The organism is Sneathiella chinensis (assembly GCF_012720115.1).
Classification (GTDB): Bacteria; Pseudomonadota; Alphaproteobacteria; order Sneathiellales; family Sneathiellaceae; genus Sneathiella; species Sneathiella chinensis.
On the sequence record NZ_VNWN01000006.1, the window covers coordinates 114372 to 172042 of the forward strand.

Here is a 57671-nt window from a genome sequence, read left to right on the forward strand (position 1 = left end):
CTGATAGAGGGTGCGGATTTTTTGGGTCATGGGGCCGATCCGGCCGGACCCGATCGATCGCCCGTCAATGTCTGATACCGGTGTCTGGGCCCCGAAGGTGCCGGTGATGAAGGCCTCGTCGGCGTCATAGGTCTGGGTCAGGGAGAAGTTTTTCTCGAAAACCGGAATGCCTTCATCGCGGCAAAGCTGGATGACCTTTTTCCGGGTGATGCCGTTCATGCAGTAATCCCCGGTCGAGGTCCAGACCTCGCCCTCACGGACGATAAAGAAGTTGCAGCCGTTTGTGGTGTTGACGAAGCCGTGGGGGTCCAGCATCAGGGCCTCGTCGGCGCCGGCTTTCTGGGCGTGAATGCCCGCAAGAATGCAATTCAGCTTGGAATGAGAGTTCAGTTTCGGGTCCTGCGACATGGGCAGGCCGCGCACAACGGGCACCGTATGCAGGCGGATGCCCGTCTCCACAAGGGCGCTGCTGGGGGTGGAATGCTCCATGATGATGACGATTGTGGGGCCGGACTGGCTGAGCCGGGGATCCTGAAACGGCTTGACCTTGATGCCGCGTGTGACCATCAGGCGGGCATGCACATTGCCGGTCATGCCGTTGGCCCGCGCCGTATCGTCCAACGCCTGAAGGAGCCCCGCCCGGTCAAGCCCAAGGTCGAGGTCGATGGCTTTTGCCGCGCCGAATAGACGGTCCAGATGTTCGTCCACAAAGGCCCAGCGACCATTATAAAGCCGGATACCCTCCCAGATGCCGTCCCCCAGCATGAAGCCACTGTCATACACGGAGACAACGGCCTTCTCCCGCGGGACAATGTCCCCGTTCACATAAATCTTCAGGCTGTCATTCCGGGCATCGATCTCGGCGGCATGGGTGGAATGATGAACGTCCTGTTGTGTCATGGTGCACTTTCCCTGTCGGTTGATCCCTGTATGGATCGTTTTTCTTTATCAGGGAATTGTGAACCAGTGCGGAAAAAAGGTCCATCCTGCAAATGGATGGACCGTGCCGGGATCAGAACCGGAAGGACAGGGTGATGGCGCCAAATTCCTCCGGCCCGCTCTGGCCGACAAATTCCTTGCTGCGCAGCACATGGGTATAGGCGAGGCGGGTATTGCCATAGGTGATGGCGACCCCGGCCTGTACCTCGCCGACGATCGGGTATTTGTCAACGGAATGGCTGTTTGAAAAGGTGTTGCCATCCAGAAAGATATTGCGGGCCACGGCACGCCCCTCGACCCCGGCGAACAGGTATCCGCCAAGGGTGGAGGTGGGCCGGAAAAAGTCGGAGCCGGGCAGGCTGGGCCTGATCCGGGGCGGCCCGTAATCGGACGGCAGATCATAGCCCAGACGAAAGGTTGCCCCCACCGAGGCATGGGTGAAGATATTCCCCAAACTGGCCCCTACATGGGGGGTGACGTCGGCGCCAAAGCCGAAGGGTTCATATTCAAACAGGCCGCGCCATTTCCGCTCATAGGTGAGGATGATGCCGGGCTCGTTGTTCAACTGGTGATCCCAGCCTTCGGGGATGGTCGATCCGATGGTTTCGTGAACGAAGGTCTGGGTTTGCTCGGCGAGGGAGGCAGGGCCGACCATGCCAAGGGTCAGTTTCAGGTTGTCGAGCCGCGAGCCGCTATCGGAAATCAGCCCCACACTGCCATAGAGCCAACCGGCATAGGGGCGGTCCTTTTCCTGCAGGGTCGGGATGGAGATATCGTCGGGGCTGTACATGCTCTGGCCGAGGGAGAGGCTGTAGCGCTTGACCGCTCCGGTCTCGAAAAAGGGCAGGTAATTGGCCGCAGACACAAGCCATACGGGAACATCGCTTTCTGCGGACAGCCAGGACAGCCGGACGCCGTTGGTATAGCCATTATCCTGATTGGCGAAGATATCATTTTCGTAGGAAACAGAAAGGACACCCTTTTTGTCGCGGGTTTCGGCCTGCACGGAAGTGGTAGGTCCGACAAGCATGAGACCCAGCATGCCCGCAGTCAGGGCGGTGAGGACCGGTTTTGGTTGCTGTCTGGACATTTTACTCCTTTCGGGGGCGGCGGAATGTCAACCCATTGACTTTTCATATAAATTACAGTCTAGTTGAAAAATACGGAGTTTGTGTGTCAGGTCAAACAATTGACGTCAATTGTTAACCATCCCAACAATATTGAAAAGTCTTAACTAAATGAGACAAGATTAACAAAAGCCGACTTTATGCGTATTCTCATTGCCGACCCCGCAGATATATTTCGCGACGGCCTGAAATTCATGTTGAGCAATATGCTGCACAACATCGGTTTTCGGGACGTTGGATGCATCCATGAGGCGATTGAGCACCTGATTGAGGACGAGTTCGACCTTGCTTTCCTGTCCGTTGGTCATCATGCCCCGATTACAGACCAGATGAAAGCCCGCCTTGCCGAGGCGTGCGATCGGTCGCGGGTTATCTTCATGACGGATAATGAGGACCACCACCAACTGAAACATGTGGTGGAAACCGGGGGGCATGGATATGTTTATAAACAGTCGGGCGGGCATCTGGTGCAGTCCGTGGTTAATCTGATCCTGGCCGGAGAACGGTATTTCCCGCCAGCATTGCTGGACCTGCTTCATGGCACCCATGAAGAGGAAGAACCAGAGGACGACAATCCCGGTTTCAAGGACCTGTCCCGGCGCCAGATCGAGGTGCTTCGCGAAGTGTCGCTGGGCCATTCCAACCGGCAGATCGCAGAAAATCTGGGGATCACACCCGGCACCGTCAAGGTGCATGTGTCCAACCTGATGCGGCGACTGGATGCGAAGAACCGGACCCAGCTTGCCAATCTTTATCGGGGATAATTAACCGAAGGACTGACAGCGTGCCTTATGTCACATGCGTTGTGTCGTGTGTGTTGCGGGATATCGCGGACGGACAAAAAAATACCGCAGGCAGAGCCGCTAATCTCTACCTGCGGGATACATGTCGAAACCCGGTTGTTTGTTGTTCCTTCTTAACTGAGTTCCTCGCAACCTGGCGGCCGCGGGGGAACAAACCGGATCCGATCTAACCAGAGTCTTTCTGAAGTATGGGTTCAGGTGTCAATCGATCATACCCCATCGGTGAGCATTCAGCCGGTACAGACTGTCCCACAAATCTGGCGAATCCGATGATGACCTTTTCGGATTGTAAGTCGCCAGACAGGGATATGGGCTGCTCCAGAAGACCAATATCCCCTTGGTGGAAGTCGATTGTTGCCTGAAAGGTACGCTTAACATCTCCTTTTGGTGCTGCAAAAATGAAATGCCATCCAATCACCCGCTGATCCAGTTCTTCCGTGTTGGTGGGAATGTTGAAACTGTCGACAGAGTCGTTGATGTTATTCCCCTTCATAACCGTTCCCTGAAAAAGGCCGTCCGCATCGTGAGAGGTGATTTCGTAGGTGCAAAGCTGATCCGACTCAAGCCTTACGTCCATACGCAACAAATCACCGCGATTGTCGAACCGGACTTTTTGTATCTGGTTATGAGGCATCTAAGTAACCCTACCTATTTCATGCCCACCTCTTATTTCGCTGAAATTTGCGAATGAGGAGGCCCTGACTATGACGGATACGAGCGGGCCTCGTCATGATCCATTTGGACCATGAGACTAAAAACCAGCCGACAGACGGTGGGGCGGGGCGCTGGGGGAATGAGCGGAAACGCTTGGCAACTGCGCGATTGGGGCGGAACAGGAGTATTTTAAAATAAGAAAAAATTAATATATATTCTATTTACATGAGTAACCACAAAAGAGTAATATAAAAGTTAAGTCCTGTAACAAGGACCGATTTGCGGGCATTTCGACAGGTTTGGGAGGGCTTGCCGGGTGACCGGCAGGGTAAGTGGAGAATCGGAAACGCGGACTTATCATGACGGATCTGCAGTGCATCGAATAGGCTTTTCACATGCAGTCTAGGTTGTTTCTTTTCGGTGAGTTTCGCTGGGAGCTGAAACCCGGTCAACTCGCCCCTCCCATGCGGGACAAGACCCAGGCCCTGATTGCAGGACTGGCCCTGTCCGGTATTGGCACGCTGACCCGCAATCAGGCGGCCGATCTTCTGTGGGAAGGGGGGCGCGATCCAAAGGCAAGCCTGCGCCAGAGCATTCGCGAGATAAAGACGGTTCTGGATGCGGCCCGCATGGATGTCTTCAGTGCTGACAGCAAATTCCTGAAACTTGATCTTGATCAGGTCTGGGTGGATGCCCGGGCCGCCTCGCGCTGCGCCAGAAGTTTCTCGCTGGAGGAAGCGGAAAAACTGGTGGAGCGGCAACCCGGCTGGATGTTGGACGGTCTGGACGTCACGGAAGAGCCTTATGTGGAGTGGGTGCGGGTTGAGAAAAGCCGCCGGGAGGGGGATCTGCTGGCCTCGCTGGAGGCCTATCTGGGCGTCGCCCTGCGTCAACAGGCCCTGAAAGATCAGGTCAAGCGGATTGCCGATTTTATTCTGGCGCTGGACCCCATCAATGAAACGGCCCACCGGGGACTGATCCTGAAATATCTGGGAGAGGATGACAAGGCTTCGGCCCTCCGTCAGTATGAAACCTGCCGGACCCGGCTGGAGCAGGAACTGGGGGTGGAGCCATCGCCGGAAACGCAGGCACTGGCCGCCGAGGCCCGCACCCCCTATACAGAGGGTACGAAATCGGCGCCCGCCGGGATCATTCGGGCGGGGGCCGGCGGCTTGCTGAAATTGAAGCCGAAGGTCGAGGTCTATCCCTTCACGGCCATTTCGAAAGATGAAATCCACGGCTTTGCCGCCCGTGCCTTCGCCGCGGCAATCTGCGAGAACCTGACCAAGAACCGCCAGTTGATGGTCCAGAACGAGACCACCAGCGATCTGCGCTTTCCCATGCTGGACCTTGGGAAGCCATCGCTTGACCGATATACCCATTACGCGGTGCGCGGTGCCCTGAACACAGGGGGCGGCCATGCGGAACTGCTGGTTCAGCTTTATGATACGGTCAGCGGCGAGATTTGCTGGATGAAGCGGGCGGACCTTAAGGGCGGTAATCTGCTGGCCGGGCATTCGGACATTTCCATGTCGGCGGCGCTTGAAATGATGCGCTTTATCGAACTGAAGGAATAGGAAAAAGCCAACCATCCGAACCCGGAGAAACTGACGGAACAGCAACTGGTCCGGCGGGCGGTGACAGAGATGTTCAAATTCTCTCGCGGGGCCATCGAGGGGGCTGGCCAGATCCTGAGCGATACATTGGCGTTTGATCCTGACCTGTCCGAAGGATATTCATGGTTTGCCTTCCTGAAATCCGTGGAGATCGGGCAGGGCTTTTCAGACAACCCGGAAGCGGACCGGGAGCAGATCAGCAGCCTGATCCTGAAGGCGTTGGAACTGGACCCTTATAATGATACGGCGCTGGCCATCGCCGGTCATCTGGAGGCCTTCATCCATCACGATTTTGAAAGCGCGCTGGATTATTTCGACCGGGCCCTGAAGATCAATCTCTATTGTGCCTATGCCTGGGGGTTCAGTGCCATCACCCATTGTTATATGGGTAAGGCGGAAGAGGCGCTGGAGATGCTGTCGAAAAGCCGCAAGATGATGCCCTTCGATCCGCATCCCTATTATTTCGATACGGCCCGCTGCATCGCCTATATGCTGGGTGGCTGGCATGAGGAGGCAGCCAAGGTTGGGCTGCGGGTGCTTCGTAATAATCCCAATTTCTATGCCAGTTATCGGCCGCTTATTTCCAGTCTGGGCCATCTGGGTCGACAGGAGGAAGTTGAGCCGATCCTTGAAAAGTTGAAGGGGGTTCAGCCTGAATTCTCGGTGGAGTGGCATCTGGCCAACTACCCCCCGCTGGACGAGGAAACAGCCGAGGAATATGTAAAGGGATTGCGGCTGGCCGGGGTGTCCGAAGAATAGCGGAAAACTGCCATTTTATCAGATTTTTTCCGGATTTATGGGGTTTTGGTCATGAAAAATAAAAAATCTTCCCCGCTTTGACGTTCCATTCACGCTTCAATTCGCCCTAATCCGTATAATCGCTCTTGATCATATCACTGGGTATAAGGGAACTCGCCGTGGATGACTTGAGTTATGATTATAGCACAGATTGGCAGGATGCTTACGAATCCGACCATGATGTCGGACAGGGGGCCGGTCATAACGTCATTCGCTGGAATGAAATTTCCCGGCAATCGGGACCAGCAACGGCACGCAAGCCAGCACATCAGGAAACGGGGCTTCGGGGGGGACTTCGTTTCCGGCGGCCAGACTTGTACAATGCGGCCCTTCGGGTGTTATACACCCTGACCCCGGCCATTCTGATTCTGGATACGGACCGGCGCGTGATTTTCGCCAACAGGGAGGCGGAAACCTATCTTGAGCAGGCAACGGTTGTTGGTCTTGATCAGTGGGGGCGGCTTTATTGCAAGGATCAGAAGGCGCAGGAATGCCTACAGGCCTATCTGGAGGCGCAGGGGGACGAGGCCGGGTCGGACGGCACGATCGTGGAGGATTCCTTTCTTCTGCCCAAGGCCGATGAATGGCCCATGGTTGCCATGCTGGGGCGCGATCAACTGGACGCCCTGACATCAGGGGATACAGGGCTGGACGGGGACGGCCATGTGACCCTGATGATCCGGGACCCCAATGGACGGCAACCGGAACAGGCCCGCAGACTGGTCAATTATTTCGGGCTCAGCCGGGCCGAGGCATCCGTGGTCGGGGAGTTGGCCTCCGGGGCCAGCACAGAGGAAATTGGTCGGAAAAGAGGCGTCAGCGTGATTACCATTCGGAACCAGATCAAGTCAGCCCAAAGCAAGATGGGGGTGACGCGTCAATCGGAACTGGTGTCGATGGCATTGAATTACATGTAGTTGGTACTGAGTAGATACTCCAATTTGCGGTGACTTGGGCCTGCGTTTGCAGGCCCTTTTTTTTTCTTTTTGGCCGGTTTCGGTCCTGTCCCCTGATCACAGAAACAGGTCGACAAGACGCATACCCCGGTGTTTACTTGCCAAAAAGGCGTTTGCCACATGAAAAGACTGGGGAGGAACCGGCATCATGAGTGATATTCGGGACTGGGGAGCCTTCGATTACATTATTGTCGGTGCCGGGTCGGCGGGCTGTGTGCTGGCCAACCGGTTGTCGAAGGACCCGTCCAACCGTGTTCTGCTGTTGGAGGCCGGGGGGCGGGACCGGTATCACTGGATACATATTCCGATCGGGTATCTGTTCTGTATGGGCAACCCCCGAACCGACTGGATGATGTCAACGGAACCGGAGGCGGGGCTGAACGGCCGGGCGCTTGGCTATCCGCGGGGCAAGGTTCTGGGCGGCTGTTCGTCCATCAATGGCATGATCTACATGCGCGGGCAGGCGCGGGATTATGACCAGTGGCGGCAGATGGGCAACCCCGGCTGGGGATGGGAGGAGGTCCTTCCCTATTTCACGAAATCCGAAAATTATCATGATGGGAACAAGCCCTTGCATGGAACGGGCGGTGAATGGCAGGTGGAAAAACAGCGCCTGTCTTGGGAAATTCTGGACCGGTTCCGCGATGCAGCCGAGGAAATCGGCATCCCCAAAACCGACGATTTCAACAGCGGCACCAATGAGGGGTCGGGATATTTCGAGGTTAACCAGAAATCGGGCGTGCGGTGGAATACATCGAAGGCCTTCCTGCATCCGGTGGAGGGGCGGCCCAACCTGACCGTTGTGACCCATGCCCTGACGGAAAGCCTGATCCGGGACGGGAAAAGGATCACAGGCGTTCGGTTCCGGGAAAAGGGGCGGCCTTGTACGGCCACGGCCGGGCGCGAGGTTATTCTGGCCGCCGGGGCCGTCAATTCCCCCAAAATCCTGGAACTGTCCGGGATTGGCCGGCCTGATGTGCTGAAGGAATTCGGGGTTGAAGTGGCCCACGAATTGCCGGGTGTGGGCGAAAATCTTCAGGATCACCTGCAAATCCGAACGGTGTTTCGGGTCTCCAACGCGATCACCCTGAACGAACAGGCCAACAGCCTGATGGGTAAGGTCAGAATGGGTTTGCAATATGCCCTGCGCCGGTCCGGGCCGCTATCCATGGCGCCCAGCCAAATGGGGATTTTCACGAAAAGCGACCCCCGGTTGGAAACCCCTGATCTGGAATATCATATCCAGCCGCTCAGTACGGACAAGCTGGGCGATCCGCTGCATCCGTTTCCGGCGATCACGGCCTCGGTCTGCAACCTGCGGCCGGAAAGCCGGGGCAGCATCCATCTGAAATCTGTCGATCCCGCCGCGCCCCCGGCCATTCGCCCCCGCTATCTGACGGCAGAGCAGGACCGAACTGTTGCGGTCAAGAGTATCCAACTGACCCGCCAGATTATGAAGGCAAAAGCCGTCGTCGCCTATCAGCCCGAAGAAATGCTGCCCGGTGCCCATATCACGGAGGAGGCCGACCTTGTGCGCGAGGCGGGCAATATCGGCACCACCATTTTTCACCCGGTTGGCACCTGCAAGATGGGGGAGGATGCGATGGCCGTGGTGGATGCCCGTCTCCGGGTTCATGGCCTTGCCGGGCTGCGGGTGGTGGATGCGTCGATCATGCCGACCATTACGTCCGGCAATACCAATTCACCGGTGATCATGATCGCCGAAAAGGCAGCGGACATGATTTTGGAAGACGCCCGGCAAGCGTGACAGCGGTCGCACCGATGGACGGAAACAGGGCAGGGGGGCAGTAGACCTTTGACCCGCGTGCACAAACTGGATACACAGGACAAAATATCGTTGCTGGTTGTGCCGGTTTTTCTGTCCGGCCTGTTTGATCGTGGAAGTGTGAGATGGGACAGAGCGCTGAATGGAAGACCTTGCCGGTGGGTGATCTGGCCTATCTGAAGAACCTTGCCGATCATGCCGGTCTTGAAATGGCGCAGGCACTGGTGAGCAGTGCGCCGGACGCCTTTTCCCATGAAATTGACGTGATCCGCGATGCGATCGAGGCCCATGATCTGGCGCGGGTCCGCTCGGCGGCTCATGCCCTGAAAGGGGCGTGTTATTCCGTCCAAAGCCGCAAACTGGCCGCCGTGGTGGCGGAGCTTGAAAAGAATGCCGCGGACCCGGATGTCCTTCCAGCCCTTTTCAAGACGGTGGAGCAGGTCGGGGAGGAGACCCTTCAATGGCTTCGGGAGGTTCTGGAAAAGGACCTCGCCTGAAAAGATTTTGAGGATAAGCGACGGGTGATCTAAATCTATAGGAGCAGGAACGTTCCGCCTTGGACAACAGACGGCATCAAGACGGAGACTGTCCATGAAAATAGAACGAATTCACCATGTGGCGTATCGATGCAGGGATGCGAGGGAGACCGTTGACTGGTATGTGAAATACCTGAATATGGATTTTATCCTGGCCATTGCAGAGGACCGGGTGCCTTCCACCGGGGAGCCTGATCCCTATATGCATGTGTTTCTGGATGCGGGAAATGGCAATGTGTTGGCATTTTTCGAGCTTCCCAATTCCCCGGCCATGGGCCGCGATCCCAACACCCCCGGCTGGGTCCAGCATCTGGCCTTGCAGGTGTCGTCCATGAAAGACCTGATGGAAACCAAGAAACGACTGGAAGAGGATGGCATTCTGGTGATCGGGCCGATCAATCACACCCTGTTCCAGTCCATTTACTTCTTTGATCCCAATGGGCACCGCCTTGAACTGGCCGCCAATTCAGATACGCCCGAGATGCACGAAAAACTGGACGAGGTGAAATGGGCCATGCTGGATGAATGGTCCCAGACAAAACATGCCCCGGCCCATGCCAAATGGATGCATGACGGATCGGTCAAGCCGGTTCTACGGGAATGACCCTCCGCTCGCCCTCAGGCATAAACAGGATGTCCGCTGCAAGGCCGGGTTTCAACTGACCGATCTGGTGATCAAGGCCCATGAAGGCCGCGGGGGTGGCGCTGGCCATTATCACCGCTTCGGCAAGCGAGGCCTGCAGCATATCACAGGCATTCCAGACGGCTTCGTCCATGGTCAGGCTGGAACCGGCAAGGGTGCCATCCGCCGTGTGGCAGCGCCCGTTCGACACATGGATTTCCTGCCCGCCAAGGCGGAAGGTTTTCAAGTTTGACCCGGCAGGCGGCATGGCATCGGTCACCAGCATCATGCGGGAGGCGGATTTCGCGCGGATCGCCGCCTTCAGGGTGGCGGCATGAACATGAAACCCGTCCACGATCAGGCCGCAAAACCCGGCGTCACTTTCAAGGGCAGCGCCAATCACACCGGGCTCGCGGGACAGAAAGGGCGGCATGGCATTATAGAGATGGGTAAAGCCGGTCAGGCCGGCCTGCATGGCGGCGCGGGTCTGCTCATAGGTGGCGTTGGTATGGCCCGCCGCGACCGTGGCACCTGCTGCCACAAGGGCGCCGATGAAGTCCGGCGCGGCTTTTTCCGGCGCCAGTGTCACCAGAACCGCCCCAAGGTCCGGGGCGGAAATCAGATCAATGAATTTTTCCTCGAACGCCCGGATATGGGCGGGGTCATGCACCCCCTTGCGATCCGGGTTCAGGTAGGGGCCTTCAAAATGCACCCCGCGAATACCGGGAATGCCTTGCTGGCGGGCTTCGCAAATGGCGTCGGCCATGCGCTGCATCACGTCCCAGCAATCGGTGATCAACGTGGGCAGAAGGGAGGTTGTGCCGTGTTTCCGGTGCGCGTTTGCCACGGTGCGAATGCCATCCGGGTCCGGCCGATCATTCAGAAGGACACCGCCGCCGCCATTGACCTGAACGTCAAAGAAACCGGGCGCCAGAAAACCGGGTCCGAAATCCTGACAAGGCGTTTCGGCGGGAATGTCCTGCAGGGCAACAACATCGGCAATACGCCCACTGGATACCAGAAGGGCGGTGTCTTTCCGCCACTGTCCGTCTTGCAGGATATGCTGTGCGGTCACTGCTTTCATGGGGCATTCCTTATATTTTCAACATCCCAAAGCCGGTTTTCATACATCCGCTTTGCGCCCTGAAGGGCATCCCCCATCGGCGGCGAGAGCAGGGCGCGGACCTCGGCGCTCAAAAATGGGGCTATGGGCGCGGCCAACCCGCCAAGATGGCTGATACGCTGGCAGCTCCGGCTTTTAAGGGCCTCAATCATCTGCTCAATATCATCGGCAATCTGCCCAAGAAGGGTGAGGGCGACCACATCCCGGCGGCGCGCAAAATCGAAGGTGAGCGGGGCCAGCGCGGCAAAATCCGCAGGGGTTGCCGTCTCGGCCCAAAGATAGGCGGCCTCTGCAGATCCCCCCAGTTCCGCCATGACAGCACGGGTATAGGGGGTGGCGGGCATAATATCTTCTGCCCCTTTAAGGGCGCGGCGGGCGGCGCTCATGCCAAGGCGGGCACCGCTCCCCTGATCGGAGATTTTCGGCCCCCATCCACCGATGCTGAAAAAAGCCCCTTCCTGCAGGCCAAAACCACACGACCCGGTGCCGGTAATCAGGATCGCGCCGTCCCCGCCGTCATGGGCGCCCAGCAGCGCGGTTGCCGCATCGGTATGGGCGACAAGATGGCGGAAGGGGTGGGATAAATCCCGCAAGGTGGTGCGGGCGGCGTCCGTCACCAGACCGGCAATCCCCGCCGACAGGGCAAGATTTTCAAGCGGATAATCCTTAATTCCTGCCTGTTTCAGGGCCGTGCCGGTTGCGCTCATCAACGATTGCATCAGGGCAGGCCCGCCAAGGGTGATGTTGGCGGGGCCGGAAATCCCGGTGCCAAGGAGGGCGCCGCCGGCATCAAACAGGGCAACACGGCAGGTGGTGCCGCCGCAATCAGCGGCAAGCAGGGCCGGGGCCTGTGTCCCGGTATCAGTCATTGTCACCATACCCCGAAGTAAATTCCCCGGTCGCGGGCATTGTCGGTTTTCTGCTCGATCTGTTCATGGGAAACGGTAATACGGGTTTTTCGTGCCCTGATCCAGCGGGAAAGCTCTGCTTCGAACGCCTCGCGAATGGTCCCATAGGCAGGATCAACCCCAAGGTCCTGCTGTTCATGGGGGTCGGCCTGCAAATCGAACAATTGCGGCATGAAACCGTCAAAGGAAATATATTTCCACTGATCACTGCGAACCATATAGGCGCGGGTCTGATCCGGTTGCAGGCCAAGGGACAAACGCGCCCCGCGCCACGCATAATCCACCTCGCTGAAAACCGCGCTTCGCCAGATGGGAACATCCTCGCCCTGTATCAGCGGACGAAGGGACCGCCCCTCCAGCAGGTGGGGTTGATCGGGAAGGTTCGCATAATCGGTGAAGGTGGGGACCAGATCGATGGCCTCCACCAGTCGGGGGTCCGTGGTGCCGCGGGTTGCATCGGCGGCGGCGGACGGGTCCACAACAATCAGGGGGATGCGGACGCTTTCCTCGTGGAACAGTTCCTTTTCCCCCAGCCAGTGATCGCCAAGATAATCCCCGTGATCACTGGTAAACACAATCAGGGTGTCATCCAGGCGGCCCTGTTGATCCAGAAACGCCATGAGACGGCCGATATTGTCATCAATTTCGCTGATCAGACCCATATAGGCGGGTATGACATGGCGGCGTTTGGCCTCGTCCGAGAAATTCCGGCTTTCCTCATGCGCCATGAAGGCCTGAACGACGGGATGCGGTGCCGCCTTTTCCGCATCGGTCCGGTTGGCGGGAAGAATATCCTGTTTGCCATACATCGCGTGATACGGGGCCGGAGCCATATAGGGCCAGTGAGGCTTGATATAGCTGAGATGCAGGCACCACGGTTGATCGCCAAGGTCAGAAACCTTTTCCATGGCTCGGTTGGTCATATAGGCGGTTTCGGAATGTTCCGCTTTAACCTCGGCGGCAAGATGGGCGTTGCGCAGGAACCAGCCGCTTTGCAGGGTGCCATCCGCATCCCGCCCCGAATTGGCTGCCGTGTGCCACGGGTTATCGCCTTCATATCCCTGTTCCCGAAGAAAGCGGTTATAGGCAAGGTTCGGGTCCGTCAATTCATCGGGATGCAGGCCGTCATCCCGTTCCCACGGTTCAAACCCGCATTGACTGGCCAGCACCCCTTCGTTGCTGGTGGGGGAAATGCCAAGACGGCCCATGTTGTCCCGATCCGGGGCCATGTGGGTCTTGCCGATCAGGCCGGTGGTGATCCCGGCCCGCCGCAGGTGGTCGCCCAAGGTCTGTTCGCCGATATTGAGGGGCACCCCGTTATAGGTGGCGCCATGGGAAAACACATACCGCCCCGTATAGAAAGACATGCGCGAGGAGCCGCAGACCGGGGCCTGAACAAAGGTATGGGAAAAATTCACCCCGCGTTTGGCGAGGGCATCAATATGGGGTGTCCTGATCCCTGGGTGACCCGTGCAACCCAGATAGTCGTATCGAAGCTGGTCGCACATGATAAACAGGATGTTTCGGACAGTGCCCATTTGGTGTCTCCTTAATGTTCTCCGGCCAGAAAGCCGAACACGGTGGGCCAGGCCTTGGGGTCTTCCCGCAGGAAGAAATGCCCGCCATTGAAAATCTTCAGCCGGGCATCGGGAATGACGTCGGCAAGGGCCTCGGCATTTTCGGGCCGGGCAACGCCGTCATGTTTCCCGGCCGCAACCAATGTGGGGACCGCCAGCCCCCGCAGGGCGTCATGGAGGTCATGTTTGGCCCGTGCGGCAAACTGCTTCTTCATGGCGTCGAACTTGACCGGATCATTAAAGACCGCATTGGCCCCCTGATAGTAATAATCGAAGGTCTGGCGGGCCCGTGCCGGGTATTTCGCCTGCCATTCGTCGGTGTGGGTCACGTTCATCAGCTTCATGATGGTGGCGGCGTATCCTTCCGCGCTCAGATGTTGGAGTTCATGCAGCGGATAGGACGCGCCGCCCGCGCCGCCGGAACTGGTGCAGCACAGAACAAGCCGCTTCACCCGTTCGGGATGGCGAAGGGCAAAATGCTGGGCCACCATTCCGCCGAAACTGATCCCCATCACGGCGGCACTGTCCCACCCCACATGATCCAGCAGGCGGGCTATATCGTCGGCATAGCTTTCCATGGACGGGTCTTCGGTTGGGCTGGTGGATTGCCCCATACCGCGATGATCGAAATTCAGCAGGGAAAACCGACCCGCCCCCGGCGCGTCATAGATGCTGGGTTGATGGCGGGTGTCGGAATTGGTCCCGGTGATCAGCAACAGGCGGGGGCCGTTGCCCTGCAGCTTGTAAAACAGGCGATGTGTCCCGAGATCGGCAAATCCGGATTGCAATCCAGACGGTGTTTCAATGGTTTCCGGCATGATGTTACTTGACTGATAAAAAACTGATAAGGGCCACAGTGACAGTCTTGCCGGAAAATGACAAGGGCGGGATTGGCCGGGTCAAGCCGGGGCCGGAGTAGGGGCATGGGCCGGAGTAGGGGCATGGGCAGGAGCAGGGGCAAAGCAGAGGGAGAGGCCGCTTAGTGAACCCGGTGCCGGGCGAACCAGTTTTGCAGGGCATCCATTGCCTCGTCACATTTTTCAAGCAGGGTCGGGACCAGTCCCATGGCTTCCTCGTGCCGGCCCGATTTCAGAAGGGTTTCCGTGTTGATGGCCAGATAGGCGGCGGTATCCAGCCCGAACTGGCCGAAATTGCTTTTCAGCATGTGCACCTGATCGGAAAGATCGCGGATATTCTGCTGTTCAAGGGAGAGCAGGATATCACTGCGCTGGGTTTCAAACTGGCCCTGCATCTTGTCGATAAGCTGTCCCACGACCTTATGGCCCAGCATTTCACAGAGTTCATTGATGGTGTCCTGATTGAGGATGGGGGCCTTGGCCATTTTGGGGGCGGTCCGGGGCGCGTCAGGCCGTTTGGCAGATGGATTGTCCTGTGCCGGACGATCATCCCTGTCATTGGTTTGGGGCAGCGATGTAGTCTTGCCGCCGCCGAGGGACAGCAGCGTGTCGCGAAGTTCCCAAGGCTCGAACGGCTTGGTGATATAGTTGTTCATCCCCGCCCCGATACATTTACCGCGGGTTTCCGCCAGCGCGTTTGCCGTCAGGGCGATGATCGGTGTTTTGCCGAGGGACCCCGGCAGGGCGCGGATTTCCCGTGTTGCCTCATATCCATCCATGACGGGCATATGGATATCCATGATCACCAGATCGAACGCCCCGTTGGCCACGGCAATGACCGCTTCCTCGCCATTATTGGCAAACCGGACCTCGTGCCCCCATTTGGTGAGGACCTCCTGAATGACAGCCTGATTGGTGGTGTGGTCCTCTGCCACCAGAATGGACAGGGGCGGGCCTCGATACTCGCCGGGCGAGGCAAGCGGGCGGGTCTGTCCTTTCAGATCCACGACCCTGTCCATTGATCCGGCGGGCAGGTCCAACTCCACCCAGAAGGTGGCCCCGGCGCCAAGGGCACTGTCCACACCGATTTCACCGCCCATGCGGTTGACCAATGCCTTGCAGATGGACAGGCCAATGCCGGTCCCGCCGTGAGAGCGGGTGGTGGAAAGGTCGGCCTTCAGGAATTTACGGAACAGTCTGTCCCGGTTGGCAGGCCCGATGCCGGGGCCGGTATCCTGAATTTCGAAACGCACACGGGACTTGCCATAGGCGTGCGCCCCGGCCTGCGGTATTGCAGAGGGGGAGGGCAGAGCCCGGATGGTGACGGTGCCTTCGCGGGTAAATTTCACCGCATTGGATATTAGATTGTCCAAGACCTGCCGAAGCCGTTTCGGATCGGCTCGGACAAGTTCGGGAATGCCGGGGCGAATATCAAGATCAAGGTCAAGATTGACGGCCCCTGCCTGTACCATCCAGTCCCCGTTGAGGTCGGCAAGAAAGGTCTTCAGATTGAAATCCACCGGATCAAGGTCGATCTGGCGGGCCTCGATCCGGGACAGGTCCAGAACGTCATCCAGCAGGGTCATCAGGGTCCGGGCAGAGCTTTTGATAATTTTGGTGTAGCGGGACTGGTCTTCATCCAACCCGGTTGTCTGCATCAGGTCGATGGAGGTCATGATGCCGTTCATGGGGGTTCTGATTTCATGGCTCATGACCGCCAGAAAATCCGATTTGGCCTGACTGAGTTCCCGGGCGGCATCCCGTTCCCCGGCAAGGTCGGTTTTCTGGCGCTGTCTTTTTGTCACGTCCACGGCGCTGAGCACAAAGCCGCCCCCCGGAACCGGCGCAATATGAAGGTCGAGTTGCTGTTTTTGAAACTGGATATTCTCCATCGTGCGGGGCGCTGTTTCGCGAAGAACAAGAAGCTGCAGGTCGGTGACGGCGGTGCGGAATTCTTTTTCATCGCCCTTGTTGGCGCGCAGCCATGTGAGGAAATCCTGAAAACTGGTTCCTTCGCCAATTTTCAGGTTGGAGATATCCAGCAAGGTATAGAAAGGGGTGTTGGCGGCCACCAGATGAAAGGTTTCATCAAAGACGCAGATGGCGCCGGGAAAACCGGACAGGGATGTTTTCAGGATGTTTCCGGCCTTGACCAGTTTCTGTTCGTTCCGTTTGGTTTCCGTAATGTCATGCCACAGACTGATGGTGCCACTGGTTGCCATTCTGATTTCGCTGCTGCGCACATAGCGGCCACCGGACAGTTCCCGCTCAACCCCGATGAAACCGGATGTGTGGCGGGCCATTTCCTGTTCCACCCATTCCTGTTCCCGGCCAATGGCCTCCACAAGGTTGCCGCTATAGGCAAGGGCGGTGATCATTTCGCCATATTCCGTCCCCACATGGATCTGGTTGATGATTTTCCGGTGATGGTTGGTAAAGGCCTGATTGAACAGGGCCAACCGGTCGTTCCGATCGAATATGGCAAGTGCCCCCGGAAAACTGTCAAAAAGTTCCATAAGCAGGGTTTCCCCCCGCTTCAATTCCCGCTTTCTGGTTTCGCGGATATACAGGTTCGAAAGCTGTTCGGCGATGGCATGGGTTATGCCAAGAAACAGTTCCCCCGGCAAACCCGTCCGGGTCCGGTAAACCTCCATGATTGCGAGAAGGGTGCCGTTCACCTGAATGGGGACCGCCAGAACCGATTTCAGGCCGCATTTTACGGCTTCGTCCCGGTTGTCGAACCCGGTGGCATCGGACAGGTTATCGATATGGTTCGGGGTTGCATCCTCCCAGATACAACCGGCAAACCCGACGCCGTATTCAAGGGGGGTATTTTCCATCGCCGCCACGAAGGGGGCATAGGCGAACGCATTGGACGAGGCCCAGTAATGCTCGATCCGGTCCTCTTCTTTCAGGATATACAAATGTCCGAGGGACCAGCCGCCGATCTGGCACATCTTGTCGAGGCAGACCCGGATGGCGTTGTCGAAATTGTCGGAATTGGCGGCAATCAGCGTTCCGGTATAAAGAAGTTCGACCCCCTTGTTATGTTCCTGAATGGATTTGTTGAGGCGGCTTTCCTTTTGCATGACCTGCAAGGCGCGGTAGAGCAGGCCGCTCATCAGGATCAGCAGGCTTGCGGTGCGGTACAGCTCTACCTTGAACAGGCCCGCGTCGGAAAGCAGGGACGGGGTCAGGACCGTTTGCAGGGTCAGGATCAGATGGGCCGCCAGAAAAAAGATCAGCCAGAATTCGGCTCCGGCCTCGGACGCGCCCTGCCGAAGACCAAGATAGAGCAGGGCCGCCAGCAACAGGAACAGGGCGACAAGATGGACCGCCTGACCGACTTGTGAGCGGATATCGGCGGGAAGCCAGGTGGCAATAATCCAGAAAATCCCGACCAGAAGGACGGGCAGAACAACCCCAAGGCCGATTAACCGGCCCGGCAGGGAGCGCAGCGCCGGCGGCAGTGTCAGGAGGTTGTATTCCTCAAGGATGGTCAGCCCCATGAGCAACCCCAGAAACAGGCACCCGGCCATGGTTGCCGCCGCCCGGTACAGGGAGGGTGGCAGGGCAAGGCCAAGGATGCCGGGAAGGATGTGGGACAGCAGGGACAGCAGGCTTGTCAGTGCAATGCCCAGCAGCATCATGCTGATGACAATCAGCAGCGGTTGTCCATCATGACGGTAAAAGGACAGGGCCGCCCCGCTGATGATCAGGCTGATGATCACGGTCAGGGCGGACAGGGGCAGGATGAAGCTGCCTGTCTCGTACCAATCGGGAAGCAGGAACAGGACATATTGCATCATCACAAGGCCGGTCATGATGACAAAGGGCAGAGCGGTACGGATTGATTTTCCGGTTAGCCGAACCCCGGCGGGATGAAAATTCTGTTTTTTGGAACTCAACATTCTGGACACCCCTGCAAATACATGGTTGCCCGGACCCGATTGCCTGATCCCAGATATTCCAGCCGGTCGAAATAGAGGTCCCGGGCCAGTTGGATGCCCCGGCCACTGGGGCGGGTCCGATCGGTTATTTTGTCGTTCAGGTGATGGTCGATATCAAAGCCGTCCCCCTCGTCGGCAATGTGAAATTCGATCCGGTCGGAAAGGCGTTCCATAAGAACACTGGCCGTTCTGCCCGCATAGCGGGGCAGGCTGAGCCGATCCCGGATTTCCTGATGCCAGCGGCCCTCTCTCAGAAGGCGGCTTTTTTCATCAAAGGAAATGCCAAGATTGCCATGCTCGACCGCGTTGACCAGCAGTTCCAGCAACCCCATTTCCGCATCCATCCGGCGCGGGCATTGGGTGGCCAGAAGAAGGGCCAGTGACTTGGCCTGTTCCAGCGTCGAGAACAGAAAGCGGCTTTTTTCGACCAGATCGAAACCGGCAAGGCAGGATTGTAAATCCTCAATCTTTTGGTGTTGGCCGAGGGTGCGGTGGCGATAAAAGTGGACAATCGCCATCAGCCGTTCCGTGGCGAGCGGGCGGGGCAGTAGAAGATGGGCCTTTTCCCGGATGGCGGGCGCAAGATGACGCCGGGCCTCTTTCCGGTAGAGGACAATAACGGCCGCCTTGTCGCATTGCCTGAGGTGCAGCAGGGACAGAAGGGCAGCCTGATCGGGCGGCCGGGCATCGGCCAGATCGCAAAGCAGCAAGGAAAAACCGTCGGGGGGCAAATCCGCTGCAGAAACCGGATGATCCAACGGCAAGACCAGACAGGGAAGGGACAAATCGTGGCTGCCCTTGCAGGCCTGCAGGGGGCTGGTGTCGTCACACAGGATCAGGGCAGGGGCAACGGGCATGGTCATGCGTCCCTCCCTGTGCGGGCAATCAGGAAAATTGTCAGGTCATCCGGTGCTTGAGAGCCAAGCCGGGAGGCAAAACGCCCGGCCAGTGCCTTGACCGGGTCCGCCCGTTCCGGTCCGGCAAGGATGTCTTGCATGTCAAGACACAGGCCGCTTTCCCCGAGATGGGCGCCAGTGCTGTCCTCGACCTCGATCAGGGCGTCGCTATAGAGCATGAATTGCATGTCAGGGTCGAACGGAACGGTATATTCCTGATACTCCCAATCCGGCCGGAGACCGAGGGGCATCCCGTGCGAGTTGCAGAATTGCAGGGAAGCGGGGGGCTGGTTCCCCATATGAAGCGGGGGCTGGGACCCGGCCCCGGCAAACCGGATAAGGCCCGCTTCCAGATCAAGACAGGCAAACAGCATGGTGGCGTAGCTGCCGGATTTCAGGATGCGATAGAGGAACGTGTTCAACCGGTTCAGAAGGACGGCGGGCCTGTCATAATGACCGGACAGGGTGGCCAGACAGGTTTGCAGGCGAAAGGTGTTCAGGGCGGCGGCAACCCCATGCCCGGAAAAATCGGCAATATAGAAAGCCAGTTGGCTGTCCGAGACGGGCAGGACGCCCCAGATGTCGCCGCCCAGTTCCGAGGACGGTTCATAGCGGGAGCGGATGCGGACCCCATAGCGATGTTCCAGCAGGGCCAGATCATCGTCAGAGGGGCAAAGATCGAATTGCAGGTGGCGGGCCTGTTCCAGTTCGCTGGCCACCCGATTGTGATAATCGGTCAGGGCGCGGACAAAGAAATGGTGCTCCAGATGGACACGGGTGCGGGCAGTGATCTCGTATTTCTTGATGGGCTTGGCAATCATGTCGCTGGCGCCATATTCAAAGGCCCGTGTGATGTCGGTGGCGGAATCAAGGCCGCTTTCCACCAGAATGGGAATGTCGCGTGTGGCGTCCTTTGAACGGAGCTTCTGGCACAGGGTAAAACCGTCCATGACCGGCATTTCAAGGTCCAGAATGATGAGGTCCGGCTCCGTTTCCTCAATCACATCCAGCGCATCCTGACCATTTTCGGCATAACCGATATTCCGGTATCCTTCCGTTTGCAGACAGGCGCCGATCAACTCCCGGATCAGGGGCGAGTCGTCCACAATCAGGATCCGCGCATGGCTGATATCCATGCCGGTCCGGCTGGACAGGAGGGTGGGGGACGGTCTTGGGTCGGGAAAGCGCATGAGGGAACAGCCTTCAGTTCAGGATCGTCATGACCTTGTCGAATTCGGAAATCTCAAGCAGCCGGGCGACCTGCCCTTCCGGTGATTTCAGGCAGAACTCGACCCCGGCTTTCTCGGCGGTTTCAAAAGCGATCATCAGCAGGCCAAGACCGGCGGAATCGATGGCCGTCACATTCTTCAGGTCGATGACACAGCGCAGGCTGGACCGCTGCTCGATCAGGGTCAGAAGCCGCCGGAAGGCCTCGTGATCCTCAAAGGTCAGGCGGTCCGACAGGGTGATGTTCAGAATGCCGTTGTCATTGGAGGTGTGGTTTCGCATGGTCTTTTCCGCCTTAGAACAGTTCAATATCGCAGTCGTCATCCGGGTCGGTGCCCGCGTTCGGGTCGGCCTTCCCGGTCTTATCCGCATCCGAAGCCGCATCGGCTTCGGTCCCGGCAGCGGCTTCATGGGGGAAAACCGCGCTCAGGAAGCGATCCCGCATTTCCCCCAGTGTCAGCCTGTCCACGAGGGCACGGAACCATGCCTCATCGGTTTCCTGCCAGGACAGGGCGCTGGAAAAGGTGTCGGCCGTCTCGGTCTCGAAATTCTCAAGGCTCTGTTCCATGACGGTCAGGGTGTTGGTCAGGTTTTCCATGCGCTGTTTGGCGCGATCCTGAAACTGGAGACGGGTAATGACGGCGGCAATGTCCCTTGAAATATCCTTTGACGCCTGTTCCGACGCCTTCAGGGCCGAGGTGAAATGGCTGTTCTGATCAAGGATGCAGTCCATCAGGCCGCGGATTACATCCTTGGCAAGGATGTTGGAGGACAGGTCCGTATCGGCAATTTTGCGGATCTGGTTATGGCCGTTCTTGACCCCCGATGAAATGGTGGAGATTTCACCCCGCATCCGGGTTGCAAGCTGGTTCACGGCCTTGGCAAGGTCCTGCACCTCATAGGCGACGACGGCGAACCCCTTGCCGGCGCTGCCAGCGCGGGCCGCTTCAATGCGGGCATTTAGGGCCAGCAGGTTGGTCTGTTTGTTGATGCCCTCAATCTCGGTAATCAGCTTGTCGATTTCCCCAATGTCGCGAACCACATCATCCAGCGAAAAGACAACCTCCAGCCCTTTCTTGGATGTATCGACAAGTTTGCCGATCACTTCGGACAGGTGCTTGTCGATCATGCCGATGATTTCCGACAAATTGACGATCTTGCCGTCGAATTCCACATGGGTGGAGGTTTCGACGATATCCTTCACATTGTCGCTTTGTGACTGGGCATGAACGGCCAGTTCCCGAAAGGTGACCGAAATATCGGTGATGTTGCTTTCCACCAGATCGGAGACAAGGCCAATTTCGTCCATGACCACATGGAGGGCCTTGCGCTGGGTGGAGGACAGGGATTTCCATTTGCTCAGAAATTCAAGCGCTTCCTGTTCCGCCGGATCGCTCTCCCCGGAGGTGGCGGCGGAATGGTGCTGGCTCTGGCTTTGGTACTGGTCTGTAGGTCTGTCTGTCAGAACGACTGTCATTCGCTATTGCTCCTGCATCGTGCGTGCGGCGTTGGTTGTTGTCTCAGACCCGGATGGCCTTGATGTCCGACCCGGACAGGGCGCCAAAAATGCCTTCGGCGATGCGGGTCAGGGTGTATTGGTGCTGCACCGCGCCAGCCTCGAACGCGGCCCGCGGCATGCCGTAGACAACGGACGAGGCCTTGTCCTGTCCAAGGGTGCTGGCCCCGGCCTGACGCATGGCAAGCAAGCCTTCCGCGCCGTCCCGTCCCATACCGGTCAGGATGACCCCAACCGCATTGGCCCCGGCAACGCGGGCGGCAGACTGGAACAGCACATCAACGGACGGGCGGTGACCACTGACCAGCGGGCCGTCATGGATGTGGCAGATATAGTTGGCACCGGAACGGGCTACCTCCAGATGGCGGCCGCCGGGGGCGATATAGACATGACCGGGCAGGACGCGCTGGTTGGGGCTGGCTTCGCATACGGTCATGCGGGACAGCCGGTTCAGGCGATCGGCAAAGGATTGGGTGAAGCTGCCCGGCATATGCTGGGTCACCATGACAGCGGGACAGTCCGGCGGCAGGGCGGTAATGACTTCCTTCAGGGCCTCAACCCCACCGGTGGAGGATCCGATCATGATCAGTTGTTCGGTGCTGCGATACCGGGTGGACCCGCCAACGGGGGCCGGGGAGATGTCTGGACGGGGGCGGCGTGGCTGGACCTGTGCACCGGCGGCGGCCTTGACCTTGGCGATAATCTCGGCCTGCTTTTCCTCAAGCCCGACCCGAATGTCACTGGTGGGTTTGGGGATATAGTCAATGGCCCCGATCTCAAGTGCCTGCAGGGCCACATCGGCCCCTTTCTGTGTCAGGGATGAAATCATCACCACCGGCATGGGGCGAAGGGCGATGATTTTCTCCAGAAAGGCGAGGCCGTCCATCTTCGGCATCTCGATATCCAGTGTCAGCACATCGGGGTTGAGACGCTTGATCATCTCCCGTGCGGTAAGGGGGTCGGGCGCGGCGCCAACGACCATGATATCGGGATCGGACGACAGCATGACCGTTAGCATCTGCCGGATGAGGGCCGAGTCGTCTACTATCAGAACGGTGATTTTTCTGGTCATGATACCCCCGCCTTAAAAGAGTTCAATTTCACCGGATTTCATTTCCACAGGCAGGCGTTTCCGGTATTCATTTTCCTGCTTGAGATATTCCGTATCCGCCTTGCGTCTTAGCAATAACCGGTCCACCTTGCCGGTACGCGGGTTGTAATGAATGCGGCGGGGATAGGGGCCGCCAAGATCACTGGCCTGAAAGGGGATGCCTTCATATTTCAGGTAATTCAGGGCGAATTGCCCGTTCATGTCCCCAACCCGAACCCGACCGGTAGAGACATTGCCGCCGCCAAACAGTTTCACTTCCAGCCGTTCACGGGGGCAACCCGATTTCAGAATGTCGTTGATCAGGGTTTCCATGGCGAAACTGCCGTATCGCATGGTGGCGCTGATATTGCCCCAGTCGCCCGTTTCGCTTTGCGGCAGCATGAAATGGTTCATGCCCCCAATGCCCGTTTCCGGATCGCGGATGCAGGCCGCAACGCACGACCCCAGAATGGTGACAATCAGTTCATCGGGCTGCTGGCTGACATAATGGTCGCCGGGCAGAACCCGCACCACGTTGATCCCGAGGCGGGGGTCAAAATACCGCTTGGAAGTGGGCGATGCGACAAGGCCGGGCGCCTGTTGCTTTCGGCGCTCCAGGTGGTCGCGGTTTTGCCGTCCGTTAGCCATGATCCGACCCCTTGCGATAGGCCGTGCGGCCAATCAGGGACAGGCCGTGGGCGTTCTGGAACAGGGATTCCGAATGCCCCAGAAACAGCAGGCCCCCCGGCCTGAGCAGATTGATATAGCGGCTGACCAACCGATCCTTGGTCGGATTGTCGAAATAGATCAACACGTTGCGGCAGAAGATGACGTCATACTGTTTCGTCATGGGCCAGTCCTGCAGCAGGTTCAACTGCTTGAAATGGACAAGGTTCCGAACGCTGTCTTTCAAGGTCAGGCGGCCATCGCGGACCCTGGACTGATTTTCCAGAATGGACTTGTAGGCGGCGGGAAGCCCTTCAGCGGCGGACAGCGGGTATCGGCCCGACCGCCCCTGATCCAGCATGTTGGTATCCAGATCGGTGGCCAGAATGCGCAGGTCCCAGTTGTCGATATCCGCCACCCGCGACAACAGGGTGGTGGCGATGGAGTAGGGCTCCTCGCCGGAGGAACAGCCCGCAGACCAGATCCGGATCGCCCGATCCCTGCTGCGCCGGGCCGGGTCCCGCGTGATCTGCCGGATATGGTCTTGCAGAAAGTCGAAATGATGACTTTCCCGGTAGAAGCGGGTCAGGTTCGTGGTGACCGCATTGACCAGATGCCCGGTTTCCTGATCGGCCTCGGCGGAATCCAGCAGGCGGCAATACTGGCTGAAAGACTGCATCCCCAGCTGTCGCAGCCGCCGTGCAAGACGGCTGTACAGCATTTCCTTTTTATGATCGGCAAGCACGATCCCGGTCAGGGACCGGATCAGGTCGCGCAGTTTGCGAAATTCCTCTTCGCTGAGAGAGAATTCCCGTTGCCGATCCAGTGTCTGGGGCGTCTGATCCATTGCAGTTCCTTACAGGCCGATTTTCCGGGGTCGCTTCTGGTTCCTAGAACTCGCTCCAGTCTTCTGCCGGGGCGGCTGCGGTGGCCATGTTGCCGTTCGGGCGCGCCGCAGGCGGGGCTGCCGGGGTGCGAACCGTCAGGGACGGTGTTTGCAGGCCGCCCATCCGCCCGTTTCCGGGACTACGGCTTTCCGGCTGACGGGCCCCGGCGGTGTTCTGGTCCAGGGTGAAGAAGGTCACCCGTTCCTGCATACCAACGGACTGTTCCTGCAAGGTGCGGGCGGCAGCGGCGTTTTCCTCTACCAGTGCTGAGTTCTGCTGGGTCATTTCGTCCATTTGCGCGACGGACCGGTTGATTTCCTCAATGCTGGTGGATTGTTCGTTGCTGGCCGCCGCAATTTCCGAAACGATGTCGCTGAGGCGCTTGATGGAATCCACAATCTCGGTCAGGGAATCTCCGGCATCCCCCACCAGCCGGACGCCGTCCTTGACTTGCGAACCGCTGTCATTGATCAGGCCCTTGATATCCTTGGCCGCCTGTGAGGAGCGCTGGGCGAGAGTGCCCACCTCGGCGGCGACAACGGCAAAGCCCTTGCCCGCATCGCCTGCACGGGCGGCCTCAACCGCCGCATTCAGGGCAAGCAGGTTGGTCTGGAAGGCGATTTCGTCGATAACCCCGATAATGTCGGAGATTTTCTGGGAGGAATTTTCGATGCGGGACATGGCATCCACCACCTCGCGCACCACGTCGCCGCCCTTGGTGGCCACATCGCGGGCCGAGACGGACAACTGGTTGGCCTGCTGGGCATTTTCGGCGTTCTGCTTGACGGTCGAGGCCATTTCCTCCATCGCCGCAGCGGTTTCCTCAAGGTTGGAGGCCTGCGTCTCCGTGCGCTGGGACAGGTCCATGGTACCGGTGTTGATTTCCTCGGCGGCGTTGGCAACCTCGGTGGCGGCGGTGGTGATGTCGCGCACGATATCGGCAAGCTGGTCCGCCGTGTTGTTGGCATTCATTTTCAGGATGTCGAACAGACCGGCATAGTCCTTGTCGATACGGCAGGTCAGGTCGCCCTTGGACAGGGCGGTCAGGGACCGTTCAATATCCTGCATGGCATCGGAAACCGTGCCGGACAGGTTGTTGATGGCCGTGGACAGGTTCAGCATGAAGCCGTCCTTGCCGTCCAGATCGATCCGGCGGGTGAAGTCCCCTTCCACGGCGGCGGTCACCACGTCGTCGATTTCCCGTTCGATATTCTTTTCGGCGGTGACATCGGCCCATTCCACCACAGTGCCGATGCGTTCATTGTCATCGGACAGGACCGGGCTGGCAATCAGGTGGTAGTTTCGGCCGCCAATGGCGATACTGGTCTTGTAGGAGGCAGCAAGACGGTCCAGCATACCCCGCTGGTGCGCAGGATTGACGTGGAAGCCGTCAATATTGGTGCCGATGATGGTTTTCGCATCGAATTGCGGCAGTTCCTTGCGCATGTTGTTCTCGTTCTTGAACAACATTTCGTTCATGGTGTCGTTCACATAGACAATGTTGTAATCCGCATCGGCAACCATGATATTGGTCGAGCAATTGTCGAGCGCGGCCTTGATCCGGGAGTTTTCGTTGGCAATTTGACGTTCGGCCTTCTGGCGGGCCAGATGCTCGGTCACATCCTCCCATTCAACCACCGTTCCGAGCCGGTCGCCCGTATCCCCGAAAATGGGGGACACGATCAGCTTGAAATTCCGCCCGCCAATTTCAAGGTCCGTATCGCGGGAGGTGTGCAGCGTATCCAGCATGGACCGCTGGTGCGCCGGGTTCTTGTGGAAACTGTCGATATTGGCGCCGACGATTTTTTCCGCCCGGAACTGGGGCAGGTCCGCCTGAAGCATGGTTTCATTATGCTTCAGCATTTCCAGCATGGTCCCGTTCACATAGACAATATTATAGTCCACATCGGCGACCATCACGTTTGTGTTGCAGGTGTCGAGGGCGGATATCAGGCGCTGACTGCTGTCGTTCCGGTCCATCATGTCCAGAAGGGAGCGGGTGATCTGGCCAATTTCATCGGGTCGGTCGGTGCCATCCAGTTGTATCCGCCGGCCTTGCCGGACGGCGTCGATGGCGGTTTGCAGGTCGGACAGGGGCTGAACATACAGCTTTCCCGTTGTCAGTGCCGAGACTGCCGCCGCCGCAATGCCAAGCGCCAGAACAAGCCACAGCAATATCCGCCCGCCGCCCTGTGACGGATCAAGCAGCAAGGAGACGGCCAACGCCAGCACCATGAGGGTGATGACAAGGCCATTGTTGATGGAGACCCGCTGCCGGATGGAAGAGGGGCCCCGTTTCGATGCTTCGACATTCATACCGGGAGCGGTCATATCTGTCATTGTCTGGTCCTCGTAGGTTGGGCGTTCAAGCGGCTGACGCGTCAGCGGCTTCTGTTGAATGTTCAAGGATTTCGGATTTGAAAAGGCTGCCTGTATCCAGCAGGGCGACCATGCGGTCCCCGGCGGTGACAAGGCCGATGATGTGATCCCGTTTCTTGCCGTCCTCAAGGTCGGGAACGGCGCGAATATCGCCATATTCCACCTTCAGAATGTCAGAGACCCGATCCACAAGGATGCCAAGGTTCCTGTCCCCGACGGCAATGATGACAACCACGTGGATGTTGGTGGCGTCGGTACGGCCCTGTTCAAAGCGGCACCGGAGGTCGAAAATGGGGACGATGATACCGCGCAGGTTCAGCACACCCCGCATATAGGCGGGCTGGTTGGGCAAGACGGTTACCTCGGTCCAGGCCTGTATTTCCCGGACCTGCATGATATCGACGGCATATTCCTCGTTGCCAATGGCAAAGGTGACGAATTGCTGCAATCCGGGGGCATTGGCGTCCGCATCACCGCGAGACGGGGCAGCGCCGTTTTGCGGGTCGGCAGACACGGCGCCTGTTCGATCATTCTGAGAGACAGCGTTCATGGTCTTATCCTGCAAATGTTGGGGGTTCAGGGTTGGACGATGGCGGCGGCGCCGGGGTCGGGGCCACCGGGGGCGGCGGGGCGGGGCGGGTTTCACGCCGCAGATGCGCTTGTGACAACTGGTACAGGGTCTCGATATCCAGAATGGGGGCGACCTTGCCATTGCCAAGGATGGTGGCCGAGGAAATGCCCAGCACGGGTTTGTAATTTCCTTCCAAACTCTTGATCACCACCTGTTGCTGTCCCAGCAGCGTATCGACAATGATGCCGACGGCCCCGAATTGTTCGCTTTCCACCAGCACCACAAGGGCCTTGGCCGGGTCCGTTTCCGCCTCGTCACAGCGGAAGATGCGGCCAAGCGGACAGAGGGGGATATAATCGCCCCGCACATGAACCAGTGTCTGTCCCGTGGGCAGGCGCTTGATGGCCTGCGGCGCGGGCCGGAAACTTTCCAGAATGCTGGGGATCGGGATGACATATTTGTCGGCCCCAAGCTGCACGATCATGCCGTCCATAACCGCAAGGGTGAGGGGCAGGGTCATGGTGAAGCGGGAGCCGTGCCCCGGTGTGGAATGAATGGAGACCCGGCCGCCAAGGGCCTGTATGTTGCGGCGGACCACGTCCATGCCAACGCCCCGGCCCGAAATGTCGGTGACCTTTTCAGCCGTTGAAAAGCCCGGCGCAAAGACCAGATTGTCAATTTCGTCCTCACTCAGGGTGGCCCCATCCGCGATCAGGCCCCGTTCCCGGGCGCGGGTAAGAACGGCCTCGCGGTTGATGCCCCGGCCATCATCGGAAATGGTGATGACAATACGCCCGCCCCGGTGTTCGGCGGACAGGGTGATGGTGCCTTCCTCGGTCTTGTCCAGGGCAAGGCGTTCCTCTGGTCGTTCAAGGCCGTGGTCCAGCGAGTTTCGGATCATGTGGGTGATCGGGTCGCTGATTTCCTCGATCACGGTTTTGTCCACCTCGGTGTTTTCGCCCTTGGTGATCAGCTTGACCTTCTTGTCCAGTTTGGCGGACAAGTCCCGCACCAGTCTTGGCATGCGGGAAAAGACGGATTTCACCGGCTGCATGCGGATCGCCATGACGCTTTCCTGCAATTCCCGTGTATGCAGGGCCAGTTCCTCAAGTCCGCGAACCATGTTGGGATAGTGATCGGTGGGCAGGGTGCTGGTTTGCTGCGACAGCATGGACTGGGTGATGACCAGTTCCCCCACCATATTGACCAACCGGTCAACCCGGTCCAAATCGACCCGGATGGTGGTTGCCTTGGCTGTTTTCGCCGGTGAGGCAGGGGCGGCGGTGGGGATGTTCGCGGGTGCTACGCTGGATGCTTCGTCCTCTTCCTGCTTTTGCTGCTCCTGCCCCGACGGGGCGGCGGCAGACTGGGCCCCGTTTTCACGGGATATGCCCTGCTTTTCCGCGTCCCCGGCGGGGAGGAGGGTAATGGAAAGGTCGCAATCCTCCGTGACGAATTCAAAAACTTCCTCAATCTCTTCCAGCGGGCAGTCTGATTGCAGGGTGAAAGTCCAGGACAGGTAGGCCTCCTCCGCATCCAGTTTGGCAAGCGGGGGCAGGTGGCTGATATCCGGCTCTGCGGTCAGGGTGCCCAGGGTTTTAAGCTCCCGCACCAGCAACAGCGGTTCATTGGCGTGTTTGAACATTTCGGCCTTTGGTGAAAAGACCAGACGATAGATGGGGGTGACCTGTTCCGCCGGGTCGTTTGCCGATGGGGCGGTTTGCTCTTCCGCGGCCACCGGCCCGGAGGCGGGCGCCGGGGCGGTTTCCGATCCGGCCATCGCGGCAATTTCCGTCAGGAGGTCCTGCCCGAAATCATCTTCCAGCGGTGTTTCCGTTCGGGCCGCCTCGACCATGGCGGACAGGGTATCCGCCGCCCGAAACAGAAGGGCAACCCCTTCTTCTGTCACGGTAATCCGGCCATCCCGCATGCGGTCCAGCAGGGCCTCGAACTGGTGGGAAAATTCGGTCAGGCGCGTGAATTTGAACGCCCCTGCACCGGCCTTTATGGAATGGACTGCACGAAAGATGGCATGCAGGATTTCGGGGTCGTCCGACCCGTCGTCAAGGGCGGCAAGCTGGACTTCCGCATCGGCCAGCAGTTCATCGCATTCCGTAAAATAGGTCGCTTTGAATTGGGAATAATCGTCCATCGGGTCTTCCTGTCAGGCCGTTTCTTTGCAGCCGAAAAAGGGGGTCATCCGCAAACCTTCTGGACGACTTTAAGCAGCTTTTCCGGCTCGAACGGCTTTACGATCCAGCCTGTGGCCCCGGCGTTGCGGCCTTCGTTTTTCTTGCTGTCATCGCTTTCGGTTGTCAGGACAAGAATGGGGGTGGATCGGTGGGTCGGGTTGCTGCGCAGTGCCTTGACCAGTTCAATCCCGTTCATGTTGGGCATGTTGATGTCGGTGATCACCAGATCAATGACGCCGCTGCCCAGCGTATCAAGGGCGTGCCGGCCGTCTTCGGCCTCCACCACTTCATATCCGGCGCCTTTCAGGGTGAAACTGACCATGTCGCGCATGGTCTTGGAATCGTCTACTGCCAGAACACGTTTACTCATGTTTGGAGGCTCCATTTCTTCAGGACTTCTTCAAGGCCAAGGTCATCAAATGCCTGCGTTACGGCAGGGGTTGGGTTTGTCAGAATGAGCGTGCGGCCGTCCTCGGTCAGCGACTTGTCCAGCGACAAGAGGACCTGAAGGCAAGGCGTGGTCAGCGTCTCGACGGTTGCGGCATCCACAATCACGTCCGCGCCAAGGGCCAGTGTTGGCAATAATTTTTCCCGCAAGGTCTCCGCCGCCCCGAGATTCAGGATGGGGGGCAGATTTACCTGTGTATCCGATGTCATTACGCCTGCTCAATTAACAAAAGGAGGTTGAACTCAAACAGGGACTGGTAAGGAACGATACTGAGAATGTTATATTTCTAAATTAGATAATAATTAGTTAATCATATTACTAAATTCGTGTTTTACGATTTTTTAGCCATAAGAGCGTGCAGGCGCTGGGGCTTTTGAGGAAGGGCGGAGCCTTGTTCCTGGGCAGCAGGGCATCTGTGGCCCTGTTTTTTTTAATGCTACCGGAAGGGGTGCGTTTGTCCGGTGTCAGGCGCGCCTGTTCTTGGGCGGCGCATCTTTTGGTGGTTTTGGTTCGGTCTCAGGCGTTCGGGGTTTCTGATGGCCCGTTCGGCAGCAGGGTAGAGGGGGCCGTGAATTGTAATTCCTGTCCGGTGGCCGGGTGGCGGAAGGTGAGGGCGTCGGCGTGCAGCATCAGGCGCGGGGAGAGGGCCTGAATGTCGTCCGGGGCATAGAGGCGGTCGCCAAGGATGGGGTGGCCCAGTTCCATCATATGGACCCGCAACTGGTGGGAGCGGCCGGTGACCGGTTTCAGGGTGACCCGTGTTCTGTCTGCGTGAGTTTCTTCAACCTGCCAGTCGGTGATGGCGGTCTTGCCAATGTCATGATCGACCATTTGCCGGGGCCGGTTGGGCCAGTCGCAGATCAGCGGCAGATCGATCCGCCCCTCTCGTTCCATGGGGGTGCCGGCAATCCATGCCGTATAGCGTTTCCAGACCTTGCGTTCCTGAAACTGGCGGCTGATGCGCCCGTGGCTTTCCTTGTTGAGGGCAATGACCACCAGACCGGAGGTTTCCATATCCAGTCGGTGCACGGCGTTGGCGCCGGGCCGGGTTTCCGCGACACGCGAGACAAGGCAGTCCTGTTTCTCTGGTCCCCGGCCGGGAACGGTCAGCAGGCCGGATTGCTTGTCGGCGACAAGGAGGTGTTCATCTTCATACACCACATCCAGATAGGGGCTGAGGGGGGGTGAATATACGTGCATCGGGATCCCGGATAAAAAGTCAGTCCTGTTTAACCGAGACCCGATGCGGTCGCAAAGCCTATTTTTTCTCAGTCGGCCAGCAGTTCCTTGGAAATGATCTGCTTCATGATCTCTGACGATCCGCCGGCAATCCGGGTCATGCGGTTATCCGCCCAGGCGCGGGCAATGGGATATTCCCACATATACCCGTATCCCCCGTGCAACTGCAGGCATTCGTCCAGAATTTGGCACAGGATTTCCGTGGATTGCAGCTTGGCCATGGCGGCGGTGTTGGCGTCCAGCTTGCCTTCCAGATGGGCGGACAGGCAGGTATCAACAAAGGCACGGATCATGACGGCCTGTGATTTTACCTCGGCCAGCTTGAACTTGGTGTTCTGGAAATCGGCAATGGACCGGCCAAAGGCCCGGCGTTCCTTGGTGTAGCTGACCGTCCAGTCAAGGGCGGCCTCGATAACAGAGGCGGACCGGAGGGCAATGACCAGACGTTCCTGCGCCAGTTGTTCCATCAGGTGATAGAAGCCACGCCCTTCCTGTCCCAGCAGGTTGGATTTTGGCACCCGGACATCATTGAAGAATAGTTCCGATGTGTCCTGCGCCTTGTAACCGATTTTCTCAAGGTTGCGGCCGCGATCAAATCCGGCACGGTCGCCTTCGACCAGAACAAGGCTGATGCCCTTTCCGGCGGCTTCGGGGTCGGTTTTACAGGCCACAACCACCAGATCGGCCAACTGGCCATTGCTGATAAAGACCTTCTGGCCGTTCAGGACATAATCATCCCCATCGGGAAGGGCGGTGGTCCGTATCCCCTGAAGATCGGAACCCGCGCCGGGTTCGGTCATGGCAACGGCGGCAATGACCTCGCCCGTCACCAGTTTGGGCAGCCATGTGCGCTTCTGTTCCTCGGTCCCGTAATGAAGGATATAGGGTGCGACGATTTCTGAATGCAGGTGAAAGGCCGGTCCGGTCGCACCAACGCGGGCGATTTCCTCGCAGAAAATGGCGCTGAACAAAAAGTCGGCGCCGGGCCCGCCATATTCTTCGGGGACCGTGCAGCAGAGAAAGCCGTTTTCCCCAGCCTCCCGCCAGATCTCACGGGGGACCTGCCCCGCCTGTTCCCATTCCTGATGAAAGGGGGCAATCCGTTCCTCGGAAAACTTGCGGGCCGCTGCCCTGAAAATGTGATGTTCTTCGCGAAAGATTGTGCGTTCCAGTGTCATGTCTCACCTTCTTGTTTTTGTTTTGTGCCTTGGTGGCAGAGACGTTTTTTAATCTTGAAGACTAATGAAGGCTTTTGCAATGGCGAACTGGATGTCCTCGTCTTCAGAAGAGGATGATGAGTATTCGATCAAATTGAATGGTATGGGAATTAGTAAAAGTGTTTCTGTATAGAATAGGTGAAATAAGAAATCATCAAAAATGTAAAAAATTTTTAAATGACTGGAATTTGTAAAAAAAACCGTTACTTTTGTCGTGTAGCAAAGATGCAGGCTGGTTGAAGCAATCGTTTTGTAGTGGTTGTTTCTGAATTTGGAAGATGGCGCTAATTAAAGCGATTTATACTGTTTTATTCTTCCATATTTGACATCTATTCGACCGAATGAACAAAAATGAATGTTTTGGTTGTTTAAAAACGCAAGTAGTCCCGCCTTAATCCAAAGAAAAAAACAGTAACGATATAGATAAAGCCAATTGGGAGTAGTTTTATGAAGGAAAGTATTTTACCTGCGGAGTCTGAAGAAAAACTTCATCCTCTGGTGGGAACGGTTCGCCGTCAGTTCGCGGAAGGGAAGATGGAACGCCGCGAATTTCTGCGTACCGTGACACTGCTGGGGGTCTCTGCCGGTGCGGCCTATGGCATGATCGGTCTGGCGGACCCGATGAATGAGGCCAGGGCCGAGACGCCAAAGAAGGGCGGGGTTTTGAAGGTTTCCATGGAAATCCAGGAAATGAGTGACCCGGCCACGTTCGACTGGATTCCGAAATCCAATGTGGCGCGCCAGATTTGCGAATTCCTGACCATTACCGGTCCTGACAACGTCACCCGCCCGTATCTTGCGGAAAGCTGGGACGTTTCCGAAGACCTGAAGACATGGACCTTCCATCTTCGGAAAGACGTGAAGTGGCACAATGGCGACCAGTTCAACGCCGATGATGTGATCTTTAACTTCAACCGCTGGCTGGACCCGGAAACCGGTTCGTCGAACCTTGGCCTGTTTGACGCCATGCTGACCGTCACCGGGGAAGGCGAGAACGCCAAGAAGCGGATGACCGAAGGGGCGGTTGAACGGGTTGATGACTTTACGGTTCGCCTGAACCTGAACTCACCTGTTCTGTCAATTCCGGAAAATCTCTACAACTATCCGACCATGATCGTTCACCGCAGTTTTTCCGGCGACCTGTCGAAAGAACCGCTGGGCACGGGACCTTTCACACTGGCCGATTTCAGCGTGGGTGAGAAGGCCATCCTGAAACGCGTTGATCAGCCCTATTGGGGCGGCGAGGTTTATCTGGACGAGATCCACTATTATGACCACGGGGCTGCATCCGCGGCCCAGATGGCGGCTGTGGCCTCCGGTCAGGTAGACATGAACTATGAAATCGATATTGCATCGCTGGGCATGGCGAAATCCATCGAGGGGACGACGGTTCATGCGGCCAAGACCGCTCAGGCCGGTGTCATGCGGATGCGGACAACCGAAAAGCCGTTTGACGATGTCCGGGTTCGCCGGGCGATCATGCTGACATGTGATACAAAGCCCTACAACGACCTTGTCTTCCAGGGGCAGGGCGATGTGGGCGAGCATCACCATGTGGCGCCGATCCATCCCGAATATTTCAAGCTGCCGGAAGTGAAGCAGAATATCGAGGAAAGCAAGCGACTGCTGGCCGAGGCCGGGTATCCCGACGGGATCGACCTGACCATCGATGTGGGCAACACCAACGGACCGTGGCAGCAGCAGGTTTGTGAAATCTTCAAGGAACAGGCCGCCGCCGCAGGCATCCGCCTCAACCTGAATGTCATGCCGGCGTCCAAATACTGGGATGTGTGGGATACAACACCGTTCGGCCTGTCCGCATGGACCCATCGCCCGCTTGGCACCATGGTTCTCAGCCTTGGCTATCGGACCGGTGTTCCGTGGAACGAGACGGCCTACAGCAATCCTGAGTTTGACAAGGCGCTGACCCATGCGGAATCGCTGGTGGATGTTGAAGAACGCCGCAAGGCCATGGAGAAGGTCGAGAAAATCCTGCAGGACGATGCGGTCATGGTTCAGCCGGTCTGGAACCCGACCATGTTCCTGGCCAGGAACAACGTCAAGGGGCTGAAAGCGCACCCGACCCAGTATCACCAGCTGAACAAGGTCTGGATCGACAGCTAGGAATGATGAAGGCAGGGGCGGTTTCGCCCTTGCCTTTCTTTGCCTTTTTTATTTCGCAGTAACCTGGAAAGAAATAACAGATGCTGGTATTGGCAGCAAAACGCCTGTTTTCCATGATTTTGATTATGGTAACGGTGTCCTTCATCCTTTTTGCCCTTTTTGAATCTGATAAATTCTCGGTCGCCGGCAAGGTCCTTGGGCCGTATTCATCGACGGAACAGCGGGAAATCTGGCTGGAAAAGAACGGCTATAACGAACCCTTCCTTGAACGGTATCTGACGTGGAGCCTGAATGCGGTGCAGGGGGATTTCGGGGATTCCATCCAACTGAAAGCCCCGGTGGCCGATGTTCTCTGGCCGCGGCTTGGCAATACGGCCATTCTGGCGGGGCTGGTGTTCGCCTTCATGATCCCGTTATCCCTGACCCTTGGGGTTATCGCAGGCATGAAGGAGGGGAGTGTTCGGGATCGCTCCATCTCGATTACGTCGGTTCTGACAACCTCGGTGCCGGAGTTTGCATCCGCAACCTTCCTGTCGGCGGTGTTTGTCTATTCCCTGAAATGGCTGCCGGGAACGTCGGCCATGATCAACGGCTTTTCCTGGGCTGAAATAGCCCTGCCGGTCATGGTTCTGGTATTGTACGGGTTTGGTTACATCGCCCGTATGACCCGCGCCTCAATGGTCGAGGTCATGACCTCCAACTATATCCGCACGGCGATCCTGAAAGGCATTCCCTATCGTCGGGTGATCCTGAGACACGCCCTTCGCAATGCACTGATCGCCCCGTTCACGGTGATTGTCCTGCAGATGAACTGGCTGCTTTCCGGGGTGATCGTGGTCGAGGTTTTCTTTGCCTATAAGGGCTTTGGCAAGCTGCTTCTGGATGCGGCCCTGTTCGGGGATATCTATGTGATCGAGGCCTGCACCCTTGTGGCGGTTTTTGTGGCCGTGTTCTCCCAGTTTATTTCGGATATTGGCTATACGCTTCTCAATCCGCGTATCCGGTTCAGTTAAGGGGAGGCTTTGATGACAGATCTTGCAAATAAACCTTATCCGCCGGCACCCGGTTTTCTGAAGACCCTGATCAGCAGCCTGTCGCTGCTGCGGGAAAGCCCGATTGCCATTGCCGGTTTCGTGTTGATTTTCGGCTGGATCCTGCTGGCCCTGCTGGCGCCGATCCTGCCGCTGTATGACCCCAACATCCCGCTGGAGCCGTTCAAGTTTCCCGGTGCGGCGGCGAAGGATGGGGGCACCTATTGGCTGGGCACCGACCATAAGGGACGGGATATCCTGTCGCGGATCATTTTCGGTGCGCAGCAGGTGCTTGTCTGGGCCACACTGGCGACGGCGGTGGCCTATGTGGTCGGGATGGCCATGGGGGTTGTCGCGGGCTATCTCGGTGGCTGGTGGGACGAGGCAATTTCCTTTATTGCCAATGTGTTATTGTCCTTTCCTGTTATGGTGCTCTATATCGTCATTGTGTCCTATATGGGGGCGACGGGCCTGAATATCGTGCTGGCGGTGACCTTTGCATCGGCGCCGGGGATCATGCGTATCGTCCGTGGGCTGGTGCTTGATCTCAAGACCCGGGATTACGTCTTCGCCGCCCAGACACGGGGCGAAAGCACCCTCTATATCATGCTGATTGAACTGTTGCCCAATGCGCGGGGGCCGCTGATCGTGGATGCCAGCCTGCGCCTTGGCTATACCACCATCACCATTGCCATGCTGGGCTATCTTGGTCTTGGACTGCCGCCACCAGACCCTGACTGGGGTAAAATGATTTCCGAGGCACAGCCGCTTGGCAGCTTTGCTGGCTATATGGCCATTGCCCCGGCTGTGGCAATTTCATCTCTCGTTCTCGGGTTCAACCTGCTGGCCGATGGCCTGCGCGAGATTTCGATGAAGGATTAATGGATCATGAGTGAAACGCAACCAATTCTGGAATGCCGCAACCTGTGTATTTCCTATACAACGCGGTCCGGCGAGGTCCCGGCCGTGGTGGATTTCAACCTGAAAGTCATGCCCGGGCAGGGCATTGGCCTTGTGGGGGAATCCGGCTGTGGCAAATCCACCGTGGCGCTTGCGATCATGCAGTATCTTGGCAGTAACGGTTACATCAAGAGCGGGGAAATCCTGTTCAAGGGCCGGGACATGCGCGAGATGAGCGAAGAGGAGCTCCGGTCGATCCGGGGTTCCCGCATTGCCATGATCTATCAGGAGCCGATGGCCTCGCTGAACCCGTCCATGAAAATCGGCGAGCAGTTGATGGAGGTCCCCCTCTATCACGAGGACATCAACCGCGAAGAAGCGGCACAGCGCAGCTTCGAGATGCTGGAGGCGGTCAAGCTGCCGGACCCGACCCGGATCATGGGGGCCTATCCCCACCAGTTGTCCGGCGGTCAGCAACAGCGTGTGGTGATTGCCATGGCGTTGTTGTCCAAGCCGGACCTGTTGCTTCTGGATGAACCGACAACGGCGTTGGATGTGACGGTCGAGCGGGGGATTGTGGACCTGATCAACGAGATTTCCGCAGAGTTTGGAACCTCGATGATTTATATCTCCCACAATCTGGGTTTGATCCTGGATACCTGTGACCGGGTTACGGTCATGTATTCGGGAGAGGCCGTCGAGGAGGGCACGGTGCAGCGGGTGTTCACGCATATGCGCCATCCCTATACCCACGGCCTGTTCGCCACGATCCCGTTGCCGGGAACAGACAAGAACGAACGTCCCCTTGTTCCCATTCCGGGACAGCTTCCGCTGCCACATGAGCGGCCGCAAGGCTGTTATTTCGGGCCGCGCTGCGCCTTCTTTGAGGATGGGGTTTGTAACGGGGACCATGTTCCCATGTCCACCGTGGCGGAGGCCGAGGGACATTATGTCCGCTGTGCCCGCTATGCCGATGTGAACTGGGAAGATCATGATCACGAGGCGGTCGCCACCAAGTCGGTCAAATCCGGCAAGACCGTACTTCAGGTCGAGAAGCTGAAGAAATATTACGAGGTCGAGGAAGACCCGTTCATGGCCATGCTGAGCGGCTCTGAGGCGCGGCAGGTGAAGGCCAACGAGGATTTGAGCTTTATCGCCCGCGAGGCGGAAACGGTGGCCATTGTCGGCGAGTCCGGTTGCGGTAAGTCCACCCTTGCCAAGGTCCTGATGGGGCTGGAGGAGGCCACGTCGGGCCGGGTGATCCTGAACGGCAAGGAACTTGGCAAGACCGATGTTCGAAGCCGCGAGGCCGAGACCGTGAATTCCCTTCAGATGGTATTCCAGAACCCGTTTGACACCCTGAACCCGTCCCATACCATCGGCAGCCAAATCGGCCGTGTGATCAAGAAGTTCGGCATTGAGACGGACAAGAACAAGATCCGCGAGAAGGTGGGGGAGCTTCTGGATATCGTCAAGTTGCCACGGGAATTTGCCAACCGGCGACCACGGCAATTGTCCGGTGGCCAGAAACAGCGGGTCGGGATTGCCCGCGCCTTTGCCGGCAATCCGTCGGTGGTAATCGCGGACGAGCCGGTTTCGGCACTGGACGTATCGGTTCAGGCGGCGGTGACCGGCCTTTTGACAGAAATCCAGAACGAGTTGAAAACCACCCTGATCTTCATCAGTCACGACCTGAGTGTGGTTCGCTATCTGTCGGACCGGGTGGTGGTCATGTATCTGGGGCATATTGTCGAGCAGGGCGAGACAGAGCAGGTCTTTGCACCGCCCTATCATCCGTATACAGAGGCCCTGTTGTCGGCGGTTCCCATCGCTGATCCTGAAGTACAGCAGAAGCATATCGTGCTGGAAGGGGATATCCCGTCGTCGGTCAACCCGCCGTCCGGCTGTCCGTTCCATACCCGCTGTCCCCGGAAAATCGGTCGGATCTGCGAAACCGATGTGCCGCCTGTCAAAACCATGGAGGCCGGGCACAAGATCGCCTGCCATCTTGAGGACGATGTGCTGAACGGGATGGAACCGGTGATCACCATGCCGGATGACGCGGGCGAAGCGCCGCAGAACGCCGAAGTCGGTTAAGGGCACCGGATCGCCGCCGGTTTTACCCTTTATTTACCCTGAATTGTTATGAATTTCCCCATTGATAAATGTCAGTGGCACGAGGTTCATGACAATTCAGGCGGTTTCTTCATCGGACATTTATGTGGTGCAAACCCAGTTCGATGGCGCGTGGCGAAGTTTCAGGAAATATGTGGGGCAGGACAAAGCCGTGGACCTTGCCGAGGAACTGGCCCGTGAATGGGGCCAGCGGCGCGTGCGCATTCTGGTCGGACGGTATGATCCTGAAACGCAGCGTCGCCGGTACACGGCCTTTTCCAGCGAAATGATCGAACACTTTGGCGGCAGGGGCAGGAAAGCGCCTTGGGCCAACCGGTTGGCGCGCCCATTTGCCGGGCGCAAGGCGATGCTGGGGACATCGGTTGCGGGCGGAGCCCTTCTGCTGGCGGCGCTGTTGGTGGGCGGACTGGCGTTCTCCCCCCTATCACAGGCTGACAATAGCGGGCAGGGGGCACCGGCACAGGCCGCCCCTGAAAAAGGTGAAGCCGAGGGTGTGTCCCCGCTGGAAGCGCGTTTTTCAGAACTGACCCGGCGCAGCTATTCAAGGCCGATCCGTCTTCCCCATGTGCCTGTGCGCCTGCAGGGGGACTGGAGCCGGAACTGCCTGTCGGGTATTCAGGAATATCAGATCAAACAGGATACCCTTGTGCGGTTTGAAGGGGCGCTGGCACTGGATGCGCCGCTGTCCTCTGTCCTGCAATCGGGGCAGGTGTACGGATTGCTGACCGGAGGCGGGGAGTTGCGCGTCTTTGAAATGGTGGGCGTGGATCGCCTGAAGGCGGTTGGGGTGGTGACGGCCAGTGGCCTGTTTACCCCGGCAGCGGACGGGCCGGAACTGCATCGCTGTCTTTAGGAGCAGGTTGATAGGCCCTTTTAAAGGGTCAGGACGGCCGGGAAGCCCGCAACCGTCCTGTTTTTCTGTAGGGAATTTCCGCCTAGACGTGGAAGGAGGAGCCGCAGCCGCAGCGCCCTTTCTCGTTCGGGTTCTCGAACGTGAAGCGGGACTGAAGACCTTCTTCCAGCCAATCCATTTCCGTGCCCTGAACATAGGGAATGGCGTCCTGATTGATCAGTAACCTGACATCGCCGCTTTCCACGATGGCATCATCCGCCTTTTCATCGGTGGCATAGTCCATGGTGTAGCTGAGACCATTGCAGCCGGTATTGGTGATCCCGATCCTGAGCCCAATGGGGGTATCGGCACTTTGGGATAACAGGGTGCGAATGCGGGCAGCCGCCTTGTCCGTCAGTGTCATAATCTGTGTATCACTCATAACAAACCCTTCCATCCTACTAAAACATACCAAGATCAAGTTTTGCCGCTTCGGACATGTTGTCCGGTGTCCACGGCGGATCCCACAGGATTTCCACCTCAACCTCGCCAATCCCGTCCACCGGGCTGACCGCATCCCTGACCCAGTTCGGAATTTCACCGGCAACCGGGCAACCGGGGGCAGTCAGTGTCATGCCGATATAGGTATTCCCGTCGGCATCAATATCAATGACATAAATCAGGCCCAGATCATAGATGCTGACCGGTATTTCCGGATCGAACACTGTCCGCAGCGCCGCAATCACCGGTTCCTCCAGCGGGGAGGAACTGGTTCCCTCCACATAGGGGCCGGTGGCCACGGGTCGTTCTATTTTTTCCATTGTCGTCATAACCGTTCACATCACTTATTCGGTTGTCGCTTCGTGGTTGCCTTTCAGGGCCGCCTCAAGGGCATGCCAGGACAGGGTGGCGCATTTCACACGCATGGGAAAGGCCTTGACCCCGGCCAGAACCATCAGCTTCTCGGCCTCTTCATCGGCGCCCAGTTCTTCGGTTGCACCGGTCACCAGATCATGAAAAGACCGGAACAGGGCATGGGCCTCGTCGGCAGTTTTTCCCTTCACAAGTTCTGTCAGCATGGACGCGGAAGCCATTGAAATGGCACATCCTTTTCCTTCAAAGGCTGCTTTTTCAATAAGGCCGTTTTCGTTCAGGGTGAGGAACACGTCAATCGTGTCGCCGCAAAGCGGATTGTATCCATGCGCCTCGCAGGTAACCGTCTCGGGCCGTCCAAAGTTCCGGGGATGCTTTGAATGGTCAAGAATGACTTCCTGATAAAGTTCCCTGAGCGTGTCCTGCATTAGCCGAAGAACTCCTGAACCATCTGGATCGAGGCGACAAGGGCGTCGATATCCTCGTGGTTGTTATAGAGCGCGAAGGACGCCCGCACCGTGGACGGTACATCGTAGAAGTCCATCAGCGGCTGGGCGCAATGATGCCCCACACGGACGGCAACGCCGCTCTGGTCCACAATTGTGCCGATGTCATGGGGGTGAATGCCGTCCATGACAAACGAGACAATCGCCGCCTTGTTCCGGGCCTGCCCGATAATGCGGACAGAATTGATTTCCCGCAGCCGTTCCGTGGCATAGGCCAGCAGGGACTGTTCGTGCGCGGCGATCTTGTCGAACCCGACACTGTTCATATAGTCGATGGCGGTGCCAAGGCCGATGGCCTGAACGATGGGCGGTGTGCCTGCCTCGAACTTGCTGTGGCCGGTGGCGTAGGTGGTCTTTTCAAAGGTCACCCGGTTGATCATGTCCCCGCCGCCCTGATAGGGGGGCATTTTCTCCAGCCATTCAGACTTGCCATACAGAACACCAATGCCGGTCGGGGCAAAGACCTTGTGACCGGTAAAGACATAGAAATCCGCACCCAGTTCCTGAACATCCACCTTCATGTGCGGCATGGCCTGAGAGCCGTCGATCAGGACCGGAATGCCCTTGTCATGGGCCGCCCGGATCACATCCTTCACCGGGACAATGGTGCCGATCGCGTTGGAGATATGCGTAACAGCGACGATTTTGGTCTTCGGACCGAGGAGCTTCAGATACTCCTCCATCAGGAATTCGCCGTTTTCGTCGATGGGGACCGCCTTGACAGTGGCGCCGGCTTTTTCGGCGGCCAGTTGCCACGGCACGATGTTGGAGTGATGCTCCAGATAGGACAGAAGGATTTCGTCGCCGGGCTCAAGGGCAAGACGACCAAAGGAATCCGCCACCAGATTGATGGCTTCTGTCGTGTTCTTGGTGAAGATGATCTCGTCCAGACTGGCCGCATTCAGATGGGCGCGAACGGTTTTCCGCGCCCCTTCATACAGCTCGGTGGATTGCTGGCTGAGATAGTGAACACCCCGGTGCACATTGGCATAGGTTTCGGCATAGGCCTTGTGGACCGCATCCAGCACGACCTTTGGTTTCTGGGCGGACGCGCCGCTGTCCAGATAGGTCAGGCGCTTGCCATGCACGGTTTCCCCGAAAATGGGGAAATCCTTGCGGATGCGCTCGATATCAAGTGGTGTCATGTCGTTCATGATTTCCTATGCCTCGGACAGCCAGTGACGGGAAAGGCCGTCGAAATAGACTTTCACCCGTTCGTTGCCCACGGTTTCCAGCACATCGGCCAGAAACGCCTCAATCAACATTTTCCGGGCGGATGCCAGCGGAATACCGCGAGATTGCAGATAGAACAGGGCCTGTTCGTCCAATTCACCGGACGTGGCTCCGTGGCTGCATTTCACATCATCGGCGTAGATTTCCAGTTCCGGCTTGCAATCCACGGCGGCATAATCGGACAGCAACAGCGCCTTGCTGAGCTGATCACCCGCCACATGTTGTGCATCCGGGAAAATATGGATTTTCCCCTGAAACACGCCGTGGGCATGATCGTCCAACACGCCTTTATAGACCTGGCTGCTGTTGGTGTCCGGCACCCGGTGCTCGGTCAGGGTGGTGGTGTCGCAATGCTGGGACCCGCGCATCAGGTAGGCACCGTTGAGGTGGCTTTCCGCCTCGCGCCCCAGAATACGGGTGGTCAGTTCGTTGCGGGACAGTTTCGCACCGATGGACAGGGAAAAGTTCCGGTAATCGGCCCGTTCCGCCAGTTCGGCATCCGTGAAGGCAAGGTGGAAGGCCTCAGGGCTTTCCGCTTGCAGTTTGTAATGGTCGAGACGGGCATCCGCCGCGAGCGAGACTTCCGTCACCGGATTGCTGAAATAGGCGCCGGCCCCCACATGCCGCTCCAGCAGGGTCAGGGAACTGCCCTCTGCCAGTGTGATCACGTTGCGAAGGTGGCGACCGGTTTCCTGATCGCCTTCACTGCGGAAGGTGACGACCAGAATGTCGTCCAGAACCACCCCTTCCGCGACAGACAGCACAAGGCCATCTTCCATGAAGGCGGTGTTCAGGGCCAGAAAGGCCCGCTTTTCCTGGGATGGGAAAGACAGCACCGTCCCGTTTCCGAGACTATCCGCAAGCGAGGTTACGCTGATCCCTTCCGGCAGACCGTCCAGACGGCTTTCCGCCGCCGAGAAACGACCGTTCACGAAGACCATTTCGAAGCGGGCCTCAAACGGCTGGTCCGGGATGGCGGGGGCCGGGGCCGGGGCGACCCGACCTTCATTCGCAGTGGGCTTGGTCAGGGCCGTCAGGTTGGTGAATTTCCATTCCTCGACCTTCCGGTGCGGAAAGTCGAGGGCGGCAAACGCCTCAAGGCCCGCTCGGCGAAGGTCGCTCACGCTTCGATTGTCGGCGCCGGGCAGTTGCCGGGCGGCCGTGTCAAAGCGGTCGATATACCGTTGGGCGAGGGGGGTAAGAGAGCTCATGATTGTGTCCTTTTTGCAGTATCGGCGCGTTATGCGGCGCTGATGGCTGCATACCCTTTTTCCTCAAGTTCCAGTGCCAGGGACTTGTCGCCGGATTTGACGATTTTGCCGTCGGCCAGCACATGGACAAAATCCGGGACGATATAGTCAAGCAGACGCTGATAGTGGGTGATGACAAGCGCGGAGCGTTCCGGGCTGCGCAGACGGTTGACGCCATCGGCGGCCACCTTCAGGGCGTCGATGTCGAGGCCGGAGTCGGTCTCGTCCAGAAGCATCAGTTTCGGCTCCAGCAGGGCCATCTGCAGAACCTCGTTGCGCTTTTTCTCGCCGCCGGAGAAGCCCACATTCACGGCCCGCTTCAGCATGTCGTCCTTGATCCCAAGCTCGGCGGTTTTCTCACGGACCAGCTTCAGGAATTCCATGGCGTCCAGTTCTTCCTCGCCGCGGAATTTCCGCTGCGCGTTGAGCGCCGTCTTCAGGAAGGTTGCCGACGGAACGCCGGGAATTTCAACCGGGTACTGAAAGGCGAGGAAAATACCGTGGCAGGCCCGCTCGTCCGGGGACAGGGCCAGAAGGTCCTCGCCCATATAGGTTACGGAACCGCCGGTCACCTCATAGCCTTCGCGTCCTGACAGGACGTAGGACAGGGTGCTTTTACCCGCGCCGTTCGGGCCCATGACGGCATGGATCTCACCGGGGTTGATGGTGAGGTTGATGCCTTTCAAAATTTCTTTTCCGCCGATTTCGGCACGGAGATCTTTAATCTCTAACATAGTCCAGCTCTTAACTTCTTTCGCGGCAGGGTAAGCCTGCCGAATTGGTTATCCCGATATTATCCAACGCTGCCTTCAAGGCTGATGCCCACCAGCTTCTGTGCCTCGACCGCAAATTCCATGGGCAGTTTCTGAAGCACTTCCTTACAGAACCCGTTTACGATCAGGGCCATGCTTTCTTCTTCGGAAAGCCCCCGCTGCTGGCAATAGAACAGTTGTTCCTCACTTACCTTCGAGGTGGTTGCCTCATGCTCGATCTTGGCGGTCCGGCTCTGGTTCTCGATATAGGGAACCGTGTGGGCGCCGCATTTGTCGCCAATAAGAAGGCTGTCACAAACCGTATGGTTACGGGCATGGTCGGCCTTGCGGCCCATACGGACCAGACCGCGATAGGTGCTTTGTGCCCGGCCGGCGGAAATGCCCTTGGAAATGATCGTGCTGGAGGTGTTTTTCCCCAGATGGATCATCTTGGTGCCCGTATCCGCCTGTTGCAGGTTGTTGGTGATGGCAATGGAGTAAAACTCGCCAATGGAATTATCCCCCTGCAGGATGCAGGACGGGTATTTCCATGTAATGGCAGAGCCGGTTTCCACCTGTGTCCACGATACCTTGGCGTTCTTGCCGCGGCAGGCGGCCCGCTTGGTCACGAAGTTGTAGATACCACCAACCCCGTTTTCGTCGCCGGGATACCAGTTCTGGACTGTGGAATACTTGATTTCCGCATCATCCAGAATGACCAGTTCGACAACAGCCGCGTGAAGCTGGTTCTCGTCCCGCATGGGGGCGGTACAGCCTTCAAGATAGCTGACATAGCTGGCGTCATCGGCAATGATCAGGGTCCGCTCGAACTGCCCGGTCTGGGCGGCGTTGATGCGGAAATAGGTGCTCAGCTCCATCGGGCAGCGCACCCCTTTCGGGATGTAGCAGAAGGAGCCGTCCGTAAAGACCGCAGAGTTCAGCGCGGCGAAGAAATTGTCCGTGTAGGGCACGACCGATCCAAGATACTTCTTCACCAGTTCCGGGTGGTTCTTGACCGCTTCGGAAATGGGGCAGAAAATCACGCCTTCCTTTTCCAGACGCTCGCGGAAGGTGGTGGCGACGGAAACGCTGTCAAACACGGCGTCAACCGCCACATTGGCAGCACCTTCAACACCGGCCAGCACTTCCTGTTCCTTGAGGGGGATGCCCAGTTTCTCGTATACGGCCAGCAATTCCGGGTCGACTTCATCAAGGCTTTTCGGCTTGTCCTTGGTTTTCGGCGCGGAATAGTAATAGATATCCTGATAGTCGATCTTGGGATAATCCACCTTGGCCCATGTGGGCTCTTCCATGCTCAGCCAATAGCGGTAGGCCTTCAGGCGCCATTCCAGCAGCCATTCCGGTTCTTCCTTCTTCGCCGAGATGAAGCGGACAATATCCTCGCTCAGGCCGATGGGAGCGGTTTCGGCCTCGATATCGCTGACAAACCCGTATTTGTATTTTTCGGAAACAGACGCTACCTGCTCCACGGTTTCCTGGCTAACAGCCATCTTCTACTCCGTAACATTGGCGGCGGAAAGGGACGTATCGGTGCCCTTCGCCACATGGGTAAGAGGTTTCTGTGTGTCGTGGCACATATCGGCGAGGGTAACTTCCTCCATCGCCGCATTGATGGCACGATTGATTTTTTCCCAGCCACCCCGCATGGGGCAGTTGGTCTCCACCGAGCAATCAAGGTCACTGCCGTCCACGCAGGATGTCACAGCGACAGGCCCTTCCAGAACACGGACGATTTCCGCCACGGACACGTCTTTCGGCTTCCGGTCCAGACGATAGCCGCCATGGGCACCCCTGAGGGATGTCAGCAGCCCGCCCTTGGCCAGAATACGAAGCACCTTGGCCGTGGTCGGCACGGTCAGGCCCGTATGCAGGGACAGGTCAGGCGCATTCATGATGCGGCCCTCAATCCTTGCCATTTCGGACATGATCACGACACCGTAATCCGTCATTTTGCTCAGTTTGATCATCTTAAAATCTATATCGTACTAAAATGGTCTCATATCAAGGGGTATATCAGACCAATTTAGTTTTGTATATAAAAAGACAGGCTTGTGAAGGCAAGCGGGGAATGCTGCGCTGCGGCAGAATCGGCAGGGGCAAAATGCCGACGAAAGATTGCTCCATTTTTCCGTTACAAACAATTCATTAGTTGCGCAAATCCGGGTACTTGACGAATTTGTCCATTAGGTTCTTGCCTCTTTAGAAAGTTGTGGCATAGGGTGGTGGAATCAAAAAACAATAATAATAATAAATGATTCAACGGCGGCACCTGAAAACAGGGTCGGCGTCTGACTGGGAATAAAAACAAGAGTTTAACAGGGTGGCATCAGGAGGTGCCTTGATGGAATATTTTGTTCAGCAGTTGATCAACGGGGTAACCTTGGGGTCAATTTACGGCTTGATCGCGATCGGTTACACCATGGTTTATGGGATTATCGGCATGATCAACTTCGCCCATGGTGACATTTTCATGGTGGGTGCCTTCATTTCTCTTATTGTGATTACGGCATTGGGACTGACCGTATCAACGGGGCTTGGCCTGACCTTTGTGGCACTGATCCTTGTGCTGGTCTGTGCCATGATCATTGCGTCGGCCTATGGCTGGACGCTGGAACGGCTTGCCTATCGGCCGTTGCGGGGGTCTTTCCGTCTGGCGCCGCTGATCACGGCGATCGGCGTCTCCATCGTTCTTCAGAACTACATCCAGATTGCGCAGGGTGCGCGGGTCAAGCCGCTTCAACCCATCATCACGGATGGCTATACCCTGATGACCAAAACCACCGAGGCCGGTGAGTTTGTGGTGCAGATTTCCAATATCCAGATCCTGATCATCTCGGTGACGGTTATCCTGATGGCCGTGTTCTCGCTGATCATCGCGAAAACATCCCTTGGCCGGTCGCAGCGTGCCTGTGAACAGGACCAGAAAATGGCATCGCTTCTGGGGATCAATGTGGACAAGACCATTTCCACCACCTTTGTCATGGGCGCCGCGCTGGCCGCTGTGGCGGGGCTGATGTTCCTGCTTTATTACGGGGTGATCGATTTCTTCATCGGCTTTGTGGCCGGTGTGAAGGCCTTTACGGCGGCGGTTCTGGGAGGAATTGGCTCGTTGCCGGGGGCCATGCTGGGCGGCTTGGTGATCGGCCTGATCGAAACCTTCTGGTCCGCCTATTTCTCGGTCGAATACAAGGATGTCGCCGCGTTTGCCATGTTGGCAATCGTTCTCATTTTCCTGCCGCAGGGTCTTCTCGGTAAGCCTGAGGTTGAAAAAGTATAATGGGAACAGCGAAGATGTCGAGTGGAGGGCCTGCGCCGGGGACTGACCTGGCGCAGATCTTCAAAGATCTGGTTGTGACCTTTTTGCTGGCCGCAGCCATTTTCGGAACCACCATTGCCTTTAAAACGGAAACCGCGATTGGCGGGCTGACGCTGGAAACCCATTACGGGTTGGCGGCCGCCGTGGTCGGGGTCGTTGTTGTGGGCCGGTTTATCCTGTGGATGACGGTCTGGCGCAAGCGCACCGTCGCCGTCAGTGTGGTGCCGGGCGGTCTCAAGCAGGCCATCGTCGGGAAACTGGGGTTTCTTGGGAAATATTTCGGGCCGACCATGCTTTTATTTGCGCTGGTCTTTCCGTTCCTGCCGTTCACGGACCGCTATCTCCTTGATCTGGGTATCCTGATCCTGACCTATATCATGTTGGGTTGGGGCCTGAATATCGTGGTCGGGCTGGCCGGTCTTCTTGATCTTGGCTATGTGGCCTTTTATGCCATCGGTGCCTATTCCTATGCGCTGCTGGCCCAGTATTTTGGCCTGTCTTTCTGGATATGTCTGCCATTGGCCGGCATTCTGGCGGCCTTTTGGGGCATTATCCTCGGTTTTCCGGTGTTGCGTCTACGGGGCGACTATCTGGCCATTGTTACGCTGGCCTTCGGGGAAATCATTCGGGTGGTCCTGCTGAACTGGTATCAGTTCACTGGCGGACCGGACGGGATTTCCGGTATTCCCCGGCCGACCTTCTTCGGCCTGCCTTTCAAGCGGGGCGAGGGGAATTTTGCAGATTTCTTCGGTCTGGACTATTCGTCCATGCACCGGATCATCTTCCTGTATTTCCTGATCCTGCTTCTGGCGCTGGTGACCAACTTTGTGACCAACCGGTTGCGGCGCCTGCCGCTTGGCCGGGCGTGGGAAGCGCTGCGCGAAGATGAAATCGCCTGCCGGTCCATCGGGCTGAACACCACCCTGGTGAAATTGTCCGCCTTTGCGACCGGGGCCATGTTCGCAGGCTTTGCCGGATCGTTCTTTGCGACCCGTCAGGGCTTTATCTCGCCGGAAAGTTTCACCTTCATTGAATCCGCGCTGATCCTTGCCATCGTTGTTCTCGGTGGCATGGGCAGTCAGGTGGGCGTGGTGATCGCGTCCATCGCCATGATCGGCGGCTTCGAGATTTTCCGCGAGGCGGAACAATTCCGTATGCTGATTTTCGGGCTGGCCATGGTTGTGATCATGGTGTGGCGTCCCCGCGGTCTGATTTCCACCCGTGAACCGTCCATCTTCCTTGTCAGGAAGAAAAGCGTTTCCGCCGATATGGTGGCACAAGGGGAGGGGCACTGACATGACGCGTTGGAATGAAGACATTCTGTTGTCGGTGGAGCGCATGAGCATGCGTTTTGGCGGCCTGTTGGCGGTGGATGACCTGTCCTTCAATGTGGGGAAGGGGGATATCACCGCCCTGATCGGGCCAAACGGCGCCGGAAAGACAACCGTGTTCAACTGCATCACGGGATTTTACAAGCCGACAGCCGGGCGGATCACCGCCCACACGCTGGAGGGGGAGAAATTCCTGTTGGAGCGCATGGACGATTTCCGTATTCCCAAACAGGCCAAGGTGGCCCGGACATTCCAGAATATCCGGCTGTTTGGCGGCATGACGGTTCTTGAAAACCTGATGGTCGGCCAGCACAACCCCCTGATGAAGGCGTCGAAATTCACCTTTGGCGGCATTCTGGGGCTCAGCAGTTACAAGGAGGCTGAAAAGCAGGCTATTGAACTGGCCAAATACTGGATGGAGAAGACTGGCCTGACCTATCGGGCCGACGATGCGGCGGCTGACCTGCCATACGGCGAGCAGCGCAAGCTGGAAATTGCACGGGCCATGTGCACCCGTCCGAAACTGTTGTGTCTGGATGAACCGGCCGCAGGCTTGAACCCCCGGGAATCCGAGGAGTTGAACGCCCTGCTGCTGCATATCCGGGCAGAGGAGGATACGGGCATCCTGCTGATCGAGCATGACATGAACGTGGTGATGGAAATCTCTGACCATATTGTGGTGCTGGATTACGGCGAGAAGATCGCCGATGGCACACCGGAGGAGGTTCGCAATGATCCCAAGGTCATTGCCGCCTATCTGGGGGTTTCTGATGAAGATGTGGAAAACGTGGAACAACAGATTGAACAAGATGTAACCGGGTCTGGAGAGACGGAGGCGCCGAAATGAGCAAGCAGCCGCTTTTGCAGATCGAGAATGTGGAAACCTTTTATGGCAAGATCCAGGCCCTTCGCGGGATTACCATGGATGTGCATGAAGGCGAGATTGTCACCCTGATCGGGGCCAACGGGGCCGGAAAATCCACCCTGATGATGACGGTGTGCGGTAATCCGCGCGCCGCCAGTGGGCGGATCGTCTATGACGGGACGGACATTACCAACATGCCGACCCATGAAATCATGCGCATGGATATCGCCCAATCCCCGGAAGGGCGGCGGATTTTCCCCCGCATGACGGTCTATGAAAACCTGTTGATGGGCGCCGCCGTTACCGACCCGCAATATCTGGAAGAGGATTTCGAGAAGGTCTTTGACCTGTTCCCGCGCCTCAAGGATCGCCGGGATCAGCGGGGCGGAACCCTGTCCGGCGGTGAACAGCAGATGCTGGCCATTGGTCGGGCCCTGATGGCACGGCCGAAGCTGTTGCTGCTGGACGAGCCGTCCCTTGGTCTTGCGCCGCTGGTGGTGAAGCAGATTTTCGAGGTGATCAAGGAACTGAACCAGCGGGAGGGCCTGACCGTCTTTCTGGTGGAGCAGAACGCCTATCACGCCTTGAAACTGGCGGACCGCGGTCATGTGATCGTTAATGGTGTCATCACCATGAGCGGCACAGGAAAGGAACTGTTGGCCCGTGAAGAGGTTCGGGCCGCCTATCTGGAAGGGGGGGCGCACTGATGGGTATTCTTTGGGAAGACAGCTTTACCGTATTTCTGTTCATGACAGTGATTATCGCGGGCGGGGCGGCCTTTATGGCGGGCCGCTCTCTCGCGATGAAATGGCGACCCCTGATTCAGCCGATCCTCTACATGATGCTGTTGGGGCTGGCGGTCCGGTTTTTCCATTACGCCCTGTTTCAGGGGGACCTTCTGTCCGTGCATTTCTACATCACGGACACGCTCGTACTTATTGGTATTTCGTTGCTGGCCTACCGCCTGACCCGTGTCCGGCAAATGGTGACCCAGTATCCGTGGCTCTATGAGCGGACGGGGCCACTGACGTGGCGCGAAATACAATAATTTGTCAGGCCTGCCAAAGGGAGTTCGGCAGGTCCGACATTTAATGAAATTATACTTTACAAGATGATCGTATTTTAGGAATGATAGTTGTAAGGGTGTGATTTCCTATCTACTAACAAGGGAGAGTTAAATGAAAAAATATCTTCTTGCAGCAACCATGCTGTCAGCAAGTGTCATGATGGCGGGAAGCGCCTGGGCAGACATCCAGATTGCAACCGCAGGGCCGATGACCGGTCAGTATGCCAGCTTTGGCCAGCAGATGAAGGCCGGTGCCGAACAGGCCGTTGAGGACATCAACGCGGCTGGCGGTGTGAACGGTGAAAAACTGGTCCTGACCATCGGCGACGATGCCTGCGATCCGAAACAGGCTGTGGCTGTGGCCAACCAGATGGTTTCGAAGGGTGTGGTCTTCATGGCCGGTCACTTCTGCTCCGGCTCCTCCATCCCGGCATCCAAGGTGTATGAGGAAGAAGGCATCATCCAGATTTCTCCGGGTTCCACCAACCCGAAGCTGACCGATGAAGGCGGCCCGAACGTTTACCGTGTCTGTGGTCGTGATGACCAGCAGGGTCAGGTTGCCGGTTCCCTTCTGGCCACCGAATATAAAGGCAAGAATGTCGCGATCCTTCACGACAAGACCGCCTATGGCAAGGGTCTGGCAGACCAGACAAAGGCTGCCATGGAAGCAAATGGCGGCAAGGCTGCCATGTATGAAGCCTATACGGCTGGTGAAAAGGACTACACCGCCCTTGTTTCCAAGATGAAACAGGAAAATATCGATGTGGCCTATGTGGGTGGTTACCACACCGAAGCTGGCCTGATTGTGCGTCAGATGCGGGATCAGGGCATGAAAACCCAGCTTATTTCCGGTGACGCGCTGGTCACGGACGAATACTGGTCCATCACCGGTGATGCGGGTGAAGGCACATTGATGACCTTCTCTCCGGATCCGCGGAAAAACCCGAACGCTTCCGGTGTGGTTGAAAAGTTCCGCGCCAAGGGCATCGAGCCTGAAGGATATGTCCTGTACACCTATGCCGCCATTCAGGCATGGGCACAGGCCGCGTCCACTGCCAAGTCCGTGGATATTGATCCGGTCATGAAGGCGCTGAATTCCGGTAACTTCAATACAGTTCTGGGCGACCTTGCCTTTGATGACAAGGGTGACGTGAAACTGCCGGGCTATGTCTGGTACGAATGGAAGGGCGGCAAGTACGACTACCGCTAAGTCATTCAGGGTCTGAAGACCGAACCCCTGCGGGTCCTGCCCGCAGGGGTTTTTTTATGGGGGGTGGGGCGGGAAACCCGGCTGACAAAACCCGTTTTTCGTGTAACTATCCGGGGGCTGGTAACAGGCGGAAAACGTCGCGGCACAATAATGAAACAAGAATAACCAACAACAAGAACAAGCAAAAAGGGGCGGTACCATGAGCGTATTGAAAGGGCATTATGACTGGGATGCCATTCTGGGGGGATTGAACACATATTTGCGGCTGCGGGCCACCCCCATTGGCATGAAACTGTTCAAGACGGTAGAGGAGATGGAGGCCATTCCGCGCATCCGGCGGCCGGACGCCATTCACACGGCGGACCAGATCGTTGGTCAGGCCTGTCGTCTGGGATGGACCGTCGGGGTCACGGCCGAGGATTTTGTCGGCGCCCAGTGCGGGGCCGTTTTGGGGCTTCACCCGCAGGACGAGGAATGGAAGGCCGGAAAGCGTTATGTGGGCGTCTGGTGGGAAAGCGAGGAGGATACCCGCATTCACCAACAGGAAATGGACGTTGTCCCCTATGGGACCTACAAGGCGATGGCGGTGTCTCCGCTGGCCACCGGGCGTCTTGATCCGCCCGATGTGTGCCTGATCTATGCCACTCCCGCGCAGATGATCCTGTTCATCAATGGCCTGCAATGGGCGGGATACAAGAAGCTGGAATTTTCCTGCGTGGGGGAAAGTGCCTGTGCGGATAGTTGGGGCAAGGCCCTGTCCACGGGAGAGCCGAGCCTGTCCATCCCCTGCTTTGCCGAGCGTCGCTACGGCGGGGTGATGGAGGATGAATTGCTGATGGCCATTCCCCCGGCCTATCTGCCCAAGGTGGTTGAGGGACTGGCCCATCTGTCAAAGAACGGCCTGAGATATCCCATTCCGCCCTACAGTGTGCAGAATGACGCCCGGGCTGGCCTCGGCCACAGCTACGGCTAATTCCTGAAAAGGGGCAAGGTGAACACCGGAGTCGGAACCTTGCCCCGCCATTTTATCGGTCCTGAATTTCAGATGTGCGTTGTCGGGCAGGGGCGTTCTGATGTAAATCAGGCGGAGCACCACGGATTTACGGAAGCAGTTTGTTTTATGATGACCATGACTTTTTCTGATCGGAAAGATCATTGCCTGGCCTGTACCGGTACGGATATCGCGCCCGCCTATAGGAAGGACCAGATGACTTTCGATCGGTGCCAGAGCTGCGGGTTTGTGTTCATGAACCCCATGATTGACGAGGAAAGCATTGCCGAGTTTTATCGCGATTATGCGGGGACGGGCAGTTACACCAAAAAGGCCGACAAGAAAATGCGCCGCTCGCGCCGTCGGCTTCGTCGTCTGAAGCGGCTTGTGCCGGGCGGCACGTTCCTTGATATCGGGTGCAATGCGGGCTTTGTGGTCGAGGCTGCCCGCGAGGCCGGTTTCGATTCTTACGGGATCGACTTGAGTTCCGAAGGGGTCGCCTACGGAAAAGAGAATTTCCCGGGCTGTACCTTTCATAACCTGCCCATCGAAGCCGCCGCAGAACATCTTCCGAAATTTGATCTGGTCTATAGTTCGGAAGTGATTGAACATGTCCTCGATCTGGACAGCTTCCTTCGCCACACGGCGGATATCATGAAGCCGGGCGGCGTTTTGTATCTGACGACCCCGGATGCCGGGCACTGGCGAACTCCGAAGGACCTGTCCACATGGTTCGGGTTCAAGCCGCCGGAACACAGCATTTATTTCAATCGCGCCTCCCTGACACACGCGCTGGAGCGGTTCGGTCTGAAGATCGAGAAACGCTATCTCAGCCACAAGCCGGGCCTGAAAGTTCTGGCCCGAAAAGTTGGCTGATGGCCGGGGGCGGGCCGTTTCTGTTTGTCTATGGAACGCTGCGTCTTGCAAGCGAAGTTCCGGCAGCCCGCCTTTTGAAACGCCTTGCCGACTATCAGGGACAGGCCCTGATACAGGGGCGGCTTTATGATCTGGGTCGCTATCCCGGTGTTATCTGTACGCCGGACCCGGCCGAGCAGGTGGTCGGCGATCTTTTCCAGCTTCGGGAGCCAGAGACCGTCTTGCAGGCGCTGGATATTTACGAGGAATGTTCCGATACGGACCCAAAGCCGCATCTCTACGTGCGAAGAGAGGTCCGGGCCTTGCCCCGTTCAGGCGGGGAACTTACGGCATGGACCTATCTTTTTAACCGGGACGTGACACCCTATCGCGCCATCCCGTCCGGGGATTATCTGTCTTTCCTGAAAACCTGAAAACCTGAAGGCCACCCCGGAGGGTAGCCATCAGGGCCGTCATCAGGATATCGGGATCGGGTCAGGAACCGATATGGGTTTCCCCGCGTTCCCTGGCCAGCCGGATTTGTTTCTGGCGTTCAGCAAAGCGATGCTTCTGATCGGCGGTCAGCTTGTCGTGACAGCGGGGGCAGGACACACCCTTTTCATAAAGCGGGGACTGCTTGTCTTCCTCGGTAATGGGGTAACGACAGGCATAGCATTGGTCATAGGAGCCTTTTTCAAGCGCATGATTGACCGTGACCCGCTGGTCAAAGACAAAGCATTCACCTTCCCATGTGCTTTCCTGTTCGGGGACATCCTCCAGATACTGCAGGATACCGCCTTCCAGATGGTAAACTTCCTTGAACCCCTGGGACAGCAGGTAGGATGTGGACTTTTCGCAGCGGATACCACCGGTGCAGAACATGGCCACCTTCTTGTGCTTGTCCGCATCCAGATTGTTGGCGACATAGTCCTTGAATTCGCGGAATGTCTCGGTCTTCGGGTTGATGGCACCCTTGAAGGTGCCGACCTCGACCTCATAATCATTGCGGGTGTCGATCAGCAGAATGTCCGGATCGTCGATCAGGGCGTTCCAGTCCTTGGGCTTGATATAGGTGCCCACGGTTTCGCGGGGGTCCAGATCAGGCGCGCCAAGGGTGACGATTTCCTTCTTGAGGCGGACCTTCATCCGATAGAAGGGCTGTTCCTCGTTGATGGCTTCCTTGTGTTTCAGGTCGGCAAGGCGCGGATCGCTTTTCAGATAGGCCAGCAGGGTGTCGATCCCCTCGCGGCTACCGGCGACGGTACCGTTGATCCCCTCGCGCGCCAGAAGCAGGGTGCCGTGAATTCGGTTGTCGAGGCAGACCTTCAGGATTTTCGGCTGCAGGTCCTGATAATCGGCAAGTTCAACAAATTTATATAGGGCGGCGACAACAAACATTTTCACCTCTGGGTCATCGGGAAGGGGACTGTTCCCGCTTCCAATTCTGATTTTGCTGATGTTTATATTTATACGGCTGCCCACATGCAAGAATCTATTTAGCCCGCTTTGCGGCAGGGATCAGGATTGAATTTGCGGCCTTTCAGACAAAATGGTAGAAGCCGTTGGGTTTTCTTTTGACCAACGTTCAATTTTCTCGGTGAATTTATGGCTGCTCCCATTCTGGCATTACAAGACGCACGTGTGACCTTCGGCGGGGGGGACCTGTTCAAGGGCATCTCCCTCAGTGTAGAGCCGGGAATGCGCATTGCGCTGGTCGGGCGGAACGGGTCCGGGAAATCGACCTTGCTGAAAACGATCGCCGGGGTTCTGGAACTGGATGGCGGGGATCGCTTCCTGCAGGCCGGAACCCGCGTGGGATACCTGCACCAGCAGCCTGAAATCGTGCCCGGCCGGACCGTGTTCGAGCAGGTCTCGCAAGGGGTGCCTGAGGAAATGAAACAGACCGGGGCGGAAACCGGTTATCTGGTGGATCAGGTTCTGGACGGCGTCGGTATTGATGGCAGTCGCCTTTTGGAAACCCTGTCCGGCGGGGAGGCGCGCCGTGTTGCGCTGGCCGAGGCGCTGGTGGCGGACCCGGATGTGTTGCTGCTGGATGAGCCGACCAACCATCTGGATATCAAGACAATCCTGTGGCTGGAAGACGAATTGAAAACCTTCCGGGGGGCCTTGTTGATCATCAGCCATGACCGGCAGTTCCTGAAAAACCTTACCAACCGCCTGTTCTGGTTGGACCGGGGGGTGCTGCGGACCCACGGCAAGGGCTTCGCCGCCTTTGAGGAATGGTCCGAGGAAATCCTGCGGAGCGAAGAGGTCGAGCTTCGCAAGATGGACAAGAAAATCGCCGAGGAAACCGACTGGTCCCGCAAGGGGATCACCGCCCGCCGGGCCCGGAACGAAGGCCGCCTGCGGGCGCTGAACCGGTTGCGGGCAGAACGGTCGGAACGTACGGCCCGAACCGGCAACGCACGTCTGGAAGTATCCGCCGGAGCGAAAAGCGGCAAGGTGGTCGTGGAAGCCGAGGGGATCAGTAAAAGTTATGTTGACGCCAACGGGCAGGAAAAGAATGTGATCCGCAATTTTTCCACCCGGATCATGCGCGGCGACCGGGTCGGGATCATCGGCCCCAACGGGGCGGGCAAGACGACGTTGCTGAACCTGTTGATGGGGAAAATACCGCCCACCACGGGCGAGGTAAAGCTGGGCACCAACCTGACGCCAGCCATTTTCGATCAGCAACGGGAAAGCCTCGACCCTGAGGAAAGCCTGTGGGATACGCTGGCCGATCCGGGCAGCGGACAGTTGATGGTGCGCGGCGAAGTGCGCCATGTGGTGGCCTATCTGCGGGATTTCCTGTTCGAGGATAAACAGGCCAAAAGCCCTGTGAAATCCCTGTCCGGCGGTGAAAAGAACCGGCTTTTGCTGGCCAAGCTGCTGGCGCGGGAAAGTAACCTTCTGGTGCTGGACGAACCGACCAACGATTTGGATATGGAAACGCTGGACCTGTTGCAGGACATGCTCAGTGACTATGACGGGACGTTGATCATCATCAGCCATGATCGTGAGTTTCTGGACCAGCTTGTCACATCGGTGATCGCCCTTGAGGAAGATGGCAACATTGCCGAATATGTGGGCGGCTATACGGATTATGTGCGCCAACGCAAGGGCGGCCCGGAAACGGGCGTGAAGAAAGCGGAAAAACCGGCAAAGGCAAGTGAGCCCAAGGCAGAAAAGCCCAAGGCCCGCACGAAACTGTCCTACAAGGACCAGCGGGATCTGGACCTTATGCCCGGCGTCATCGAGGGGCTGGAGCAGGAGATCGCAAAGCTGGAAGCGGAGTTGGCCGACCCGGAACTGTTTACAAAATCACCGGAGAAGTTCCAGAAAATCGCCGATACCCTATCCGGAAAGAAAGAGGAACTGGACGCCGCGGAAGAACGCTGGCTGGAACTGGAAATCCTTCAGGAAGCCCTGTCTACCTGACGGGGAGGGCGCGAAAGGGCGCTATACCGTCAGGGGCATTTCCGTCGCATGGCGGCGGCTTGGCAGGGGAAGCAGGCCGCAGGTCCTCAGAACCGTGGAAATGATGGCATCGGTTGCCTTGTCAAAATCCGCGTCCTGCAGCCCGTCCTGACGGCCGAGGACGGACGCCCACTGAACCTCGAAATCCGCCCAGGTCTGGGTCATGGCCCAGATATGGAAAATCAGGCGTTTGCTGTCGACAGGGGCCATTTTTCCCTGCTCGACCCACATGTCCAGAATGGCGGCCTTGCTTTCGACCCAGTCTTTGAGGTCTCCCTCCAGATAGGGTTTGATGCGCGGGGCGCCCCGGATCAGTTCA

The 57671-nt window shown here is 57.6% G+C and carries 53 protein-coding genes and 1 pseudogene (2 of these 54 cut by a window edge); 22 read left to right on the forward strand and 32 right to left on the reverse strand.

The window, feature by feature from the left end:
• Together FQB27_RS10635 and FQB27_RS10640 are read right to left on the reverse strand one after the other, a co-directional pair.
• Nucleotides 1–900: the 5' portion of a D-amino acid aminotransferase gene (locus FQB27_RS10635; RefSeq protein ID WP_169561033.1), read on the reverse strand. Its footprint begins 27 nt before the window's first position; 900 of the gene's 927 nt are visible here — the first part of the coding sequence; its start codon is at nt 898–900; its stop codon lies off the left edge, out of view.
• Nucleotides 901–1012: 112 nt separating this feature from the next.
• A complete protein-coding gene (locus FQB27_RS10640) occupies nt 1013–2029 on the reverse strand; it encodes a lipid A deacylase LpxR family protein (protein ID WP_169561034.1) in 1017 nt (338 codons plus the stop codon).
• A 177-nt stretch (nt 2030–2206) separates the two neighbouring features.
• Between FQB27_RS10640 and FQB27_RS10645 the strand changes: the two genes are divergently transcribed.
• Nucleotides 2207–2830 carry a response regulator transcription factor gene (locus FQB27_RS10645; protein ID WP_169561035.1) on the forward strand — a complete coding sequence of 208 codons (624 nt, stop codon included), beginning with the start codon at nt 2207–2209 and terminating at the stop codon, nt 2828–2830.
• Nucleotides 2831–3035: 205 nt separating this feature from the next.
• Here FQB27_RS10645 and FQB27_RS10650 read toward each other — a convergent pair whose 3' ends face one another.
• Nucleotides 3036–3503 (reverse strand): hypothetical protein, encoded by a 468-nt coding sequence (locus tag FQB27_RS10650; protein WP_169561036.1) that lies wholly within the window; start codon nt 3501–3503, stop codon nt 3036–3038.
• A 484-nt stretch (nt 3504–3987) separates the two neighbouring features.
• Here FQB27_RS10650 and FQB27_RS10655 point away from each other — a divergent pair, with 484 nt between their 5' ends.
• The 6 genes from FQB27_RS10655 to FQB27_RS10680 all read left to right on the forward strand — a co-directional run bounded on the left by FQB27_RS10655 (nt 3988) and on the right by FQB27_RS10680 (nt 9819).
• Nucleotides 3988–5100: an AfsR/SARP family transcriptional regulator gene (locus tag FQB27_RS10655; protein WP_169561037.1), complete on the forward strand. Its 1113-nt coding sequence runs from the start codon at nt 3988–3990 to the stop codon at nt 5098–5100.
• 60 nt (nt 5101–5160) lie between these two features.
• The gene (locus FQB27_RS10660; protein ID WP_169561038.1) at nt 5161–5898 is read left to right on the forward strand and encodes a tetratricopeptide repeat protein; all 738 of its coding nucleotides are present in this window, start codon (nt 5161–5163) and stop codon (nt 5896–5898) included.
• Nucleotides 5899–6056: 158 nt separating this feature from the next.
• A complete protein-coding gene (locus FQB27_RS10665; protein ID WP_169561039.1) occupies nt 6057–6854 on the forward strand; it encodes a helix-turn-helix transcriptional regulator in 798 nt (265 codons plus the stop codon).
• A 187-nt stretch (nt 6855–7041) separates the two neighbouring features.
• Nucleotides 7042–8661 carry a GMC family oxidoreductase gene (locus tag FQB27_RS10670; RefSeq protein WP_169561040.1) on the forward strand — a complete coding sequence of 540 codons (1620 nt, stop codon included), beginning with the start codon at nt 7042–7044 and terminating at the stop codon, nt 8659–8661.
• Between the two features lie 143 nt (nt 8662–8804).
• Nucleotides 8805–9176, forward strand: a complete 372-nt coding sequence (locus FQB27_RS10675) for an Hpt domain-containing protein (protein WP_169561041.1) — start codon at nt 8805–8807, stop codon at nt 9174–9176.
• A 94-nt stretch (nt 9177–9270) separates the two neighbouring features.
• Nucleotides 9271–9819 carry a VOC family protein gene (locus FQB27_RS10680; protein ID WP_169561042.1) on the forward strand — a complete coding sequence of 183 codons (549 nt, stop codon included), beginning with the start codon at nt 9271–9273 and terminating at the stop codon, nt 9817–9819.
• On the opposite strand, the gene nagA is transcribed toward FQB27_RS10680, so the two are convergent.
• The 19 genes from nagA to FQB27_RS10775 form a co-directional block, all read right to left on the reverse strand.
• Complete coding sequence (gene nagA / locus FQB27_RS10685) at nt 9797–10921, reverse strand: N-acetylglucosamine-6-phosphate deacetylase (RefSeq protein WP_169561043.1); 1125 nt, start codon at nt 10919–10921, stop codon at nt 9797–9799. The two genes, FQB27_RS10680 and nagA, sit on opposite strands and share 23 nt — an antisense overlap.
• The gene (locus tag FQB27_RS10690) at nt 10918–11829 is read right to left on the reverse strand and encodes a glucosamine kinase nucleotide-binding domain-containing protein (RefSeq protein ID WP_169561044.1); all 912 of its coding nucleotides are present in this window, start codon (nt 11827–11829) and stop codon (nt 10918–10920) included. The genes nagA and FQB27_RS10690 overlap by 4 nt, the downstream gene beginning before the upstream one ends.
• 2 nt (nt 11830–11831) lie before the next feature.
• A complete protein-coding gene (locus tag FQB27_RS10695) occupies nt 11832–13406 on the reverse strand; it encodes an alkaline phosphatase family protein (RefSeq protein ID WP_169561045.1) in 1575 nt (524 codons plus the stop codon).
• Nucleotides 13407–13417: 11 nt separating this feature from the next.
• The gene (locus FQB27_RS10700) at nt 13418–14263 is read right to left on the reverse strand and encodes an alpha/beta fold hydrolase (RefSeq protein ID WP_169561046.1); all 846 of its coding nucleotides are present in this window, start codon (nt 14261–14263) and stop codon (nt 13418–13420) included.
• 161 nt (nt 14264–14424) lie between these two features.
• Nucleotides 14425–18213 (reverse strand): ATP-binding protein, encoded by a 3789-nt coding sequence (locus FQB27_RS10705; protein ID WP_169561047.1) that lies wholly within the window; start codon nt 18211–18213, stop codon nt 14425–14427.
• A complete protein-coding gene (locus FQB27_RS10710) occupies nt 18207–19115 on the reverse strand; it encodes an ATP-binding protein (protein WP_169561048.1) in 909 nt (302 codons plus the stop codon). Before FQB27_RS10710 ends, FQB27_RS10705 begins: the two co-directional genes overlap by 7 nt.
• A complete protein-coding gene (locus FQB27_RS10715) occupies nt 19112–20338 on the reverse strand; it encodes a PP2C family protein-serine/threonine phosphatase (RefSeq protein ID WP_169561049.1) in 1227 nt (408 codons plus the stop codon). Before FQB27_RS10715 ends, FQB27_RS10710 begins: the two co-directional genes overlap by 4 nt.
• Before the next feature lie 13 nt (nt 20339–20351).
• Nucleotides 20352–20657 carry an STAS domain-containing protein gene (locus FQB27_RS10720; protein WP_169561050.1) on the reverse strand — a complete coding sequence of 102 codons (306 nt, stop codon included), beginning with the start codon at nt 20655–20657 and terminating at the stop codon, nt 20352–20354.
• 13 nt (nt 20658–20670) lie between these two features.
• The gene (locus tag FQB27_RS10725; RefSeq protein WP_169561051.1) at nt 20671–21852 is read right to left on the reverse strand and encodes a methyl-accepting chemotaxis protein; all 1182 of its coding nucleotides are present in this window, start codon (nt 21850–21852) and stop codon (nt 20671–20673) included.
• A 43-nt stretch (nt 21853–21895) separates the two neighbouring features.
• Complete coding sequence (locus FQB27_RS10730) at nt 21896–22963, reverse strand: protein-glutamate methylesterase/protein-glutamine glutaminase (RefSeq protein WP_169561052.1); 1068 nt, start codon at nt 22961–22963, stop codon at nt 21896–21898.
• Nucleotides 22964–22975: 12 nt separating this feature from the next.
• Nucleotides 22976–23629, reverse strand: coding sequence for a chemoreceptor glutamine deamidase CheD (locus FQB27_RS10735; RefSeq protein ID WP_169561053.1), 654 nt, complete (start codon nt 23627–23629; stop codon nt 22976–22978).
• Nucleotides 23622–24494, reverse strand: coding sequence for a CheR family methyltransferase (locus FQB27_RS10740; RefSeq protein ID WP_169561054.1), 873 nt, complete (start codon nt 24492–24494; stop codon nt 23622–23624). The genes FQB27_RS10735 and FQB27_RS10740 overlap by 8 nt, the downstream gene beginning before the upstream one ends.
• Nucleotides 24495–24537: 43 nt before the next feature.
• Nucleotides 24538–26874 (reverse strand): methyl-accepting chemotaxis protein, encoded by a 2337-nt coding sequence (locus FQB27_RS10745; RefSeq protein ID WP_169561055.1) that lies wholly within the window; start codon nt 26872–26874, stop codon nt 24538–24540.
• Between the two features lie 25 nt (nt 26875–26899).
• Nucleotides 26900–27463: a chemotaxis protein CheW gene (locus FQB27_RS10750; protein WP_169561056.1), complete on the reverse strand. Its 564-nt coding sequence runs from the start codon at nt 27461–27463 to the stop codon at nt 26900–26902.
• Between the two features lie 4 nt (nt 27464–27467).
• Nucleotides 27468–29636 carry a chemotaxis protein CheA gene (locus tag FQB27_RS10755; RefSeq protein WP_169561057.1) on the reverse strand — a complete coding sequence of 723 codons (2169 nt, stop codon included), beginning with the start codon at nt 29634–29636 and terminating at the stop codon, nt 27468–27470.
• Nucleotides 29637–29680: 44 nt separating this feature from the next.
• The gene (locus FQB27_RS10760) at nt 29681–30046 is read right to left on the reverse strand and encodes a response regulator (protein ID WP_169561058.1); all 366 of its coding nucleotides are present in this window, start codon (nt 30044–30046) and stop codon (nt 29681–29683) included.
• Entirely contained in the window at nt 30043–30333 is a 291-nt protein-coding gene (locus tag FQB27_RS10765) for an STAS domain-containing protein (protein WP_169561059.1), read from the reverse strand. Before FQB27_RS10765 ends, FQB27_RS10760 begins: the two co-directional genes overlap by 4 nt.
• 307 nt (nt 30334–30640) lie before the next feature.
• Nucleotides 30641–31324 carry a pseudouridine synthase gene (locus FQB27_RS10770; RefSeq protein ID WP_206374560.1) on the reverse strand — a complete coding sequence of 228 codons (684 nt, stop codon included), beginning with the start codon at nt 31322–31324 and terminating at the stop codon, nt 30641–30643.
• A gap of 68 nt (nt 31325–31392) precedes the next feature.
• Entirely contained in the window at nt 31393–32541 is a 1149-nt protein-coding gene (locus FQB27_RS10775) for an acyl-CoA dehydrogenase family protein (RefSeq protein WP_169561060.1), read from the reverse strand.
• A gap of 486 nt (nt 32542–33027) precedes the next feature.
• Between FQB27_RS10775 and FQB27_RS10780 the strand changes: the two genes are divergently transcribed.
• From FQB27_RS10780 to FQB27_RS10800, 5 genes are all read left to right on the forward strand, one after another.
• A complete protein-coding gene (locus FQB27_RS10780; RefSeq protein ID WP_169561061.1) occupies nt 33028–34704 on the forward strand; it encodes an ABC transporter substrate-binding protein in 1677 nt (558 codons plus the stop codon).
• 80 nt (nt 34705–34784) lie between these two features.
• Nucleotides 34785–35717, forward strand: coding sequence for an ABC transporter permease (locus FQB27_RS10785; RefSeq protein WP_169561062.1), 933 nt, complete (start codon nt 34785–34787; stop codon nt 35715–35717).
• Between the two features lie 12 nt (nt 35718–35729).
• A complete protein-coding gene (locus tag FQB27_RS10790) occupies nt 35730–36617 on the forward strand; it encodes an ABC transporter permease (protein ID WP_206374562.1) in 888 nt (295 codons plus the stop codon).
• A 6-nt stretch (nt 36618–36623) separates the two neighbouring features.
• The gene (locus FQB27_RS10795) at nt 36624–38732 is read left to right on the forward strand and encodes an ABC transporter ATP-binding protein (RefSeq protein WP_169561063.1); all 2109 of its coding nucleotides are present in this window, start codon (nt 36624–36626) and stop codon (nt 38730–38732) included.
• A gap of 88 nt (nt 38733–38820) precedes the next feature.
• Nucleotides 38821–39624, forward strand: coding sequence for a class I SAM-dependent methyltransferase (locus tag FQB27_RS10800; protein ID WP_169561064.1), 804 nt, complete (start codon nt 38821–38823; stop codon nt 39622–39624).
• 82 nt (nt 39625–39706) lie between these two features.
• On the opposite strand, the gene FQB27_RS10805 is transcribed toward FQB27_RS10800, so the two are convergent.
• Genes FQB27_RS10805 through FQB27_RS10840 form a run of 8 tightly spaced genes read right to left on the reverse strand, consistent with a single transcriptional unit; the run spans nt 39707 to nt 46205 of the window.
• Entirely contained in the window at nt 39707–40045 is a 339-nt protein-coding gene (locus tag FQB27_RS10805; protein WP_206374564.1) for a HesB/IscA family protein, read from the reverse strand.
• Between the two features lie 19 nt (nt 40046–40064).
• Nucleotides 40065–40424, reverse strand: a complete 360-nt coding sequence (locus FQB27_RS10810; RefSeq protein ID WP_169561065.1) for an SUF system Fe-S cluster assembly protein — start codon at nt 40422–40424, stop codon at nt 40065–40067.
• A 24-nt stretch (nt 40425–40448) separates the two neighbouring features.
• Nucleotides 40449–40904: a Fe-S cluster assembly sulfur transfer protein SufU gene (sufU, locus tag FQB27_RS10815; protein WP_169561066.1), complete on the reverse strand. Its 456-nt coding sequence runs from the start codon at nt 40902–40904 to the stop codon at nt 40449–40451.
• Nucleotides 40904–42127, reverse strand: coding sequence for an aminotransferase class V-fold PLP-dependent enzyme (locus tag FQB27_RS10820; RefSeq protein WP_240953474.1), 1224 nt, complete (start codon nt 42125–42127; stop codon nt 40904–40906). Before FQB27_RS10820 ends, sufU begins: the two co-directional genes overlap by 1 nt.
• A gap of 15 nt (nt 42128–42142) precedes the next feature.
• Entirely contained in the window at nt 42143–43426 is a 1284-nt protein-coding gene (gene sufD, locus FQB27_RS10825; RefSeq protein ID WP_169561068.1) for a Fe-S cluster assembly protein SufD, read from the reverse strand.
• 29 nt (nt 43427–43455) lie between these two features.
• Nucleotides 43456–44199: a Fe-S cluster assembly ATPase SufC gene (gene sufC / locus FQB27_RS10830; protein WP_169561069.1), complete on the reverse strand. Its 744-nt coding sequence runs from the start codon at nt 44197–44199 to the stop codon at nt 43456–43458.
• Between the two features lie 59 nt (nt 44200–44258).
• The gene (sufB, locus tag FQB27_RS10835) at nt 44259–45728 is read right to left on the reverse strand and encodes a Fe-S cluster assembly protein SufB (protein WP_169561070.1); all 1470 of its coding nucleotides are present in this window, start codon (nt 45726–45728) and stop codon (nt 44259–44261) included.
• Between the two features lie 3 nt (nt 45729–45731).
• On the reverse strand, nt 45732–46205 hold the full coding sequence (locus FQB27_RS10840; RefSeq protein WP_169561071.1) for an SUF system Fe-S cluster assembly regulator: 474 nt from the start codon (nt 46203–46205) through the stop codon (nt 45732–45734).
• A 374-nt stretch (nt 46206–46579) separates the two neighbouring features.
• On the opposite strand from FQB27_RS10840, the gene FQB27_RS10845 reads away from it, so the two are divergent.
• The 9 genes and pseudogenes from FQB27_RS10845 (at nt 46580) to FQB27_RS10885 (ending at nt 54306) form a co-directional block, all read left to right on the forward strand.
• Complete coding sequence (locus FQB27_RS10845) at nt 46580–47515, forward strand: ABC transporter permease subunit (protein WP_169561072.1); 936 nt, start codon at nt 46580–46582, stop codon at nt 47513–47515.
• A 14-nt stretch (nt 47516–47529) separates the two neighbouring features.
• On the forward strand, nt 47530–48849 hold the full coding sequence (livM, locus tag FQB27_RS10850; protein ID WP_169561073.1) for a high-affinity branched-chain amino acid ABC transporter permease LivM: 1320 nt from the start codon (nt 47530–47532) through the stop codon (nt 48847–48849).
• 1 nt (nt 48850) lies between these two features.
• Nucleotides 48851–49675, forward strand: a pseudogene (locus tag FQB27_RS10855) (ABC transporter ATP-binding protein); the annotation flags it as partial.
• A gap of 53 nt (nt 49676–49728) precedes the next feature.
• Nucleotides 49729–50457: an ABC transporter ATP-binding protein gene (locus tag FQB27_RS10860; protein ID WP_169561075.1), complete on the forward strand. Its 729-nt coding sequence runs from the start codon at nt 49729–49731 to the stop codon at nt 50455–50457.
• Nucleotides 50454–50798, forward strand: coding sequence for a DUF6867 family protein (locus FQB27_RS10865; protein WP_169561357.1), 345 nt, complete (start codon nt 50454–50456; stop codon nt 50796–50798). Before FQB27_RS10860 ends, FQB27_RS10865 begins: the two co-directional genes overlap by 4 nt.
• Nucleotides 50799–50928: 130 nt before the next feature.
• Nucleotides 50929–52026, forward strand: a complete 1098-nt coding sequence (locus tag FQB27_RS10870) for a branched-chain amino acid ABC transporter substrate-binding protein (RefSeq protein ID WP_169561076.1) — start codon at nt 50929–50931, stop codon at nt 52024–52026.
• 199 nt (nt 52027–52225) lie between these two features.
• A complete protein-coding gene (locus FQB27_RS10875; RefSeq protein WP_169561077.1) occupies nt 52226–52999 on the forward strand; it encodes a DUF169 domain-containing protein in 774 nt (257 codons plus the stop codon).
• 156 nt (nt 53000–53155) lie between these two features.
• Nucleotides 53156–53893, forward strand: coding sequence for a class I SAM-dependent methyltransferase (locus FQB27_RS10880; protein ID WP_169561078.1), 738 nt, complete (start codon nt 53156–53158; stop codon nt 53891–53893).
• Entirely contained in the window at nt 53893–54306 is a 414-nt protein-coding gene (locus FQB27_RS10885) for a gamma-glutamylcyclotransferase family protein (RefSeq protein WP_169561079.1), read from the forward strand. The genes FQB27_RS10880 and FQB27_RS10885 overlap by 1 nt, the downstream gene beginning before the upstream one ends.
• A gap of 61 nt (nt 54307–54367) precedes the next feature.
• Here the strand turns inward: FQB27_RS10885 and trhO are convergent, their stop codons facing one another.
• The gene (trhO, locus tag FQB27_RS10890; RefSeq protein WP_169561358.1) at nt 54368–55270 is read right to left on the reverse strand and encodes an oxygen-dependent tRNA uridine(34) hydroxylase TrhO; all 903 of its coding nucleotides are present in this window, start codon (nt 55268–55270) and stop codon (nt 54368–54370) included.
• Nucleotides 55271–55477: 207 nt separating this feature from the next.
• Between trhO and FQB27_RS10895 the strand changes: the two genes are divergently transcribed.
• Complete coding sequence (locus FQB27_RS10895; RefSeq protein ID WP_169561080.1) at nt 55478–57313, forward strand: ATP-binding cassette domain-containing protein; 1836 nt, start codon at nt 55478–55480, stop codon at nt 57311–57313.
• Between the two features lie 21 nt (nt 57314–57334).
• Here FQB27_RS10895 and FQB27_RS10900 read toward each other — a convergent pair whose 3' ends face one another.
• Nucleotides 57335–57671: the 3' portion of a TetR/AcrR family transcriptional regulator gene (locus FQB27_RS10900; protein ID WP_169561081.1), read on the reverse strand. The gene runs 347 nt beyond the window's last position; only the last 337 of its 684 coding nucleotides appear in the window; its start codon lies off the right edge, out of view; it ends in the stop codon at nt 57335–57337.

Coding starts and splice junctions, on each gene's coding strand:
- FQB27_RS10640 (WP_169561034.1), bottom strand. CDS start 2,029: ATGTCCAGACAGCAACCAAAACCGGTCCTCACCGCCCTGACTGCGGGC.
- FQB27_RS10645 (WP_169561035.1), top strand. CDS start 2,207: ATGCGTATTCTCATTGCCGACCCCGCAGATATATTTCGCGACGGCCTG.
- FQB27_RS10650 (WP_169561036.1), bottom strand. CDS start 3,503: ATGCCTCATAACCAGATACAAAAAGTCCGGTTCGACAATCGCGGTGAT.
- FQB27_RS10655 (WP_169561037.1), top strand. CDS start 3,988: ATGCGGGACAAGACCCAGGCCCTGATTGCAGGACTGGCCCTGTCCGGT.
- FQB27_RS10670 (WP_169561040.1), top strand. CDS start 7,042: ATGAGTGATATTCGGGACTGGGGAGCCTTCGATTACATTATTGTCGGT.
- FQB27_RS10675 (WP_169561041.1), top strand. CDS start 8,805: ATGGGACAGAGCGCTGAATGGAAGACCTTGCCGGTGGGTGATCTGGCC.
- FQB27_RS10680 (WP_169561042.1), top strand. CDS start 9,271: ATGAAAATAGAACGAATTCACCATGTGGCGTATCGATGCAGGGATGCG.
- nagA (WP_169561043.1), bottom strand. CDS start 10,921: ATGAAAGCAGTGACCGCACAGCATATCCTGCAAGACGGACAGTGGCGG.
- FQB27_RS10690 (WP_169561044.1), bottom strand. CDS start 11,829: ATGACTGATACCGGGACACAGGCCCCGGCCCTGCTTGCCGCTGATTGC.
- FQB27_RS10695 (WP_169561045.1), bottom strand. CDS start 13,406: ATGGGCACTGTCCGAAACATCCTGTTTATCATGTGCGACCAGCTTCGA.
- FQB27_RS10700 (WP_169561046.1), bottom strand. CDS start 14,263: ATGCCGGAAACCATTGAAACACCGTCTGGATTGCAATCCGGATTTGCC.
- FQB27_RS10705 (WP_169561047.1), bottom strand. CDS start 18,213: ATGTTGAGTTCCAAAAAACAGAATTTTCATCCCGCCGGGGTTCGGCTA.
- FQB27_RS10710 (WP_169561048.1), bottom strand. CDS start 19,115: ATGACCATGCCCGTTGCCCCTGCCCTGATCCTGTGTGACGACACCAGC.
- FQB27_RS10715 (WP_169561049.1), bottom strand. CDS start 20,338: ATGCGCTTTCCCGACCCAAGACCGTCCCCCACCCTCCTGTCCAGCCGG.
- FQB27_RS10720 (WP_169561050.1), bottom strand. CDS start 20,657: ATGCGAAACCACACCTCCAATGACAACGGCATTCTGAACATCACCCTG.
- FQB27_RS10725 (WP_169561051.1), bottom strand. CDS start 21,852: ATGACAGTCGTTCTGACAGACAGACCTACAGACCAGTACCAAAGCCAG.
- FQB27_RS10730 (WP_169561052.1), bottom strand. CDS start 22,963: ATGACCAGAAAAATCACCGTTCTGATAGTAGACGACTCGGCCCTCATC.
- FQB27_RS10735 (WP_169561053.1), bottom strand. CDS start 23,629: ATGGCTAACGGACGGCAAAACCGCGACCACCTGGAGCGCCGAAAGCAA.
- FQB27_RS10740 (WP_169561054.1), bottom strand. CDS start 24,494: ATGGATCAGACGCCCCAGACACTGGATCGGCAACGGGAATTCTCTCTC.
- FQB27_RS10745 (WP_169561055.1), bottom strand. CDS start 26,874: ATGACAGATATGACCGCTCCCGGTATGAATGTCGAAGCATCGAAACGG.
- FQB27_RS10750 (WP_169561056.1), bottom strand. CDS start 27,463: ATGAACGCTGTCTCTCAGAATGATCGAACAGGCGCCGTGTCTGCCGAC.
- FQB27_RS10755 (WP_169561057.1), bottom strand. CDS start 29,636: ATGGACGATTATTCCCAATTCAAAGCGACCTATTTTACGGAATGCGAT.
- FQB27_RS10760 (WP_169561058.1), bottom strand. CDS start 30,046: ATGAGTAAACGTGTTCTGGCAGTAGACGATTCCAAGACCATGCGCGAC.
- FQB27_RS10765 (WP_169561059.1), bottom strand. CDS start 30,333: ATGACATCGGATACACAGGTAAATCTGCCCCCCATCCTGAATCTCGGG.
- FQB27_RS10770 (WP_206374560.1), bottom strand. CDS start 31,324: ATGCACGTATATTCACCCCCCCTCAGCCCCTATCTGGATGTGGTGTAT.
- FQB27_RS10775 (WP_169561060.1), bottom strand. CDS start 32,541: ATGACACTGGAACGCACAATCTTTCGCGAAGAACATCACATTTTCAGG.
- FQB27_RS10780 (WP_169561061.1), top strand. CDS start 33,028: ATGAAGGAAAGTATTTTACCTGCGGAGTCTGAAGAAAAACTTCATCCT.
- FQB27_RS10785 (WP_169561062.1), top strand. CDS start 34,785: ATGCTGGTATTGGCAGCAAAACGCCTGTTTTCCATGATTTTGATTATG.
- FQB27_RS10790 (WP_206374562.1), top strand. CDS start 35,730: ATGACAGATCTTGCAAATAAACCTTATCCGCCGGCACCCGGTTTTCTG.
- FQB27_RS10795 (WP_169561063.1), top strand. CDS start 36,624: ATGAGTGAAACGCAACCAATTCTGGAATGCCGCAACCTGTGTATTTCC.
- FQB27_RS10800 (WP_169561064.1), top strand. CDS start 38,821: ATGACAATTCAGGCGGTTTCTTCATCGGACATTTATGTGGTGCAAACC.
- FQB27_RS10805 (WP_206374564.1), bottom strand. CDS start 40,045: ATGAGTGATACACAGATTATGACACTGACGGACAAGGCGGCTGCCCGC.
- FQB27_RS10810 (WP_169561065.1), bottom strand. CDS start 40,424: ATGGAAAAAATAGAACGACCCGTGGCCACCGGCCCCTATGTGGAGGGA.
- sufU (WP_169561066.1), bottom strand. CDS start 40,904: ATGCAGGACACGCTCAGGGAACTTTATCAGGAAGTCATTCTTGACCAT.
- FQB27_RS10820 (WP_240953474.1), bottom strand. CDS start 42,127: ATGACACCACTTGATATCGAGCGCATCCGCAAGGATTTCCCCATTTTC.
- sufD (WP_169561068.1), bottom strand. CDS start 43,426: ATGAGCTCTCTTACCCCCCTCGCCCAACGGTATATCGACCGCTTTGAC.
- sufC (WP_169561069.1), bottom strand. CDS start 44,199: ATGTTAGAGATTAAAGATCTCCGTGCCGAAATCGGCGGAAAAGAAATT.
- sufB (WP_169561070.1), bottom strand. CDS start 45,728: ATGGCTGTTAGCCAGGAAACCGTGGAGCAGGTAGCGTCTGTTTCCGAA.
- FQB27_RS10840 (WP_169561071.1), bottom strand. CDS start 46,205: ATGATCAAACTGAGCAAAATGACGGATTACGGTGTCGTGATCATGTCC.
- FQB27_RS10845 (WP_169561072.1), top strand. CDS start 46,580: ATGGAATATTTTGTTCAGCAGTTGATCAACGGGGTAACCTTGGGGTCA.
- livM (WP_169561073.1), top strand. CDS start 47,530: ATGTCGAGTGGAGGGCCTGCGCCGGGGACTGACCTGGCGCAGATCTTC.
- FQB27_RS10860 (WP_169561075.1), top strand. CDS start 49,729: ATGAGCAAGCAGCCGCTTTTGCAGATCGAGAATGTGGAAACCTTTTAT.
- FQB27_RS10870 (WP_169561076.1), top strand. CDS start 50,929: ATGAAAAAATATCTTCTTGCAGCAACCATGCTGTCAGCAAGTGTCATG.
- FQB27_RS10875 (WP_169561077.1), top strand. CDS start 52,226: ATGAGCGTATTGAAAGGGCATTATGACTGGGATGCCATTCTGGGGGGA.
- FQB27_RS10880 (WP_169561078.1), top strand. CDS start 53,156: ATGACTTTTTCTGATCGGAAAGATCATTGCCTGGCCTGTACCGGTACG.
- FQB27_RS10885 (WP_169561079.1), top strand. CDS start 53,893: ATGGCCGGGGGCGGGCCGTTTCTGTTTGTCTATGGAACGCTGCGTCTT.
- trhO (WP_169561358.1), bottom strand. CDS start 55,270: ATGTTTGTTGTCGCCGCCCTATATAAATTTGTTGAACTTGCCGATTAT.
- FQB27_RS10895 (WP_169561080.1), top strand. CDS start 55,478: ATGGCTGCTCCCATTCTGGCATTACAAGACGCACGTGTGACCTTCGGC.